Below are 56,255 nucleotides of genomic sequence, written 5' to 3'. Positions count from 1 at the left end.
GGGGAGGGGGAGGCGGTCGTCGCCTTCCTCGACGCCGTGTCACTGCCCCCGGAGGCGGAGGTGCTGGGGCCGGTGCCGTTGCCGCTGACGCCGGCCGGGCGGCCCCGAAGGCCCGGGGGACCGCCGCCCGGCGAGCAGTGGGACCGTGCGCTGATCCGGGTGCCGCCCGGGCGCGGGGCCGCTCTGGCGGCGGCGCTGAAGGCCGCTCAGGCCGCGCGGATGGCCCGGGGCGGGGGCACCGGCGGAGGTGGCGCGGTGTGGGTGCGGATCGATCCGCCCGACATCGGATGAGGTCCGGTCGCACCGGTGTGCGGCCCGGCGCCGGCGGCGCGCGGCGTACGGCTGCCCTCCGGGTTCTCGTACGGCTGCCCTCCCGGTTTCGGCCGAGAGGGCAGGTGGGGCGGCGAGGTCGTGGCGGCTCAGCCGTTGCGCGGGCCGGGGAAGGCCGTCGATCTCACTTCGTCGCGCAGGGCGGGGCTGCCCGCCGTCGGCTGGGTCGGCATCGAACGGGCGGCGGGGACCGTCGGGACCGTGGAGATGCCCGTGCCCACGTTGACCGTGCGGGTGCCGGACCCCTCCTGGCTCCGCTCGGGCTCCGCCGCCGGCTGGGGCGCGGCGCGGCGGGCGCCGTAACGGCGGTGCACCGCCTGCTTGGTGACGCCCAGTGCGGAACCCACGGCGTCCCACGAGAAGCCGAGCGAGCGGTCGAAGTCGACGGCCGCGGTGACCAGGGTCTCGACGCTGTCCCGCAGCTCCTGGGCGAGGCGGACCGTGGGGGCGGGGGCGCGTCCGTAGACGACGAAGCCCGTGGAGGGGCCGGAGCGGCGCGGGCGGTAGACGTTGCCCAACTGGGCGGTGAGGGTGCGCAGTGCGTCCACCTGCCGGCGGACTCGCTCGATGTCCCGCACCAGCAAGTGCAGGCTGGCCCGGGCCTGGGCGTCGTGGGTTGCGTGGTCGGCCATGAACAAGCCTCTCGAACCGGCGTTAAGAGAAGGTCAACTCTTCCTTGACCAACGCGGAGACGCTCCGCTGGTCACGCTGTGGGGGCGTATGGGCATATGCGTACGCCCCCCTGGTGCGGCCGTCGGCGGCCGCCCCTGCGACGCGGCGGCCCGCGCGCCATAAACTTGTGCGTTGCCCGTACGTCACATCCTCCGAGAGGCCCGTGCTCTTTCATGAAGCTCGTCTTCGCCGGTACCCCGGAAGTCGCCGTTCCCGCTCTGGACGCTCTCATCGCCTCCGGGCGGCACGAGGTGGCCGCCGTCGTCACGCGGCCCGACGCTCCCGCGGGGCGTGGGCGCAGGCTGGTCGCCTCGCCCGTGGCGCAGCGGGCCGAGGAGGCCGGGATCGAGGTGCTGAAGCCCGCGCGGCCGCGGGACCCGGACTTCCTGGAGCGGCTCACGGAGATCGCGCCCGACTGCTGCCCCGTCGTCGCCTACGGGGCGCTGCTGCCGAGGGTCGCCCTCGACATCCCCGCCCACGGCTGGGTCAACCTGCACTTCTCCCTGCTGCCCGCCTGGCGTGGCGCCGCGCCCGTGCAGCACTCCATCATGGCGGGCGACGAGATCACCGGCGCCTCGACCTTCCTCATCGAGGAGGGGCTGGACTCCGGTCCCGTCTACGGCACCGTCACCGAGGAGATCCGCCCCACCGACACCAGCGGTGACCTGCTGACCCGGCTCGCCTTCGCCGGCGCCGGACTGCTCGCCGCCACCATGGACGGCATCGAGGACGGTTCCCTGAAGGCCGTACCGCAGCCGCACGAGGGCATCACCCTCGCCCCCAAGATCACCGTCGAGGACGCCCAGGTCGACTGGGCCACCCCGGCCCTGCGCGTCGACCGGGTGGTGCGCGGCTGCACGCCCGCCCCCGGGGCGTGGACCGTCTTCCGCGGGGAGCGGCTCAAGCTCATCCAGGTCGCCCCCGTGCCCGACCGCACCGACCTCGCCCCCGGCCGCCTCGCCGTCGGCAAGAACAGCGTCCACGTCGGCACCGGGTCGTACGCCGTCGAGCTGCTGTGGGTGCAGGCCCAGGGCAAGAAGCCCATGCGCGCCGCCGACTGGGCACGCGGTGCGCGCATCGGCGAGGGCGAGCACCTCGGGGCGTAGGGCCTGAGGAAAGGCCCTGGCGGGTCGGCTCCGGGGTGCGGCGTACGCTGGGGGCACAGCCCCAATCTGCGATCCGGAGCACCTTTTTCGTGAGCGAGCAGTCCCGTCGTCCCCGCAAGCCCGGCAAGCCGTACCGTCGGCCCCAGAAGGACCCCGTCCGCATCCTCGCCTTCGAGGCGCTGCGCGCCGTGGACGAGCGGGACGCGTACGCCAACCTCGTGCTGCCGCCGTTGCTGCGCAAGGCGCGGGAGAAGGAGGGGCCCGAGAAGTTCGACGGGCGGGACGCCGCGCTCGCCACCGAGTTGGTGTACGGCACGCTGCGGCGGCAGGGGACCTACGACGCGATCATCTCCGCCTGTGTCGACCGGCCGCTGCGGGAGGTCGACCCTCCGGTGCTGGACGTGCTCAGCCTCGGTGTGCACCAGTTGCTCGGGACGCGCATCCCCACCCACGCGGCCGTGTCCGCCTCGGTGGAGCTCGCGCGGGTCGTCCTGGGCGACGGGCGGGCCAAGTTCGTCAACGCCGTGCTGCGCAAGGTCGCGCAGGACGACCTCGACGGATGGCTGGAAAAGGTCGCTCCGCCCTATGACGAGGACCCCGAGGAGCACCTCGCCGTCGTGCACTCGCATCCCCGGTGGATCGTCTCCGCGCTGTGGGACTCCCTCGGCGGCGGGCGCGCCGGCATCGAAGACCTGCTGGAGGCCGACAACGAGCGGCCCGAGGTGACCCTGGTCGCCCGGCCCGGGCGGGCCACCACCGACGAACTGCTCGCCGGGGACGCCGGGGACGCCGCCGTGCCGGGACGCTGGTCGCCGTACGCCGTGCGGCTCACCGAGGGCGGCGAGCCCGGTGCCATCGCCGCCGTACGGGACGGGCGGGCCGGCGTGCAGGACGAGGGCAGTCAGCTGGTCGCCCTGGCGCTGGCGAACGCGCCGCTCGACGGACCCGACGAGCGGTGGCTGGACGGATGCGCGGGGCCCGGCGGCAAGGCCGCGCTGCTGGGGGCGCTGGCCGCCGAGCGGGGGGCCTTCCTGCTCGCCTCCGAGAAGCAGCCGCACCGGGCGGGCCTGGTCGCCAAGGCGCTGGCCGGTAATCCCGGGCCGTATCAGGTCGTCACCGCGGACGGCACCCGGCCGCCGTGGCGGCCCGGGTCGTTCGACCGGGTGCTGATGGACGTGCCGTGCACCGGGCTCGGGGCGCTGCGGCGGCGGCCGGAGGCGCGGTGGCGGCGACGGCCGGAGGACCTTGAGGGGTTCGCGCCCCTGCAGCGGGGCCTGCTGCGGACCGCGCTGGAGTCCGTGCGGGTCGGGGGTGTCGTCGGGTACGCCACCTGTTCGCCGCACCTCGCCGAGACGCGGGCGGTCGTCTCCGACGTGCTCAAGCAGTTCCCGTCGACCGAGATGATCGATGCGAGGGGGTTGCTGGGCGGGGTTCCGGCCTTGGGGGAGGGGCCCGACGTGCAGTTGTGGCCGCATCTGCACGGGACCGACGCGATGTATCTGGCGTTGATCCGGCGTACCGGCTGAGCTTCCCCCTCAGGTGGGTTGCTCCACCGTTGGTTTGTCGGTGGCCGCGGTCTCCGCGCCGTCCAGGCGGGCGAGGCGATGCGGCCACCACACCCGCTTGCCCACATCCAGGAACAGCGACGTCACCAGGACCGAGCGCACGATGAAGGTGTCCAGCAGGACGCCGAGGGCGACCGTGAAGCCGATCTCCGCGAAGCCGACCATGGGGAGCGTGCCCAGGGCGGCGAAGGTGCCGGCCAGGACCAGGCCGGCGGAGGTGATGACCGCGCCGGTGGCCGCGAGGCCCGTCACCACGCCCCGCCGGGTGCCCTTGTGGGCGGCCTCCTCGCGGATGCGGGTGGTCAGGAAGATGTTGTAGTCGATGCCCAGCGCCACCAGGAACACGAAGACGAACAGCGGGAAGTCGGTCGACTCGCCCGCGTAGTCGAAGACGTGCCGGAAGGCCAGCGCGCTGATGCCCAGGGCCGCGGTGAACGACAGGATCACCGTGCCGATCAGCAGCAGCGGGGCGACCAGGGCGCGCAGCAGCGCCGACAGGATCAGCATCACCACGACCAGGACCAGCGGGATGATCAGCACGTTGTCGTGCGTGGTCGCCCGGTCCATGTCCAGCAGGGCCGCCGTACCGCCGCCCACCTTGGCGTCGGCGTCGGGCACCGCGTGGACCGCGTCCCGTACCCGGTCCACGGTCTGTTTGGCGGTCTCGCTGTCCGCCGGGGCGGTCATCGTGGCCTCGAACAGCACCTTGCCGTCGTAGACCGGTCTGGTGCCCGGGGGCAGGCCGAGCGAGGTGGGGACGACGCCCTGGGTCGCGGCCACCGCCGCGCCGACCCGGCGGGCCTGCGCCTGGTTGCTGACGATGACCAGCGGGTCGCCGCTGCCCGCCGGGAAGTACTTGGCGGACACCTCCTGGCCGGTGATCGAGTCCGGCTTGCCGGTGAACGCGTCGGCGTTGCTGATGCCCTCGGCGCGCAGCTGGATCAGGCCCAGTGAGCACACCGCGAGCACCACGGCCGTGATCACCCACACCGTGCGGGGGCGGTGCGCGATCCGGCGGCCGATGCGGGCCCACGCGCCGCGCTCGGTGGGATCGGGGGCGCCGAAGTGCGGGATCACCGGCCAGAAGATCCACCTGCCGAAGATCACCAGCAGGGCCGGGAACAGCGTCATCATCGCCAGCAGGGCCACCGCCACGCCGATGGCCGCGACCGGGCCGAGGCCGCGCGTGGAGTTCATCTCGGCGACCATCAGCACCAGCATGCTCAGCACGACGGTCGCGCCCGACGCCAGGACCGCGGGGCCCGCGCGGTGCAGGGCCAGGGCCATGGCCTCGTGACGGTCCTCGTGGCGGCGCAGCTCCTCCCGGTAGCGGGCGACCAGGAGCAGGGCGTAGTCCGTGCCCGCGCCGAAGACCAGGACGGTGAGGATGCCCGCGCTCTGGCCGTTGACGGTCAGGCCCGCGTGCGTGGCGAGGAAGTAGATGAGGGCCTGGGCCGTGAACAGAGCGGCGACCACGCCGATCACCGGCACCAGCAGCAGCGTCGGACTGCGGTAGGTGATCAGCAGCATCACGACGACGACGCCCATCGCCGCCAGCAGCAGCGTCGAGTCGATGCCCTCGAAGGCTTTGGAGAAGTCCGCGCTGGTGCCGCCGGGGCCGGTGATGTGCACGGCCAGGCCGTTGTCGCCCCTGCCCACGACGTCCCGGATGGAGTCGACGGCCGGCGCGATGCGCTCCCAGCCCTTCTCGTCCATGGTGATCGGCACCTGGATCTGCGCGGCGCGCGGGTCCACCCGCCGGTCGTAGACCGGTCCTCGGGTCTCGGCGCCCCGGATGCCGTGGGCGGTCAGCGTCCTCAGCCGGGCCGCGTCCTCGGTGATCCGCGCGCGGTCCGCCGCCGTCAGTCCGCTGTCGCGGGCGTAGATGACGACCGCGGGGATCTGTTCCGGCCGGAAGTCCTCGGAGAGGGTCAGCACCTGGGTCGACTCGGCGGATCCCGGCAGCCAGGACTGGGCGTCGTTGTCCTGGGCGTCGGTGAGTTTCTGGGCGAAGGGCGCGGTCAGGAAGAGGACCACCAGCCACAGCGCGAGCACCAGCCATTTGGCCCGCCGCCCGCACACGAGATGGGCGATGCCGCGCCGCTGGGTCATGGGAAGGTTTTCGGTCATCACGCCCACCCCCGACAGTCGTTGCAGCATGGCACGCCGGGCAGCCTCCCGTAAGGGGCACGGGGAACCGGGACCCGCGCAGCGCATACCCTTGGCACATGGCCGTGCAGATCAACCCCAGCATCCTGTCCGCCGACTTCGCCCGCCTCGCGGACGAGGCGAAGGCGGTCGGGGGAGCCGACTGGCTCCATGTCGACGTGATGGACAACCATTTCGTCCCGAACCTCACGCTCGGCGTGCCGGTCGTAGAGTCCCTGGCCCGTGCGACGGACACCCCGCTGGACTGCCATCTGATGATCGAGGACCCCGATCGGTGGGCTCCTCAGTACGTGGAGGCGGGTGCCTCCTCCGTCACCTTCCATGTCGAGGCGGCCGCCGCGCCCGTGCGGCTCGCCCGCGAGATCCGCGCGAAGGGCGCCCGTGCCTCCATGGCGCTCAAGCCCGCGACGCCCATCGAGCCGTACGAGGACCTGCTGCCCGAGCTCGACATGCTGCTGATCATGACCGTCGAGCCGGGCTTCGGCGGCCAGGCGTTTCTCGACATCATGCTTCCGAAGATCCGCCGTACCCGCGAGTTGATCAGCAAGCACGGCCTTCAGCTGTGGCTCCAGGTGGACGGCGGGGTCTCGGCCTCGACGATCGAGCGGTGCGCCGAGGCGGGCGCCGATGTCTTCGTCGCCGGTTCTGCGGTCTACGGCGCCGACGACCCCGCCGAGGCGGTGCGTGGCCTGCGGGCTCAGGCGCAGGCCGCGGCCGCGGGGGCATCCTGGTCGTGCGACCACTGAGCCACGAGAACGTGAACGGCTCCCATCAGGGCTGATCAAGCGCGCCGGATCTGCAAGGATGAACGGCGAATCCAGAATGTGAACAGCAGTGAGGAGATCGCCGTGTCGGGTATGTCGGCGGGCCGGTCAGCAGTGCGGATGGGACCCGCTGAGCTGGTGCAGGCGGCGGCCATGGCCCGCCGCTTCTACCTTGAGGGCAAGTCCAAGATCCAGATCGCGGAGGAGTTCGGCGTCAGCCGCTTCAAGGTGGCCCGGGTCCTGGAAACCGCCCTCGAACGGGACCTCGTACGGATCGAGATCCGTGTCCCGGCCGAGCTGGACGCCGAGCGCTCCGACGCGCTCCGCGCCCGGTACGGCCTGAGGCACGCCGTCGTGGTCGAGTCCCCGGCCGAGGCCGAGGAGACCCCCGACCCCGAGAACCTCGGGGAGGTCGCCGCCGACCTGCTCGGGGAGCTCGTCAACGAGGGGGATGTGCTCGGTCTGGCCTGGGGCCGGTCCACCATCCACATGGCGGCGGCCCTCGACAAGCTGCCGCCGTGCACGGTCGTGCAGCTGACGGGTGTGTACGACGCCGGTACCTCCGAGCGCGGCTCGGTCGAGGCCGTCCGGCGGGCCGCCCAGGTGTCCGGCGGCGACGCGCACCCCATCTACGCGCCGATGCTGCTGCCGGACGCGGCCACCGCGGCCGCGCTGCGCAACCAGACCGGGATCGCCCGGGCCTTCGAGTACTTCGACAAGGTCACGGTCGCCTGTGTCTCGATCGGCTCCTGGGAGCCGGGCATCTCGACGGTCCACGACATGCTCAGCGACGAGGAGCGCGCGCACTACGCCTCGCTCGGCGTCGCCGCCGAGATGGCCGCGCACCTCTTCGACACCCAGGGCCGTCGGGTCGGGCGGGACCTGGGCGAGCGGTGCATCACCGTCAAGGCCGACCAGCTGCGCCGTATCCCGGAGGTCGTGGCGATCGCCGGCGGGCAGCGCAAGGCGGCCGCCATCGACGCCGTGCTGCGGTCGGGGCTCGTCACCAGTCTGGTGACGGACACCTCCGCCGCGGACTATCTGATGGCCGCGGGACCGACGCCGAAGCCCGCGCTCAACCGGGCCGACCCGGACGGGGCCTGACGGCAGGCCCGGGCGTGCCCTGACGGCGGATCATGAGGGGGCGGCCGTGGTGGCAACGACGCCATGCCGCCGCGGTACGTCCCCGGCGGATCCACCACACCGACGATCACTACGACAGCTTCCGGGCGGTGCCGAGATGACGGAGTACGTCGTCACGCTGGACCTCGACGGGGTGACCGACAAGGCGGGCCTGATGGACCGCTGCGCCCGGGCTCTCGACCTTCCGCGGTGGTTCGGGCGCAACTGGGACGCGCTCGCCGACAGCCTCTCCGACCGGAGCGTGTGGCCCGAGGAGATCGGCGACCGGGACGTGCTGCTGGTCGTACGGGGCTGGCGGCCGTACGCCCGGACGGCGCCGCGGGAGTGGGAGACCGCCCTCGACGTGTTCACCCAGGCGATGGAGGCGACGCCCGCGCTGTCGGTGACGCTCGCCCTTGGAGGTTCCTCCTAAGGGGTCCCTGACCAGCCTGGACGTTATGACGGGGCATGGTCGGGCCCCCGTCATGGGACAATGAAGTACGTGCTCTTTTCCCCCTGGCACACCTGTCGGGGGGTCACCTCTGATCGACTGGGATGTGCGGCACGTGCGTTTCCTCAATGACATCCAGCCCCCGTACGACCTGACGTACGACGACGTCTTCATGGTCCCGAGCCGCAGCGCGGTCGGCTCCCGGCAGGGCGTGGACCTCAGCGCCCCGGACGGCACGGGCACCACGATCCCGCTGGTCGTCGCCAACATGACCGCCATCGCCGGCCGCCGTATGGCCGAGACCATGGCCCGGCGCGGTGGTCTCGTGGTGATCCCGCAGGACATCCCGATCGACGTCGTCACCGAGGTCGTCTCCTGGGTCAAGAGCCGCCATCTCGTCCTGGACACCCCGATCGTCCTCGCCCCGCACCAGACCGTCGCCGACGCGCTGGCCCTGCTGCCCAAGCGCGCGCACAACGCCGGTGTCGTGGTGGACGAGGGGCTCCGGCCCATCGGCGTCGTCACCGACCGGGACCTCTCCGGCGTCGACCGCTTCACCCAGCTCGAAGTGGTCATGTCCAAGGACCTGCTGCTGATCGACGCCGACATCGACCCGCGCGAGGCCTTCAACACCCTCGACGCGGCCAACCGGCGCTACGCCCCGGCGGTCGACAAGGACGGCCGGCTCGCCGGCATCCTCACCCGCAAGGGCGCCCTGCGGGCCACGCTGTACACCCCGGCCGTCGACAAGGACGGCAAGCTGCGCATCGCCGCCGCCGTCGGCATCAACGGCGATGTGGCGGGCAAGGCCAAGCAGCTGCTCGACGCGGGCGTCGACACGCTCGTCATCGACACCGCGCACGGCCACCAGGAGTCGATGATCGGCGCGATCAAGGTGGTGCGGGCGCTCGACCCGCAGGTGTCGATCGTCGCGGGCAACATCGTCTCCGCCGAGGGCGTGAAGGACCTGATCGACGCGGGCGCCGACATCATCAAGGTCGGTGTCGGACCGGGCGCCATGTGCACCACCCGGATGATGACCGGCGTCGGCCGGCCGCAGTTCTCCGCGGTGCTGGAGTGCGCCGCCGAGGCCAGGAAGTACGGCAAGCACGTGTGGGCCGACGGCGGCGTCCGGCACCCGCGTGACGTGGCGATGGCGCTGGCCGCGGGCGCGTCCAACGTGATGATCGGCTCCTGGTTCGCCGGTACCTACGAGTCGCCCGGCGACCTCCAGCAGGACGCGAACGGGCGGCTGTACAAGGAGTCGTTCGGCATGGCGTCCGCGCGGGCCGTGGCCAACCGCACGTCGGAGGAGTCGTCCTACGACCGTGCGCGCAAGGCGCTGTTCGAGGAGGGCATCTCCACCTCGCGCATGTTCCTCGACCCGGCCCGGCCGGGCGTCGAGGACCTGATCGACTCGATCATCGCGGGCGTCCGCTCCTCGTGCACCTACGCCGGCGCGGGCTCCCTGGAGGAGTTCGCCGAGAAGGCGATCGTCGGCATCCAGAGCGCGGCGGGTTACGCGGAGGGCAAGCCGCTGCACGCCAGCTGGAGTTAGTCGGCCGGCGAGGGGTGCGGGTCATCTGTCGGCCGCGGGTCCGTTTGTGGCTCGTCGCGCAGTTCCCCGCGCCCCTTTCGGGGAGCCGCACGCGCCGTGCAATGAACAGGTGCTCCGGTCCTCCCGCACGCAATGATCTTGCGGGTACGCGCAAGGTTGCTGCATTACGACCGCAATGCCCTGGCCCATAGGGTTCTGCGCTGTACGTGGCGTGGCGGGGACCCCGCTCGGTGGGTTCCCGCAGTACCCACCGGTCCCCGTCGCCCGACCGCAGCGACGAAGGAGTCAGCGCGTGCTCGACCAAGGCGCACCCCCGCAGCAGCAGACAGCGACCGTGCCCCCGTCCCCGGGGCTCGGCGCCCGCCTCATGCGGCGCAAGCCCGTGGAACGCCTGGTCGCCGAGGGTGGCCAGGGCGAGGGAGGCTCGCTGAGGCGGTCCCTCGGGCTCTGGCAGCTCACCATGATCAGCATCGGGGCGACGCTCGGCACCGGCATCTTCGTCGTCCTCGGCGAGGCCGTCCCCAAGGCCGGCCCGGCCGTCACGCTCTCCTTCGTGATCGCCGGCCTCACCGCCCTCTTCTCCGCCCTCTCCTACGCGGAGCTCGCCGGCACCATCCCCGTCGCCGGATCGTCGTACTCGTATGCGTACGCAACGATGGGTGAGCTGATCGCCTGGGTGTGCGGCTGGTGTCTGGTCCTGGAGTACGGCGTGTCCGTGGCCGCCGTCGCCGTCGGCTGGGGCGAGTACCTCAACGAGCTCCTCGACGGGACGATCGGCGTCACCATCCCGGACGCGCTGTCGGCCCCGCCCGGCGACGGCGGCATCTTCAACCTGCCGGCCCTGATCGTCGTCCTGCTCGCCATGGCGTTCCTGCTCGGCGGCGCCCGCGAGTCCGCCCGCGCCAACACCGTCATGGTCGTCGTCAAGATCGCCGCGCTGGTGCTGTTCTGCGCGATCGGCGTCCAGGGCTTCCGGTCCGGCAACTACGAGAACTTCATGCCGCTGGGCATGTCCGGCGTGAGCGCCGCGGGTGCCACGCTCTTCTTCTCGTACATCGGCTTCGACGCCGCCTCCACCGCCGGTGAGGAGGCCAAGGACGCCCAGCGCGACCTGCCCCGCGCCATCATGCTGTCCCTGGTCATCGTGACCGCCCTCTACGTCCTCGTCGCCGCCGTCGCCGTCGGCGCCAAGCCCTGGCGGCACTTCTCCGACTCCGAGGCGGCGCTCGCCCAGATCATGCGCGAGGTCACCGGCCAGACCTTCTGGGGCACCCTGCTCGCCTTCTGCGCGGTCATCGCCATCGCCAGCGTCGTGCTGACCGTCCTCTACGGCCAGACCCGCATCCTGTTCGCGATGTCCCGGGACGGCCTGGTCCCCAAGGTGTTCTCCCGCGTCCACCCGAAGACCGGCGCGCCCCGCGCCAACACCGTGATCGTCTCCCTGTTCTGCGGTGTCCTCGCCGCCGCCATCCCCCTCGGCCAGCTCGCCGACGCCACCAGCATCGGCACGCTCTTCGCCTTCGCGCTGGTCAACGTGGCCGTCGTGGTGCTGCGCCGGACCCGCCCGGAGATGCCCCGCACCTTCCGTGTCCCGCTCTCGCCGCTCCTGCCGGCGCTCGGCCTCGCCTTCTGCGTGTGGATGATGGGCAGCCTCTCCGCCATCACCTGGGCGGTCTTCGGTGTCTGGATGGCCGTCGGGCTCGTGTTCTACTTCGTATACGGCCACCGCCGTTCCCGACTCGCCCCCTCCGCACCATCCGAGAAGTGATCGACCGACAGTGCTGAACGATCTCGACGAACGCATCGTGCACGCCCTCGCCGAGGACGCCCGCCGCTCCTTCGCGGACATCGGCCAGCTCGTCGGCCTGTCCGCGCCCGCCGTCAAACGGCGCGTGGACCGGCTGCGGGCCACCGGTGCCATCACCGGTTTCACCGTCCGGGTCGACCCGGCGGCCCTCGGCTGGGAGACCGAGGGGTTCGTCGAGATCTACTGCCGGCGCAACACCTCGCCGGAGACCATCCAGCGAGGCCTGGAGCGCTACCAGGAGGTCGTCTCCGCGTCCACCGTCACCGGGGACGCGGACGCGGTCGCCCAGGTCTTCGCCGCCGACATGCGGCACTTCGAGCGGGTCCTGGAGCGGATCGCGGGGGAGCCGTTCGTGGAGCGCACCAAGTCCGTGCTCGTGCTCTCCCCGCTCCTGCGCCGCTTCTCCTCCGGCTCACCGACATGACGCTCGGCAATCCGCTGGTGGCCCGCCCCCGCGCGGGCCTACCATCGCCGCATGAAGCGACGACGACATTGATCCACGCGTAGCGCCTCCCGAGGACCGCCTCGGACGCCGTACCTCCGGCATCCGATCCGATCCAGCGGGAAGGCCCCATGACACTCTCAACCGTGCGCGTGCCCGCCACCGGCGTCCGCCGGCTCGCGACCACGCTGTACGCCTACGCGTTCCTCGACGAGTTCGTCCTGCTCTACCCGGTGTACGCGCTGCTGTTCGCCGACACCGGGCTGTCCGTCGGAGAGATCTCCTCCCTCTTCGTCCTGTGGTCGCTGACCGGCGTCCTCCTCGAAGTGCCCTCCGGCGCCTGGGCCGACGCCTTCTCGCGCCGGCTGCTGCTGTGGCTCGGCCCGCTGCTGGGCGCGGCCGGCTGGGCCCTGTGGGTGCTCTTTCCCTCGTACTGGGCCTTCGCGGCCGGCTTCGTGCTGTGGGGCGCGCGCGGAGCGCTCGGCTCCGGGGCGCTGGAGGCGCTGGTCTACGAGGAACTGGAGCGGCTCGGCGCGGCCGACCGGTACGCCCGCGTCATGGGCCGCGCCCACGCGGCCGGGCAGATCGCCGTGATGACGGCCATGGCGCTCGCCGGACCCGTGTTCGCGACCGGCGGCTACGGGGCCGTCGGCGCGGCGAGCGTGCTGACCTCCCTGCTGACCTCGGCCGTCGCCCTCCGTTTCCCCGAGCACCGCGCCACCGCCACCGACGACACCGACGCCCCCGAGCCCGGGCACTGGGCGGCGACCGTGCGGACCGGACTCGCCGAGGTGCGCCGCGACCGGTCCGTGCGCGGCGCACTGCTCCTCGTACCGGCCGTGGCGGCGGTGTGGGGCGGCCTCGACGAGTACACCTCGCTGCTGATCCGCCAGACGGGCGTCCGCGACGCGTTCGTCCCCTACCTGCTGGTGCTGATCTGGGCCGCGGTCACGGCCGGCAGCCTGCTCGCCGGTGCCGCCGAGCGCCTCGGCCGGACCGGCTACGGCGTCCTCCTGGTCGGCGGCGCCCTCGCCCTGGCGGCCGGCGCGGCCGGCGGCACCCCCTACGGCATCGCCCTCGTCGCCCTCGCCTTCGGCGCCTTCCAGCTGGCGACCGTGCTCGCCGACGTCCGCCTCCAGGAGCGCATCGAGGGCACCGGCAGGGCCACCCTCACCTCGATCGCGAGCCTGGGCACCGAGCTGCTCACCATCGCCGTCTACGGCGTCTACGGCGCCCTCGGCAGCACCGCCGCCCACGGCACGGTCTTCGCGGTGTTCGCGCTGCCGTACCTGGTCACCGCCCTGCTGGTGATCTTCGTACGGCGGCCGCGCAATGAATCGCCGCCGAAGGGCGCGGCCACGCAATGAACCGCTCACCGGCGCGCAACGGCTCCTCCTTGTCCGGCCCGGTCGCGCGACCGTACCGTCTACATGACCCCCGACCCCCTCCGCCCGGTGAGGAATCCGCATGCGCACAGCCCTGCTCCAGAGCTCCGGCCGCCCCGGTTCGGTCGCCGAGAACCTCAAGGTCCTCGACGACGCCGCGGGCCGGGCCGCCGCCGCGGGCGCCGGGCTGCTGATCACGCCGGAGATGTTCCTGACCGGCTATGCGATCGGCGACGACATCGCCCGCCTGGCCGAGCCCGCCGACGGTGAGTCGGCGGACGCGGTCGCGGAGATCACCGGACGCCATGGGCTCGCGATCGCGTACGGATATCCCGAGCGGTCCGCCGGCGCGGTCCACAACGCGGCCCAGCTGATCTCCGCCGACGGCACCCGTCTGGCGAACTACCGCAAGACCCACCTCTTCGGCTGCTACGAGCGCGACCACTTCACGCCGGGCGAACAGCAGATCGTGCAGGCCGAGCTGAACGGCCTCACCGTCGGCCTGCTGATCTGCTACGACGTCGAGTTCCCGGAGAACGTCCGCGCCCACGCCCTGGCCGGCACCGACCTGCTCGTCGTGCCGACCGCGCAGATGCACCCCTTCCAGTTCGTCGCCGAGTCGATGATCCCGGTGCGGGCCTTCGAGAGCCAGATGTACGTCGCGTACGTCAACCGGGTCGGCACGGAAGGGGAGTTCGAGTTCGTCGGGCTGTCCACCCTGGCCGGTCCGGACGGCGTCGCCCGCACCCGCGCCGGACGCGCCGAGCAGCTGGTCTTCGCCGACGCCGACCCCGCCTTCCTCGCCGCCTCCCGCGAGGCCAACCCGTATCTGAAGGACCGCCGCCCCGGTCTGTACGGGTCTCTCGTCTGAAGCCCCCCGCCCCAGCCCTCCCCGTAGTTTTCCGCGCAAGGAGTCCGTACCCCATGACGTCCACGGTGCCCAACGCCGTCGAGCACACCGACGGGCAGCAGCCGCCGATCACCATGTTCGGCCCGGACTTCCCGTACGCCTACGACGACTTCCTCGCCCACCCGGCGGGCCTCGGGCAGATACCCGCGACCGCGCACGGCACCGAGGTCGCGATCATCGGCGGCGGCCTGTCCGGCATCGTGGCCGCCTACGAGCTGATGAAGATGGGCCTCAAGCCGGTCGTGTACGAGGCCGACCAGATCGGCGGGCGCCTGCGGACGGTGGGCTTCGACGGGCCCAGCACCGAGGGCCTGACGGCCGAGATGGGCGCGATGCGCTTCCCGCCCTCCTCGACCGCGCTCCAGCACTACATCGACCTGGTGGGCCTGGAGACCCGGCCCTTCCCCAACCCCCTCGCCGAGGCGACGCCCTCGACGGTCGTCGACCTCAAGGGCGAGTCGCACTACGCCGAGACGATCGACGACCTGCCGCAGGTCTACCGCGATGTCGCCGCCGCCTGGAACAAGTGCCTCGAAGAGGGCGCCGACTTCTCCGACATGAACCAGGCCATGCGCGAGCGGGACGTGCCGCGCATCCGGGAGATCTGGGCGAAGCTCGTCGAGAAGCTCGACAACCAGACCTTCTACGGCTTCCTCTGCGACTCCGAGGCCTTCAAGTCCTTCCGGCACCGCGAGATCTTCGGCCAGGTCGGCTTCGGCACCGGCGGCTGGGACACCGACTTCCCCAACTCCATCCTGGAGATCCTGCGCGTCGTCTACACCGAGGCCGACGACCACCACCGCGGCATCGTCGGCGGCTCCCAGCAGCTGCCGCTGCGGCTGTGGGAGCGCGAGCCGGAGAAGATCGTCCACTGGGCGTACGGCACCTCGCTGGCCTCGCTGCACGAGAACGGCGTGCCCCGGCCCGCCGTGACCCGGCTGCACCGCGCCGCCGGCAACCGGATCACCGTGACGGACGCCAACGGCGACATCCGCACCTACCCGGCGGCCGTCTTCACCGCCCAGTCCTGGATGCTGCTGTCGAAGATCGCCTGCGACGACTCGCTCTTCCCGATCGACCACTGGACGGCGATCGAGCGGACCCACTACATGGAGTCCTCGAAGCTCTTCGTGCCCGTCGACCGGCCCTTCTGGCTGGACAAGGACGAGGAGACGGGGCGTGACGTCATGTCGATGACGCTCACCGACCGCATGACGCGCGGGACGTACCTCCTGGACGACGGCCCCGACAAGCCCGCCGTGATCTGCCTCTCCTACACGTGGTGCGACGACAGCCTGAAGTGGCTGCCGCTGTCCGCGAACGAGCGGATGGAGGTCATGCTGAAGTCGCTCGGCGAGATCTACCCGAAGGTCGACATCCGCAAGCACATCATCGGCAACCCGGTGACGGTCTCCTGGGAGAACGAGCCCTACTTCATGGGCGCCTTCAAGGCCAACCTGCCGGGCCACTACCGCTACCAGCGGCGCCTGTTCACCCACTTCATGCAGGACCGGCTGCCCGACGACAAGCGGGGCATCTTCCTCGCCGGCGACGACATCTCCTGGACGGCCGGCTGGGCCGAGGGCGCCGTGCAGACCGCGCTGAACGCCGTCTGGGGCGTCATGCACCACCTCGGCGGCACCACCGACCCGACCAACCCCGGCCCGGGTGACGTCTACGACGAGATCGCGCCGGTGGAGCTGCCGGAGGACTGAACGCCCGGGCTACAGGCTCCAGTCCGGCAGCGGGGTGAGCAGCATGCGGCCCGCGAAGCCGACGGCCGCGTCGAGGCGTTCGGTGAACTCCTCGGCGAGGTCCGGCAGTCGGCGCAGGGCCCACAGGGCGCGGGCCGCCGCCCAGGCGGCCTCACGGGCGCGCTCCAGGCTCCAGGAGCCCAGGAAGTGGGTGAGCGGGTCCGCGAGCTGGAGCAGGTCGGGGCCCGGCATCAGGTCCTCGCGGATGCGCTCCTCCAGCGCGGCGAGGAGGTCGCCCACCCGGTCGAACTCGTCCTCCAGCTCGGGTGGTTCGCACCCCAGCGCCGCACAGGCGTCCACGATGGCCAGCGCGAGGTCGTGACCGATGTGCGCGTTGATGCCGGCGAGCGCGAACTGCAGCGGTCGTACGCCCGGATGGCGGCGGAACTGGAACAGCGGACGCCAGCAGGCGGGGGGCCGGCGATCGGCCGCCGCCGCGTCCACCGCCGCCAGATACCGCCACGCGAACCGCACGTCGAGGATGCTCGCGGCGCACGCGTCCGGGAAGCGGCCCGCGTCGATCGTGCGGCCCACCTCCTCGGTCACGGCGAGATACACGCGGTTGAACACCCCGACACCGTCCCGTGGGGGCAGCTCCGCGTCCAGCGCGCGCATCCGGGCGAGGACCGCGTCGACGGCGGGGGAGGGGGCGACGGCGAACTGTTCCATGGGGGGCATGGGGGAAGGGTGGCAGCCGCGGGCCGCGCAGGGCGCCGCCGGGCCCGGGGCTTCCCCAGAACGGGGGAACGGTTGCGGCGGGGAGCCAGCCGCGCGGCTACGGACGGGCGCGCTCGGCATCCTCGCCAGGGGCGATGCCGGTGATGGGCAGGTGCGGCGGGAGGGTGAGCGACCGCTTAGGATACGGATGGTTGCCCCATGCACCCAGGCCCCGCATCCCCCTCCAGGAGAACCGCCCCGTGACCGCCGAAGCCCCGATCGCCCCCGCCCTGTCGTACGGCCGGCTGATCCCCGTCACCGTCCACTTCGACGACCTCGACGCGCTCGGCCTGCTGCACAACGCCCGTTACCCGCTGCTCGTCGAGCGGGCCTGGACCGAGCTGTGGCAGGAGCACGGCGTGCGGTTCGAGGGCGACTGGACCGCGGCCGGCGACGCCTGCAACGCGGTCAAGGAACTCCGCGTCACCTATGAGGCCCCGGTGACCCGCCCCGGCACCTACGCCGTCCACCTGTGGCTGGAGCGGCTCGGCACGACCGGGCTGACCTACGGCTTCCGCCTCTGCTCGCCCGACGGCACCGCGACGTACGCGAACGGCACCCGGGTCCTCGTCCGCCTCGACCCGGACACCCTGCGCCCCGCCCCCTGGAGCGACACCTTCAGGACTGCCGGTCGGGCACTGCTGCGGACCGCGGACTGACCCGCGCGCGGGTGCGCTCCCCGCCGCGCAGCACACCCGCGAACACCACCAGCCCGCACGCCAGCGCGGTCACCACGCCGAACGACACCACCAGACTGGTCGCCTGGGCCACCCCGCCGATCAGGCTCGGCGCGACCAGCCCCGAGGTGTAGGTGATCGTCGCGACGCCCGCGATGGCCTGACTGGGGTTCGGGCCGCTGTGCCCGGCCGCGGCGAAGCACAGCGGGACGACCACGGCGATGCCGAGACCCATCAGCGCGAACCCCGTCATCGCCACCACCGGACCCCGCGCGAGCACGATCAGCAGCCCGCCGAACGCGGCGAGGAAGCCGCCCCAGCGGACCGTGCGCACCGGGCCGAAGCGGTCGACCACGGCGTCGCCGGCGATCCGGGCGACCGCCATGGTGAGCATGAAGCCCGTGGTGCAGGCGGCGGCGAGACCGGCCGACGAACCGCGCTCGTCCTTCAGATAGACCGCGGACCAGTCCAGGCTCGCGCCTTCCGCGAACACCGCGCAGAAGCCGACGGCACCGATGAGCAGCGCCGAGCGGGGCGGCAGCGCGAAGCGCGGCGGCGGCTCCTCGTCCTCGGTGGGCCGCAGATCGAGGACCCACTGGCAGGCCAGCAGGCCGAGCACGGTGAGCAGCGCCGCCGCCAGGGCGTGGTGCACGCGCGCGTCCGTGCCGAGGTGCGCGGCGAGCGTGCCGCCCGCCGAGCCGAGCAGCGCGCCCGCGCTCCACATGCCGTGCAGCCCGGACATGATCGATTTGTCGAGTCGGTGCTCCACCTCCACGCCCAGCGCGTTCATGGCGACGTCGGCCATGCCCGCGGTGGCGCCGTAGGTGAACATCGCCAGGCACAGCGTCGGCAGGTTCGGTGCGAGGGAGGGCAGCGCCAGGGCCAGCGTCCACAGCGCGAGCAGGCCGCGCAGCGCCGTCCGGCTGCCGAAGGTGTGGGTGATCCGGCCGGCCACCGGCATGGCGCAGGAGGCGCCGAACGCCGTGAAGGCCAGGGCGAACCCGAGCTGTCCCGCGCCGAGCCCGGCGTGGTCCTGGATCCACGGCACTCGGGTCGCCAACGAGCCCGTGACGGCCCCGTGCACGGTGAACACGGCCGCCACGGCGTACCTGGAACGCACCACCTCGCGCTGCTCGTCGGCCATCTCCGCCATTCTCCGCCCTCCCGTGTGTGAGTCGCCCCGGCGTCGGTGCCGGCCGGTGTCGTAAACTATCAGGAACCCTGCCTGATAGATAGCGGTTTCACCGCGCCCCGGCCTTCACGGCCCCGCAGATCTGGGAGGATTCCCGGCATGCCCGCATCACCGAGCACCGCCCGGGCCATCAACGACCGGCTCGCCCTGCGGCTGTTGCAGCAGGAGGGCCCGTTGACGGCGGGTCAGCTGAAGCAGCTCACCGGACTGTCCCGGCCGACCGTCGCCGACCTCGTCGACCGGCTCACCGCCTCCGGCCTGATCGAGGTCACCGGCGAGAGCGGGGAGCAGCGCCGTGGACCGAACGCGAAGCTCTACGGCATCGTCGCCGGCCGCGCTCACCTCGCGGCCCTGGACGTGCGCACCGAGGGCGTGTCCGTGCTGGTGTCCGACCTGGTCGGGCGGGTGCTCGCGGAGGCCTCGGTGCCCATCGGCGGCGACACCGGCACCGGGCCCGCCGTGGAGCAGGCCGTGCACCTCGTCGAACGCGCGGTCAAGGAGGCCGGCGCCGACCGACCGCACACCGTCGGCATCGGCGCGCCGGGGCTGATCGACCCGGCGAGCGGCGAGCTGCGCGACTCCACCGGGCTGCCCGCGTGGCACCGCCGGTTGGTGGCAGCCCTTCAGGAACGGTTCCCCGACGCCCGGGTGACCGTGGAGAACGAGACCAACCTCGCCGCCGTGGCCGAGCAGCGCGAGGGCGCCGCCCGTGATCGGGACACCTTCGTGCTGCTGTGGCTGGGCGCGGGCACCGGCGCGGCCGTGGTCCTGGACGGCATCCTGCGCCGGGGCGCCTCGGGGGGCACGGGCGAGATCGGCTTCCTGCCGGTGCCAGGCACACGCGGGCTGCCGTCCGCGACGGACTGCGCGGGGGGTTTCCACTCGCTGGCCGGTTCGGCGGCGGTGGTGGAGCTGGCGAGGGAGTACGGGCTGGCGGGGGAGTCCGGGCCGGCGGGGCGGCCGGCGGGCGACGAGCCGGGTGCCGCCGCGGTGGTCCGGGCCGCACGGGCGGCCCCGGCCGGGGCCCTCTTCCTGGACGCCCTCGCCGATCGGATCGCGGTGGGCGTCGCGTCGGTCGTGGCCGTGCTCGACCCCGGCTGTGTCGTGCTCGGCGGTGAGGTCGGCCTGGCGGGCGGTCCGGACCTGGCGGCGCGGGTCGAGGAGCGGATCCGCCGGATGGCGCCGCTGCCGACGGAGGTCAGATCGAGCGAACTGGGCGGGGCGGCGGTCCTGCGCGGCGCGCTGCTGACCGCCCGCGCGTCCGCCCAGGACGAACTGTTCGCACCGGGGGACCGGTGAACGGAACAGGACCGGGGGCCGCCGCAGGAGGGTTCTAGACCTTCGCGGCCGGCTCCCAGTCCTCGGCGAGGAGGCCGAGCACCACCTCGTCCAGGAACTCGCCCATCACCCAGGCCGAGGAGCGCAGAATGCCCTCGCGGACGAAGCCGTTGCGTTCCGCGGAGCGCAGCATCCCGTGGTTGTCCGCCAGCGTCTCGATCTGCAGCCGGTGCAGACCGCGCACGACGAAGCCGTAGTGGCACAGCACCGCGACCACGTCAGTGCCGTAGCCCTTGCCGCGGGAGGACGGCAGCAGGCCCAGCCCGATGTGCGCGGCCCGGTTGTGGGTGTCGATGCCCCACAGCGTCGCGGTGCCGATCAGCGTGCCGCCGGCCAGCTCGATCACGGAGAACTGGACGGACCCCTCCTTGGTGTCGTCCACCACGAGACGCGGATCCTTGGAGCCGGGCGTGATCGGCCGCCACGGCCCGCCTTCGGCGCGCGAGGCGTTGACCACGTCGTCGTAGAGCTCGGTCCGCAGGATCGGGATGTCGTCCTCGTGCCGGGCCCGGAGCCCGACCTTGCCGCCACTCAGCATGCGATCTTCTTATCCGTCCGGGCCGCCCGGCGGCAAGCCAATAGATCTTCGCCCTAACGCCGGCTCAGATAGTCCTCGAACGTCCCCGTCCCCACCGCCCGTTCCGGAGCGAGGTGGCCGCCGGAGCGGAAGGCGCGGTACGCCGCTCCCCACAGCGGCACGCCCACCACCGCCCGGCGCTTCCCGTTCGCCCGCAGATACGCGCGGGCCAGCGACTCGAACGTACGGACCTCGGGGCCGCCCATGTCCGCCACCCGTCCCATGGGCGCCCCGCCGGCCAGTTCCGCGAGCCGCGCCGCGACCTCGGCGACCTCGATCGGCTGGTCCCGCACCCCCTTCGGCAGCAGCAGCACCGGAAGCCTGGCGAACCCGTGCAGCACGGTGGCCACGAGATCGTGGAACTGCGTGGTCCGCAGCACGGTCCAGCCCAGCCCCGACTCCTCGATCGCCCGCTCCACGGCCAGCTTGGACCGGTAGTAGCCGAAGGGCACCCGGTCGACGCCGACGATCGAGATGTAGACCAGGTGGCGGACCCCCGCCTTCCGCGCGGCCGTGATCAGATGCCCGGCCGCCTGCTCGTCCCCGCCGCGCGGCGAGCTCGCGCAGTGCACGACCGTGTCCACCCCCGCCACGGCGGCGTCCAGGCCGGGCCCGCCCTCGCGCAGGTCGACGGCGTACGGCTCGGCGTGCCGGCTGAGCACCCGCACCTCGTGCCCGTCCGCCCGCAGCCGCTCGGTGACGAGCCGGCCGAGGGTTCCGGTACCGCCGGTCACCAGGATCGTGCTCATGCTGGTCAGCTCCTTCGGATGACGGACGCTCCCCCGTGGAGCGCCCTTCACTCACTGAGACCAGCCGGCCCCCGGGAATGTGACAAGCCGCTACGGCCGGGTCAGCCGGTGCCTCACGAACTCCAGCTTGTCCGGGTTCATCACGGCCCGCACCTGCGTGATCAGACCGTCCCGCAGCTCGAACGCGGCCACCCCGACGAGCGTGTCCCCCGCCCACGCGGCGAGCCCCGCCTCACCGTTGACCTCGACCACGGCGTACTCCAGACCCGCCCCGAACCGCTGCGCGCCGCCCACCAGGAAGCGCATGACCTTCTCCCGCCCCACGATCGGCCGCCGGGCCGCGGAGACCTTGCCGCCGCCGTCGCTCGTCCAGGTCACCCCGGCCGCGAGCAGCTTCTCCAGACCGGCGAGATCGCCGTCGCGGGCCGCCGTGAGGAACGAGCCCACCAGCTCCCGCTGCTCCTCGGGACCGGCCTCGAAACGGGAGCCCGGCTCGCCCACCCGACGCACCGCCCGCCGGTACAGCTGACGGCAGTTGGCCTCGGTGAGGTCCAGCACCTCGGCGATCTCCCGGTGCCCGTAGGCGAACGCCTCCCGCAGCACGTACACCGCCCGCTCGGTCGGCGTGAGCCGCTCCAGCAGGACCAGCAGTGCCATGGACACGGCGTCCCGCTGCTCGGCGGACTCCAGGGGGCCGAGGGTGCCGTCGGAGGTGACGACCGGCTCGGGCAGCCAGGCCCCGACGTACTCCTCGCGGCGCGCCCTGGCGGAGGTCAGCCGGGTGAGGCAGAGGTTGGTGACGGCCTTGGCCAGCCAGGCCGCCGGGTGCTCGATCCGGCCGCGGTCGGCGCCGCTGAAGCGCAGATACACGTCCTGGACGGTGTCCTCGGCCTCCTCGGCCGAGCCCAGCATCCGATAGGCCAGCCCGAACAGCCGGGGCCGGTGCGTCTCGAACTCGTCGGCGGTCGCGGTCGTCATGCCCCCACCCTGCCAGAGGGGACGGCGGGGCAGCGGAGGAGGTCACGGGGCCACGGGGAGCTGGTGGGCTTGGGAGGCCCGGCGGCGGGCAAGGGCCGTCGTCACCGCCGCCGGGCCGGTCGTGCCGGGGTCAGCAGGGCCCGAGGTCCTGCCACACCCCCCATTCACCGGTGGTGCCGGGCTCCTCGCCCTTCGTCCACCACTTCGCCTTCCACGAGTGCCCCTTGTGGGACACCACAGTCCCGCCGACGTACTCGGTCGCGGCGTTCCACGCGGCGGCCGGGCAGGTGCCGGTGGACGGGGAGGCGCTGGCCGAGGGCGACGGGGACGCCGATGCCGACGGTGACGCCGACGCCGAGGGGCTCGGGCTCGATCCCGGGTCCGTCACCGTCGTGCCGCGCGTCAGGTCGCCGGCCAGCGCGTATGTCCTCCCGCCGAACGTCACCGTCCAGTTCGACGGCGTCGACACCGGCAGGTAGTACACGAAGTCCAGCTCCACCGACGCCCCCGGCGCCAGCGTCTGCCAGGTCGGCAGCTTCAGGGACACGCGGTGGTAGTCGCCCTTCAGCCCGCCCACATTGCTTCCGGTGTGGTCGCTACGGATCACCGAAGTGCCCCACCCCGACTGGTCCTTGGCGTTGCCGGGCGCCGAGGTGCCGTAGTCGAACCGGAACTCGGTGCCGCCGGGCAGGGTCACCGAGGTGTTGTTGGTGATCCTCAGCTTGGGGCTGATCGGGTAGTTGGAGTCGCCGAGCGGGAACTGCCCGAAGTCCACGTCGATCTTCAGCGCCTCGATGGGCAGGTCGATCGTGGAGCGCTTCGCGCCGTACGGGGAGGCCGACTTGAACTTCTCGTACATCGCCGAGGTCAGCGTCGAGCCCGGCTCGTACTGTCCCTTGGCCGCGTTCCAGCCGTAGTCGCCGGCCAGCTCCCACACCATCGTGCCGCCGATGCCCTGGGACACGACGTAGTCGGCCTTGGCGTTGACCGACTGCTCGTCCTCCGTGGACAGGAACACCTTCTTCTCGGCGTTCCACAGCCAGGGCGCGACCAGCGTGGCGTCGTACTTGCGGGCGTAGGTGCCGGTCAGCGTGGTGCCGGCGGGGAAGCCGTACCGGGTGACGTAGTCCCCGACGATGCCCTTCTCCAGGTTCTTGGCGTGCCACATCGGGTTCGAACCGGCCGGTGCCTCCTGGCCGTTGGTGCCGAGGTCGTGCCAGAGGTTGTCGATGCCCACGGCGCCGTCGCCGCACTTGGTCAGCCCCGAGCCGGCCGGGCAGGTGGTGGTGGCCGCCTTCCCCCACAGGCCGTCCGTGCCGCCCGTGACGTTCTTGAATCCCCGTGTGTAATAGGGGAGTCCGATGTTGATGCGGCCCGCGGGCATCGAGCCGCGGAAGTAGTGGTAGGCCCAGTCGGTGTTGAGATAGCCGATTCCGCCGTACTGGGACGTGGAATACACGCCCGCGGCGGTGAGTTCGGCGTCTTTTCCGTCGTCGAACAGCGACGCGTTCGGTCCGACGTACTCGTTCCAGGCGCCGTGCAGGTCGTAGGACATGATGTTGACGTAGTCCAGGTACTTCTGCACCTGGAACGTCTCCATGCCGCGCAGGAGATATCCCGAGGAGGGCGCCGCGACCGAGAGCAGATAGTGCTTTCCGTCCGCCGCGCCCGCGCGGTCGAGCTTCTCGCGCAGGGTCTTCATCAGGGCCGCGTAGCTCTTGACCAGGCCGGCCCGGCGGGCGTTGGAGAGGGACCAGTCGAGCGGGTTGCCCGCGTCCTTCATGGTCGTCGGGTACTCGTAGTCGATGTCGACGCCGTTGAAGCCGTACGTCCGGATGAAGGAGACCGCCGAGTCCGCGAAGGTGTCGATGCCGGGCTGGTTGACCGAACCGTCGGCGTTCGTGGCCATCGCGTAGAAGCCGCCCGAGTTCACGCGGGCGCCGGCGTCGTCGACATAGCCGCCGGTCTCGGCCCAGCCGCCCACGGAGATCAGCGTCTTGACGTTCGGGTGCTGTTTCTTGAACTTGTTGAGCAGATTGAAATGGCCCTGGTAGGGGAATTCCGGGTCCATTTCGGCGCCGCTCACCCCCGGCCAGGTCATTCCGGTCGCCGCGTTGGTCGCGCTGTTCGTGCCGACGGAGATCTTGTTGTTCCCGTCGACGTGCGCGAAGGCGTAATTGATGTGGGTGACCTTGTCCCAGGGGATGTCCGAGGCGAGGTACGCGGGCGTGCCGTCCTTGCCGGTGCGCCAGCCGGTGAAGTAGCCGATCACCCGGCGCTGGTGGTCGGCGCCCATCTTCTCCCGGCCCGCCGCGTCGTAGACCGAGCAGTACGGGACGGCGACGCCGGGCGTCGAGTAGAGCCCGTCGGGGCGACAGGACTCCTGGTCGGCTGCGTGGGAGACGGTCGCGGGAAGCCCGGCGAGCAGCAGGCCCGCGAGGGCGGCGACGCCCGCGAACAGGGCGGGTCTCGCGCGGGGACGGTGACGTGAGGGGGACAGCAAAGTCGGTTCCTCTCCACGGAAGTTGGGCAGACCCTAGAGAGGACTAGACCAATGCGTCAATAGGTATGGACCAATCCATGCGTGGGGGTTCTCGCGGTCGGCCTGTGAGCCACCCCACACGATTCACCCGCATGGACGCACAGGGGGCGTGGCACACTGGCCCTGTACCAGAAGCAGCGCACTCCGGGGTCGGTGAAAGTCCGAACCGGCGGTTACAGTCCGCGACCCGGTCGCTTCCAGCGGCCGGTTGACCAGGTGAAATTCCTGGACCGACGGTTAAAGTCCGGATGGGAGGCAGTGCGCGGCGGGCGAGCATATCCGTATGCGCGCCGCCGTATCTGGATTCGTCCGCGTGCGGACGAGTCCCTCATGCGGCGTCGGCAGCGCTCACGGTGTCGCTCACCCGTTCCTCTGTCGTCATCGACAGGCCCCGGAGTCCGTGCCCCAAGAGGCAGGAGGACCCGGGAAGTGTTCACCGGAATCGTCGAAGAGCTGGGCGAGATCACCGCCGTCGAGGACCTCGGCGACGCCTCCCGCTTCCGGCTGCGTGGCCCCGTCGTGACCGAGGGCGCGAAGCACGGCGACTCCATCGCCGTGAACGGCGTCTGCCTCACGGTCGTCGAGCACGAGGGCGACGAGTTCACCGCCGACGTCATGGCGGAGACCCTGAAGCGCTCCAGCCTGGGCGCCCTCGGCGTCGGCTCCCGCGTCAACCTCGAACGGCCCACCGCCGTCGGAGCGCGCCTCGGCGGGCACATCGTCCAGGGCCATGTCGACGGCACCGGCCAGGTGCTGGCGCGTACGCCGTCCGAGAACTGGGAGATCGTGAAGATCTCGCTCCCCGCGGACCTCGCGCGCTATGTCGTCGAGAAGGGCTCCATCACCGTCGACGGCATCAGCCTCACGGTCGTGGAAGCGGGCCCCGACTACTTCACCGTCAGCCTCATCCCCACCACCCTCGACCTGACCACGCTCGGCCTCAAGCAGCCCGGCGACCCGGTCAACCTCGAAGTGGACATCGTCGCCAAGTACGTCGAGCGCCTGCTCGGGAACGGCCAGGGAGCGGGCCGGTGAACTGGCTCAACTCCGAGGCGTTCGTCCTCTTCGACCAGCACATCATCTGGTCGGACATGGTCGGCAACATCCTCGGCCTCATCACGCTCGCCCTCGGCTGGCGCCGCTCCCTGTGGACCTGGCCGGTGCAGTTCCTCTCCGGACTCGTCCTCTTCTCGGCCTTCTACGGCCACCTCGCCGGCAGCGCCGGCAAGCAGGTCGTCGTCATGGTCGTCGCGCTGTACGGCTGGTGGCAGTGGCAGCGCACCAAGGGCCGCTCCGAGGACGGCGTGATCGCGCCCCGCTTCGCCACCTGGCCCGAGCGCGCGGCCATGATCGCGGGCGCCGCGGCCGGCACCGTCGCGGTCGCCCTCCTCTTCAAGGCGTACCCGTCGCTGTCCTGGGACCCCTGGCCCGACGCCTACATCTTCGTCGGCACCATCGTCGCCATGTACGCCCAGGCCCGCCGCATGGTCGAGTTCTGGATGGCCTGGCTCCTCGTCGACGTCGTCGGCGTCCCCCTGAACTTCCACAACGGCTACGCCTTCTCCGGCTTCGTCTACGTCATCTACGGCGCGCTCGTCCTGTGGGGCATGCGCGACTGGTGGCTGCGCTCCCGCAAGAGCTCGCGGCCCGCTCTGGAAGGAGCACCGGCATGACCACGGCATCTGTCCTGGACCGCACCGACGACCTCGACGAGGGCTTCGCGCTCGACCCGGTCGAGCAGGCCGTCGCCGACATCGCGGCGGGCCGCCCGATCGTCGTCGTGGACGACGAGGACCGCGAGAACGAGGGCGACCTCGTCATCGCCGCCGAGAAGATCACCCCCGAGATCGTCGCGTTCATGATGAGCGAATGCCGCGGTCTGATCTGCGCCCCCATGGAGGGCGAGGAGCTGGACCGGCTGCGGCTGCCGCAGATGGTCGCGGACAACACCGAGTCGATGAAGACCGCGTTCACGGTCTCCGTCGACGCCTCCGGCGCCCACGGCGTGACCACCGGCATCTCGGCCGCCGACCGCGCCACCACCCTCCAGCTGCTGGCGAGCGGCGACGCCGAGCCCTCCGACTTCGTCCGCCCGGGCCACATCTTCCCGCTGCGCGCCAGGCCCGGCGGCGTCCTGGTCCGCAACGGCCACACCGAGGCCGCCGTCGACCTCGCCCGCCTCGCGGGGCTGCGCCCGGCCGGCGCCATCGTCGAGATCGCCGGCGAGGACGGCCACATGCTGCGGCTGCCCGAGCTGATCCCCTTCGCCCGCAAGCACGGCCTGACGATCATCTCCATCGAGGACCTGATCACCTACCGCCGCACCATCGAACGCCCGACCCCCGTTCCCCAGGAGGCGGTCGGCGGTGAGCAGGCCGCCGCTCCGGGTGGCCAGGAGCCGGCCGGCGGCGAGCACACCGCCGTACCGGGTGCTCGGGACGCGGTCACCGATGAGCCCGTCGTGCGGCGCGAGGCCGAGGTGCGGTTGCCGACCGGACACGGTGCCTTCACCGCGTACGGCTACCGCGCCACCGCCGACGGCGTCGAGCACGTCGCCCTCGTGCACGGCGAGATCGGCGACGGCGAGGACGTCCTCGTCCGCGTCCACTCCGAATGCCTGACCGGTGACGTCTTCGGCTCCGCGCGCTGCGACTGCGGCCCCCAGCTCGACGCCGCCCTGGAGCGCATCCAGGCCGAGGGCCGGGGCGTCGTCGTCTACCTGCGCGGACACGAGGGCCGCGGCATCGGCCTGCTGTCCAAGCTGCGCGCCTACGAACTCCAGGAGCGGGGCCGCGACACCCTCGACGCCAACCTCGAACTCGGCCTGCCCGCCGACGCCCGCGACTACGGGGCCGGCGCGCGGATCCTGGCCGACCTCGGCGTCCGCAGCGTCCGCCTGATGACCAACAACCCCGACAAGAGCGACGCGCTCCTGCACCACGGCCTCAAGGTCGCCGTGCGCGAGCCGATGCCCGTACAGGCGGGCGAGCACAACCTCCGCTACCTGCGCACCAAGCGGGACCGGATGGGACACGACCTGCCCTGGCTGGACACGGCCCCCGCGGCCGTCCTGTCCACCTGCGACAACCAGTAAGCACTTCGAGGAGACAAGAGAACGTGAGCGGCAAGGGTGCACCGGAACTGTCCGTACGCAATGTCAGCGACATGCGCGTCGCCGTCATCGCGGCACAGTGGCACGAGAAGGTGATGGACGGTCTGGTGGACGGCGCCCTGCGCGCCCTGCACGAGCTGGGGATCGACGAGCCGACCCTGCTGCGGGTCCCCGGCAGCTGGGAGCTCCCCGTCGCCGCCAAGGTCCTCGCGGGCCGCGGCTACGACGCGGTGGTCGCCCTCGGTGTCGTCATCCGCGGCGGAACCCCCCACTTCGACTACGTGTGCCAGGGCGTCACCCAGGGCCTCACCCAGGTCTCCGTCGAGACCGGCGTCCCGGTGGGCTTCGGCCTGCTGACCTGCGACACCGAGGAGCAGGCCCTGGACCGGGCGGGCCTGGACGGCTCCAACGAGGACAAGGGCCACGAGGCGGTGACGGCGGCGGTGGCGACCGCGGCCACCCTCCGCTCAGTATCTGAACCCTGGCACTAGGCCGGCCGGCGCAACGGCTAGGGTGGGCCTCACCATGTCCAAGAAGACGTTCGAGGAGCTCTTCACCGAGCTCCAGCACAAGGCCGCCAACGGCGATCCCGCCACCTCCCGCACCGCCGAACTGGTCGGCAAGGGCGTCCATGCCATCGGCAAGAAGGTCGTCGAGGAGGCCGCCGAGGTCTGGATGGCCGCAGAGTACGAGGGCAAGGAGGCGGCCGCCGAGGAGATCTCGCAGCTGCTGTACCACGTCCAGGTGATGATGGTCGCCCGCGGGATCTCCCTGGACGACGTGTACGCCCACCTGTAAGCCACCGCCGCACCCACCCCATCAGAGCAAAGGAAGCCGACCTCATGCTGCGCATCGCCGTCCCCAACAAGGGTTCCCTCTCAGGCCCTGCGGCGGAGATGCTGCATGAGGCCGGCTACCAGCAGCGCCGCGAGTCCAAGGAACTGCGCATCGTCGACCCGGAGAACGAGGTCGAGTTCTTCTACCTCCGCCCCCGCGACATCGCGATCTACGTCTCCTCCGGTCGCCTCGACATCGGCATCACCGGACGCGACCTGCTGATCGACTCCGGCGCGAGCGCCGAGGAGATCCTCCCGCTGGGCTTCGCCCGCTCCACCTTCCGCTTCGCCGCCAAGCCGGGCACCGCGAACGGCATCGAGGACCTGAAGGGCAAGACGGTCGCCACCTCCTACGAGGGCATCGTCGCCGGGCACCTCGCCGACAGCGGCGTCGACGCCTCCGTCGTCCACCTCGACGGCGCCGTCGAGACCGCCATCGAGCTGGGCGTCGCCGAGGTCATCGCCGACGTCGTCGAGACCGGCACCTCCCTGCGCAACGCGGGCCTGGAGGTCTTCGGCGAGCCGATCATGAAGTCCGAGGCGATCGTCGTCCGCCGCACCGGCGCGGACGCCGAGGACCCCAAGGTCCAGCAGTTCCTGCGCCGCCTCCAGGGCGTCCTGGTCGCCCGCACCTACGTGATGATGGACTACGACTGCCGCGTCGAGCAGTTGGAGAAGGCCGTCGCCCTCACCCCGGGCCTGGAGTCGCCCACCGTCTCCCCGCTGCACAACGAGGGCTGGGTCGCCGTGCGCGCCATGGTCCCCGCCAAGGAGGCCCAGCGGATCATGGACGACCTGTACGCCATCGGAGCGCGGGCCATCCTGACCACGGCCATCCACGCCTGCCGCCTGTAGGGGGGACGCTGCGATGCCCGAGCTTCCCGCCCTGCCCGTGACCTTCCGGCCGGGCCGCACCCGCGCCGTCCTGCTCACCGCCGCCGTCGCGATCTTCGTCGTCATCACGGTGATCGCGCTGCTGCTGGAGCTGGGACCGGGGGAGCGGCTCAGCTTCGTCGTCACCGCCGCTCTCCTGGCCGGCGTGCTCGCCCTGCTGGCCCGGGTGAGGGTCGTCGCCGACGAGAGCGGCGTCACCGTGGTGAACATCGCGAGCCGCCGGCGCATGGACTGGGCCGAGATCCTCCGGGTCAATCTGCGCCCCGGCGACCCCTGGGTCTTCCTCGACCTCAGTGACGGCACCAGCCTGCCCGCGCTCGGCATCCAGCCGGGCATCGCCAAGGCCCGCGCCATCGAGGACGCCCGCACCCTGCGCAGCCTCGTCGAGGCCCGCTCCATCCGTGATCCGGAGCAGCACCAGGGCTGAATTCGGGGACGTCTCGGGGGCCTCTCAGGGACGTCTCGGGGCGTCCACCCTGCCGCACGGGCGGGTGTCTTGATTAATCTGGTGGCGGAGGTGTTCCCCTGCGCCTCCGCCCCTGCTGTGCCGTGCCCGGTCGCAGGGGTTCCTGCTACCCGAGGAGTGACCCCCTCCAGCAATGGACGGATCGTCCTGTAGTACCTGCGCCGCCCCCTCCCGTCCCCGTACGGAGGCGGCGGCATCATGACCATCCCCCTGCTGCTGCTCGCGGCCGCTTTCCTGCTCATCCTCGCCAACGGCTTCTTCGTGGCGGCCGAGTTCGGTCTCGTCACGGTGGAACGCCCCGACGCCGAGAAGGCCGCCGCCGACGGCGACAAGCGCGCCCGTACGGTCGTGGAGTCGCTGAAGGAGCTGTCCTTCCAGCTCTCCGGCACCCAGCTCGGCATCACCATCACCTCGCTCGTCGTCGGCATGCTCGCCGAGCCCGCGCTCGCTCAGCTGCTGCACACCCCGTTCACCGCGATCGGCATCCCCGAGGGCGCCGTCTCCGGTGTCGCGGTCGTCGTCGGCATGCTGCTCGCCTCCGCGGTCCAGATGGTCGTCGGTGAACTCGTGCCCAAGAACTGGGCGGTGTCCAAGCCGCTTCAGGTCGCGCGTTTCGTCGCCGGCCCGCAGCACGCCTTCTCCCGGCTCTTCCGGCCGGTGATCGCCGCCCTGAACACCGTCGCCAACCGGCTGGTGCGCGCCCTCGGCGTCGAGCCCGCCGAGGAGCTGGCCTCCGCCCGCACGCCGGGCGAACTGGTCTCGCTGGCCCGCCACTCCGCGCAGGCCGGCGCCCTGGAGCAGGACACGGCCGACCTGTTCGTCCGCACCCTGTCCCTCGCCGAGCTGACCGCGCAGCACGTGATGACCCCGAGGGTGAGGGTGAGCGCGCTGCAGTCGTCGGCGACCGCCGAGGACGTGGTCAACCTGACCCGGGCCACCGGCCTGTCCCGATTCCCCGTCTACCGAGAGAAGATCGACGAGGTCGTCGGCATGGTCCACCTCAAGGACGCCCTGGCCGTCCCCGTCCACGACCGGCTGCGCACCCCGGTCGGCCGCATCGCCCGCCCGGCCCTGCTGGTGCCCGAGACGCTCCCGGTCCAGCCGCTGCTGGCCCGGCTGCGCAGCGAGCAGCCCATCGCCGTCGTCGTCGACGAGTACGGCGGTACGGCGGGCGTGGTCACCCTGGAGGACATCGTCGAGGAGATCGTCGGCGAGGTCCGTGACGAGCACGACGGCCATGACGTGCCCGAACTCGCCGCCGCCCCGCCCGAGGACGGCCGGCCCGCGTGGGACGTCGACGGCAGCTGCCGCGTCGACACCCTCCAGCGCATAGGACTGGAGGTCCCCGAGGGGCCGTACGAGACGGTGGCCGGACTCGTCGCTGATCTGCTCGGCCGCATCCCCGCCGTCGGCGACCGGGCCGAACTGCCCGGCTGGCGGCTGTCCGTGCGCCAGGTCGGCCACTACCGCGCCGAGCGGGTCCGCCTGGTGCGCACCGGCCAGGTCGTGGAGGTCGCCCGATGAGCGTCCTCCAACTCCTCTTCGCCGCCCTGTTGGTGCTCGCCAACGGCTTCTTCGTGGGCGCCGAGTTCGCGCTCGTCTCCGTGCGCCGCAGCCAGATCGAACCGCTGGGCACGGCACGCGCCCGCCAGGTGCTGCACGGTCTGGAGCGGCTGCCCCAGATGATGGCCGCCGCCCAGTTCGGCATCACCGTCTGCTCGCTGACCCTGGGCGCGGTCGCCGAGCCGACCGTGGCGCATCTGCTGGAGCCGGTGTTCGAGTCGATCCATCTGCCGCACGGCATGATCCACCCCCTCGGCTATGTGATCGCGCTCGCGGCGGTGGTCTTCTTCCACCTGGTGATCGGCGAGATGGTCCCCAAGAACCTCGCCATGGCCGCCCCGGAGAAGGCCGCGCTGTGGCTCAGCCCCGGCCTGGTCTGGTTCGCCCGTCTGTGCCGGCCGATCACCGTGGCGCTCGGCGCCTGCGCCCGGGGCATCCTGCGGCTCTTCCGGGTCGAGCCCAAGGACGAGATCGAGGCGGTCGTCACCAGCGAGCAGCTCAACCGGCTGCTGGAGGACTCCGGTCAGGCGGGCCTGCTCGACCCCGAGGAGCAGGAGCGCCTGGAGGACGCCCTGGAGCTGGGCTCGCGCCCGGTCACGGACGTGCTCCTCAGGCGCGAGGCGCTGGTGACGGTGCCGCCGTCGGTGACCCCGGGCCAGATCGTCGAGCTCACCGCCCGCACCGGGTACTCACGCTTCCCGATCGCGACGGAGAAGGGCGCCTTCATGGGGTATCTGCACGTGAAGGACGTCCTCGACCTGGAGGACTCCGAGCGTGCGGTGCCGCAGCAGGTGTGGCGTCCCATGACGACCCTGCGGTCGGAGCTGCCGCTGGACGACGCGTTGACGGTGATGCGGCGGGCGGCGACGCACCTGGCCCAGGTGGCCGACGCGAGCGGGCGGGTGCTGGGGCTGGTCGCGCTGGAGGACGTGCTGGAGCTGCTGGTCGGCGAGGTCACCGACCCCGCACACCGGGACGCCCCGGCGGTACGGCTGACGGAGCCGCGCGCCAGTGGGGAGCCGGAGGAGGCGATGGCTTCCTAGGCTGCCTGGTCGGCCGCGGGTGCGTGGGGGACTGGTCGCGCAGTTCTCCACGCCCCCAGGGGGTCTGCGTGCGACCTCCTAGAAAGTCGACGGATCCTGCGGTCCCCTGCCCGACAGCACTTCTCCGTACGCCTGCATCAGGTCCGGGAGGCGCAGCGTGGCCAGGTCCTCCCGTGTCAGCATTCCGGGGTACGTCGACAGCCGCAGGTCCCGGTACGCGCAGCTCTTCTCGTACAGGGTCCGCAGGAACCGTCCGTTGCCCAGTTCATCGATCCAGCCCTGGTCGACCACGTGCCCGGCGATCGAGCGCAGCTCGTCCAGTGCCTCCTCGTCCCACAGGTCACCGTTCTCCGCGGCGAGCACCTTGCCGATCTCGGTGAGTTCCAGGGGCCGGTAGGAGGGGAAGTCGACGCGCGTCGTGAAGCGGGAGGAGAGGCCGGGGTTGGCGGTCAGCAGCCGGTCCATGCCCTCGGGGTAGCCGGCCAGGATCACCACCAGGTGGTCCCGGTTGTCCTCGGCCCGCTTCAGCAGCACCTGCAGGGCCTCGTCGCCGTACGCGTCGCCCTTGCCGTATCCCGAGTTGGACAGCGAGTACGCCTCGTCGACGAAGAGGACGCCTCCGAGGGCGGAGTCGATGAGCTCGTTGGCCTTCACGGCCGTCTGTCCGAGGTATTCGCCGACGAGGTCGGCCCGCTGGGCCTCCACGAGGTGGTCGCCGCCGAGCAGTCCGAGGGCGTAGAAGACGCGGCCGAGGATGCGGGCCACGGTGGTCTTGCCGGTGCCGGAGGGTCCGGAGAAGACGAAGTGTCGTTTGGGCGGCTGGACCGGAAGTCCCTGCCCGGCCCGCAACCGGGCCATGTTCAGCTGTGCGGAGAGGGCCTTGACCTGCCGTTTCACCGGTTCCAGGCCCACCATGCGCTCCAGTTCGGCGAGCGCCTCCTCGAGTAAGACGGGGTCGGTGGGCCCGGAGGGGAGCGACGGCGACGGTACCGCGGTCTTGTGCCGTGCGGCCGGGTCGATCACCGACGGCAGCGGTCCGACGGGCGGCAGATCGGACGGTTCGCCGAGCTTGAGGTCCCGACCCTCGGTGCCGAACAGCGGGTCCAGCGCGTCGGGCCCGTCCACGCTGTCCTGTCCGATGCCGGTGAGCGTGATCGCCGCGAGGTCGGCCGGATCGTCCTCGTACCCGTCGCCCTCGGCGATCGCGGCGAGCCGGGCCGAGGTGTCCATGAAGGCGGGGTCGACGCGGTGCACGGCCCGGTACAGGGGGAGCGCGGCGGCGGACCGGCCGGTCCCCTCGTGGGCCCGCGCCAGCCAGTACCGCAGCTCCTTGCGCTGCGGCTGTTCGCTGCGGCAGCGCATCAGGGCCGTGGACAGCAGCGGTTCGGCCTGGCCGTACATCTCCAGCCGGACCCGGGCCATCCCGCCGAACAGGCCGGCCTCGATGCCGAGCAGCTGATCGTCGAGCAGCGGGTCGGTGTGCCGGACCAGCTGCTCCCAGTCCTTGACCAGATAGGCGCGGCAGGCGTGCAGGAAGCGGACCTGGTGATCGGTGTCCACCGGCGGGAGTCCGGCGAGCGCCCGGTCCAGCTCCGGGACGTGGCGGCCGTCGAGCCAGTGGGAGGCGTGCGCGAGCAGCAGATCGCGGGGGCTCTCCAGCACCGGCTGCACCCACCAGCCCAGCCAGTACCAGGAGTTGAGGGTCCGGCGGTGCCGGGAGCGCTGTTCGCCGAAGCGGTCGCGGTGCCGGAACATGCGCAGCAGCGCGGTGGTGGTGTCCACCCGCAGCGCGTGCAGCCCGAGCCAGCCGTCGGCCATCCCCGGGTCGATCCGCACCGCGGTGCGGAACTCCTCCTCCGCCTGTGGATAGGCGCCCATGGTGTAGGCGTCCACGCCTCGCAGCCAGGCGAGGTCGGCCGGGGCCTCGGGGCCCCGCGTGCCGAAGTCCATCACGTCCCCCACAAACCGTGCCCCCGTCGGATGGCCGAGGGGCCGTCGCCCGCCGGCTGCCAGAAACGAACCGCTGTGCCGCGGACCGGAGTTGCGACGAGCGCGAAGCAGCCGTCCGTAGGTCGCACCGAGGGCATCGTACCCGCGGGGGCGGTGCCCGCCGTAGGGTGCCGCACCGGCCGTTTGGCGAGGTGGGAGCAGAGGGGGCGCATCGCGCGTGGTGACCGAGGGTGAGCGAATCGCGCCATCTCGCGTCCGGATCAAGGTCCGTGGGCGGTCTGCGGGCAGAACGAAGCCCCCGATCACGGGGGAACAACCGGGGGCTTCGCGTCCTGGGGCGGCTTCGATTGCCGCACATTGAGAACGTAAGTCCTGTACGGGCCACCGGTCAAGCGGAGTTGAGGCACTCGGGAAACTTCTTCCGCAAGGGTCTTCACACGTTCACCACATCGCGGGTGGTCCCTCACCGTGCGTGATATCGGGGTCAGTACCACGGGCCGCGGCAGGCCCCGGAAGCACCTGATATCCCCGCTTCAACTGCCGCACCAAGGAGTCGGCGTACGGCCGAGAGGGATCATCCGCGAAGTGCCGGCGCTCCGCCTCGACCCAGCCGTCCCAGAACTCCCGCTGCTCCTCTCCGTCCCGCGCCCTGCCCCGCGCCCAGGACTCCTCCGGCGGCAGCTCCATCCACAGCAGATGCGCCAGGTGCGGGCGCAGCTCCCGGCGGCCCGCGCCGACGCCCTCGACGAGGACGACGGGCGCCGGCGGCAGCGGGCGGGGCGGACCGAAGCGGCGGGCGCGCCAGTCGTAGGGGGTGTAGTGCGCGGTCGCCCCGTGGCCGAGGGGTTCGATCACCTGCGTCCGCAGCCGCCCGGTCCAGCTGAACAGCTCGTCGTGGCTGGCCAGGTCGTCGAGGTGCAGCACCGGCGCGCCGCCCAGAGCGGCGGCCAACTGTCCGGCGAACGTGGACTTTCCGGACCCGGCGTGCCCGTCGACGCCGATCAGACGGACCGGTCCGCAGGACGGGGGCAGCCGGCGGAGCCGGGCGGCGAGCTGGTCGATGGCCGTTCCTGGGGGACGTACGGGCGGGTGCGGCGCGCCAGTCTACGGCCTGGCCGTCATCATCCCCGGTGGTGCCACTGGAGCAGACCAATATTGGTGGGCGCGGCACGGGCGGAGGTGCTGGCTGCGCGGGCCGCCCGCGGTCCATAGTGGGCGCGAGCCGTGCACCGGAACCGCCCGCCTCCGACGACACGACCTGGGGGTCATCCGCCCATGAGCAGAGCCGAACAGACGCAGCCGTCCCGCCGTACGGTCCTGACCGCCGCCATGGTCGCGGCGGTGGTCGGGACCGCCGACTCCACGGTCGCGTCGGCAGCCGACGCGACCGGCGTCGGGCCGGACGGCGGCAGAGGCGTCGGGCCGACCAGGGGGAGAGGCTCGGACTCCGCCCCGGCCCGCCCCGTCGACTACCGCTCCTGGACGACGTACACCGAATGGCGTGGCGGCACCGCCGAGGGCACCCGGCCCGTCGCGGGCGTCAGGCCAGGTCTGGAGATCGGCACCCCCCGCGGCACCGTCGACTACACCGACCCGCACACCGGCACCACCGCCGCCTGGGAGTACGCGACCTGGACCTCCCCCGTCCACCGGCTCGCCGTCCCCTCGACGGAGGCGATCGCCTCCTGGAACGCGCACACCCCCGACGGCACCTGGCTCCAGGTCGAGCTGAGCGGGGCGTACTCGGACGGCGGCGCCACCCCCTGGTACGTGATGGGCCGCTGGGCGGCCGGCGATCGGGACATCAAGCGCACCTCCGTCGACGGCCAGAAGGACGGCCGGAGCGCCATCTGGACGGACACCTTCTCGATCGACGACCCCTCGACCGGCCTGCGCCTGGTGTCGTACCGGCTGCGCCTGACCCTGTACCGCCGGCCCGGCACGGCGCTCACCCCCACCGTCTGGCGGCTGGGCGCGATGGGCAGCGACGTCCCCGACCGCTTCACGGTCCCGGCCTCCCCGCCCGGCCTCGCGCGCGAGCTGGCCGTGCCCCGCTACTCGCAGGAGATCCACCGGGGCCAGTACCCGGAGTACGACAACGGCGGCGAGGCCTGGTGCAGCCCCACGTCCTCCCAGATGATCATCGAGTACTGGGGCGGCCGGCTCAGCCAGGAGCAGCTGGCCTGGGTCGACCCGGCGTACGCCGATCCGCAGGTGTGTCACGCGGCCCGGTACACCTACGACCACCAGTACGCGGGCTGCGGGAACTGGCCCTTCAACGCGGCCTACGCGGCGACCTTCGAGGGGCTGCAGGGCGTGGTCACCCGGCTCGCCTCCCTCACCGACCTGGAGACGCTGATCGCGGCCGGGATCCCGGCCATGACCTCCCAGTCCTTTCTGAAGGAGGAGCTGACGGGCGCGGGCTACGGCACCGCCGGGCATCTGATGACCGTGATCGGCTTCACCGCCGACGGCGACGTCATCGCCAACGACCCGAACTCGGCCAGCGACGCGGCGGTGCGGAGGGTGTACCGGAGGCGGGAGTTCGAGAACGTCTGGCTGCGAACCAAGCGGTACAACGCGAGCGGCAAGGTCGTCTCGGGCACCGGCGGGGTCTGCTATCTGTACTTCCCGGCGCGGCCGACCCCCGCCCAGCGCGCGGCCCTCGCGGCGGTGGGGGTGTGCTGACCGGCCTGTGAGCAAGCTCTCGGCCGCGCATGACGCGGAGGGTGGCAAGGTGGACGAATGACCGCACACTCCGCCACCGCCGCCCGCGTCCGCACCGGGGGCCCCAGGGACGACGACGGCCCCGCGCTCCTGGAACACGTGATGGGCTGGACCCTGGTCGTGGTGGTCGCGATGCTCGTGACGCAGCTGGGGCTGCTGTAGCGATCGAGTCAGTCGTGACGGGCGTGATCCGACCCATACATGACCTGACATACTGCGGATGTCCCGCCGACCGTTGAGACCAGGGTCGAAATTGAATATCAGGCACCAGCGCGACGCCGTGCGTCCCCAGGCGCGCGGTACCGAGCGCTCAGTGGCGCGGCGCGCCGAACTCATCGCCATCGGGCGGAGGTTGTTCGCCGACACGTCCTACGACGCGCTCTCGATGGACGACATCGCCAAACAGGCGCATGTCGCCAAAGGACTGATCTACTACTACTTCCAGTCCAAGCGCGGCTACTACCTGGCGATCATCCAGGACTCGGTCGCCGACCTGGTCTCCTTCGCCGCGAGCGGCCTCGAACTGACGCAGGTCGACCGGGTGCACCGCACCATCGACAGCTATCTGCGCTACGCCGAGCACAACCAGGCCGCCTACCGCACGATCGTCAGCGGCGGGGTCGGCTTCGACACCGAGGTGCACGCCATCCGGGACGGTGTGCGCGAGGCGATCGTCGCCACCATCGCCGACGGCGCGTACGGCCGGACGGACATCGCCCCGCTGGCCCGGATGGCCCTGGTGGCCTGGGTGTGCAGCGTGGAGGGCGCCACCCTCGACTGGATCGACCGCGCCGAACTCTCCCGCGACACCATGTGCGAGCTGCTGGTGAAGACCCTGGGCGGCTCGATGCGCGCCATCGAGGAACTCGACCCCGCTTACCCGGCGCCGAAGCCGGCCCGCCGGGAGGACTGAGCAACCGCACGCGGGGCGGAGGCTCGTGGACCCCGGTCGTACGTCCCCGCCGCCGGGCCGGTCGCCGTGCCGCCGGGTCCGGTCCGCCGGGAGCGTGCGCGGGCCGGGTGGGGAGCGGTGTGCGGGCCGGGCGCAGGCCGTGCGGGGAGCGCTGTGCGGGGGCATACTCACAGCGCGCGGCCGCTGGTCGGCCCGGGAGGAGGTGCCGCCATGTCCGACCGTGCGTCTTTGCCGGTGGACCGCCCCCTGCCCTCGGACGAGGCCCGGGAGCTGATCGCGTTGGTCCGTGACATCGCCCGGCGTGAGATCGTCCCGGCCGCCGCCGAGGAGGAGGACGCGGGCCGCTTCCCGCGCGCCCTGTTCACCCTGTTGTCGGAGGCGGGTCTGCTGGGACTGCCGTACGACTCCGCGTACGGCGGCGGCGACCAGCCGTACGAGGTCTATCTCCAGGTCCTGGAGGAACTCGCCGCCGCCCGGCTCACCGTCGGCCTCGGCGTCAGCGTGCACACCCTCGCGTCCTACGCGCTCGCCGCCCACGGCAGCGAGGAGCAGCGGGCCCGGCACCTGCCGGCCATGCTCGGCGGCGGACTGCTCGGCGCCTACTGCCTGTCCGAGCCCTCCGCCGGCTCGGACGCGGCCGCCCTGCGCACCCGGGCGGTGCGCGAGGGCGACGACTGGGTGCTCGACGGCACCAAGGCGTGGACCACCCACGGCGGCATCGCCGACTTCTACACGGTCATGGCTCGCACCGGCGACGAGGGACCGCACGGGATCACGGCCTTCCTGGTGCCCGGGGACACCCCCGGTCTGACCGCCGCGCCGCCCGAGCGGAAGATGGGCCTGAAGGGCTCGCCCACCGCGCAGATCCACCTCGACGGCGTACGGGTCCCCGACACCCGGCGGCTCGGCGCGCAGGGCCAGGGCTTCTCCATCGCCCTGTCCGCCCTCGACTCCGGCCGGCTCGGCATCGCCGCCTGCGCCGTCGGCCTGGCCCGGGCGGCCCTCGGCGAGGCCGTCGCGTACGCCACCGAGCGGCGCCAGTTCGGGCGGCCCGTCGCCGACTTCCAGGGCCTGCGCTTCCTGCTCGCCGACATGGCCACCCAGATCGAGGCGGGCCGCGCGCTGTATCTGGCGGCCGCGCGCCTGAAGGACGCCGGGCGGCCGTTCGCTCCGCAGGCCGCCATGGCGAAGCTGCACTGCACCGACACCGCGATGCGGGTCACCGCCGACGCCGTCCAGGTGCTCGGCGGCTACGGCATCACCACGGACTTCCCCGTCGAGCGCTATCTGCGCGAGGCCAAGGTGCTGCAGATCGTCGAGGGCACGAACCAGATCCAGCGGATGGTCATCGCCCGTCATCTGCTGGGGCCGGAGAGCCGCTGAACTGCCCCGGCCGCACCACCGGGGCCGCCAGCCGGACCCACTCCGGGTCGTGCCGGCCCGGCAGGGTGCGGCCCCGGTCGGCCCAGGTGCGCAGGAGGGCGCTGTAGATCGGCGGGTCCGGCGGCGGCGACGGCCTGTGCGGAACCGATTCTGCGGGGAGGGGGACGGAGACGGGAACAGGAATGAGCAGCTGGCGGTGACGCCCGGTCGCGGAATAGGTGGGGGTCATACCCAGGCAACGCGCAGGGCTCCGGACAGGTCACCGGCGCACGCGGTCGAGCGTGAGTTCGCGTTGTGCCCCGGCGCGCGGTCCGGCCCGCGCGTCTGGCCGTGTAGCCACAACTGACGTACCGTCAATTCACTTGGTCCCAGGGAGGGATGGCATGGCCGACGACCGTCCGGTGCCGCTCGACGAGTACCCCGTGCACCAGGTGCCCCTGTCCATGCGGCACGTCGCCACCGGGGACCGCAACGCCTACGACCGCTGCATCTTCCACGTCCTCGACCACCACGGCCGCGCCCTGCTGATCACCGGGCTCGGGGTGTACCCCAACCTCGGCGTGATCGACGCCTACGCCACCCTGCGCCTCGGCGACACCCTGCACGCCGTCCGCGCCTCCGACGCCCTCGGCGACGACCGCATGCGCCTGGAGACCGGCCCGCTGCGCATCACCGTCGAACGGCCGCTGCGCGACTTCGTGCTCAGCTGCGCGGCGGACCCGGCCGACCCGGACGGCCTGTCGTACGAGATCCACTGGTCGGCGGACTTCCCGGCGCTCTGGGAGCCCCACCACCAGCAGCGGCGCGGCGGGCGGCTCACCCTGGACGGCACACGGTTCGTGCAGGCCGGGCGGTGCGTCGGCTGGATCCGGGTCGGCGGCCGGGAGATCCGGCTGCGGGCCGGCGAGTGGACCGGCACCCGCGACCGCAGCTGGGGCGTGCGCCCGATCCCCGGCGAGGACGGCGGGCGGCTCGCCGAGGACCATCCGACCGAGGGCTTCCACTGGATCTGGTGCCCGGTCCGCTTCGAGGACCGCTTCCTGATGGTGATCGTCCAGGAGGACGCCGACGGCCACCGCTCGCTCAACGACGCCACGCTGGTCCGCCCGGGCCGTCGGGACCGCCAACTCGGCTGGCCCCAGGCCGAGATCACCTACGCACCCGGCACCCGGCGCCCGGAACGCGCCGTCGTCCACCTCGGCGACCTCCGCAAACCGCTGGAGCTGGAGGCCGAGATCCTCACCTCCTCCCCGCTGGCGATCGGCGCGGGCTATCCGCCGGCCGACGACTGGCAGCACGGCACGTGGCGGGGGCGCGGCTGGACCGACCGCAAGACCTACGACCTGGGCGCGCCGCACCCTCTCGCCGCCTACGGCGTCACCGATCACGCGGCCCGCTTCCGCCTCGACGGCCAGATCGGCTACGGCGTCTTCGAGCACGGCTCGTTCGGCAGGCACGACCCGAGCGGCTTCACCGGTTTCGACTCGGTGGCCTCCTAGGGGAGTCGACGCAAGGGAGTTGATCGATGCCCACCGCGCCCCGTCCCCGTACGAGCACCCGTGACCCGGAGGAGCTGACCCGCCGCCTCACGGCCTGGCTGGACGCCAGGCTGCCCGGCGCCAAGGCCACCGGCGTCACCGTCCCGGCCTCCAACGGCATGTCCAGCGAGACCCTTCTCTTCGCCATCGAGCACCCCGAACCGCCGTTGCGCGCCTGCGCGTTGAGACTCGCGGCGGACCCGTCCGCGTACACCGTGTTCCCGGAGTACGACATGGTCCGCCAGTACCGCACGATGCGCCTGGTGGCCGAGCACACGGACGTACCCGTCCCGCGCGTGCTGTGGCTGGAGGAGGACCCGGGCCCGCTGGGCGCGCCGTTCTTCGTCATGGAACGGGTCGACGGCCGCGTACCGCCGGACGTCATGCCGTACACCTACGAGGGCAACTGGCTGCACGCGGCGACCGACACGGAACGCGACCGGCTGGAGACCGCCACGGTGGGCCTGTTGGCGCGGCTGCACGACCAAGTCCCAGTGGAACAGGCTGAGTTCCTGGCGCTTCCCGGACCCGGTGACGCCCTGCGCCGCCATGTCACGGCCCAACGCGCCTACTACGACTGGGTCGTCGACGGACTCGCCCGCTCACCGCTCATCGAGGACGCCTTCGCGCGGCTGGCCGAGCTGTGGCCCGCCGATCCGGGCACCCCTGTACTCAGCTGGGGCGACGCCCGTATCGGAAACGTCGTCTACGACGGCTTCGAGCCCGCCGCCGTCCTCGACTGGGAGATGGCGGCGCTCGCCCCGCGCGAGGTGGACCTCGGCTGGACCATCTACCTGCACCGCTTCTTCCACGACCTCACGGTCGCCTCGGGACAGCGCGGACTGCCGGACCTCCTGCGCCGCGACCGGGTCGAGGAGCGCTACGCGCGGCTGACCGGACACACCCCGCGGGACATGGACTTCCACACCCTGTACGCCGCCCTGCGGCACGCGATCGTCATGCTGCGGATCGCCTACCGCCAGGCGTACTTCGGTGAGGTCGCCGTCCCCGCGGATCCGGACACGCTGATCCTGCACCACCGCGCCCTGCGGGCCATGGTGGAGGGCGACTACTGGAGGTGAACGGGTCCGCGCGGCCCTCAGGCGGCGTGGCGGCGCATCGCCGGTACGCGCATCGGGCGCGAGCCCGGGCCGCCGACGTGCGAGAAGGGCTGGGTGCGCCAGTCGAGCCCCTGAGGGAGCGTCAACAGCAGGGCGGTGTCCTGCTCCTGGGGCGCGAAGGACTCGTCCGCGGGACGGGCCTCGGTGGCCGCGCGGCCGGTGCCGGCGCAGACCGTGAGGCCGAACGGGTTCCACGGCGAGGCGCACAGCGCGTGCTCCGGCAGGACCTCCTCGTCCGCCAGCAGGGCGATGGGCTGCGCGCAGTCCGGGCAGATCACCCGGAACATCTCGAAGGTGTCGTAGGCGTCGAACTCACCGTCGAAGCCATCGGCGTCGTCGGGTTCGACGCCCTCCGGCTCGGGTTCGACGACCGACTGGAGCCGCTTGGGCGCGACGCGACCAGGGCGCTTGACACTCTGCATGGGATTCTCCCCCTCGGGCTGGGCCGTGAAGGCACTGCGGCCTCGACCACAGCAAGCACTTCCCGTCCCGTCTCGGCGGTAATCACGAGAACATCACGAAGCCCAGTGGAGGGGTGTGGTGTTCGTCACATGCCAAGGGCGGATGGCCCAGCGGCGTGCCGACGCGCCAAGAGGCCACCGACCTCCTCGGGCACATCACAAACCGGGTATGACCTGGGGTGCATAGGTATACGAGGGATCGGGCGCCCTGTAAGTTCTTGCGCCATGGAGGAGCTGGACCGCCACATCGTGCAGCTGCTCGTCAAGGACGGGCGGATGAGTTACACCGACCTGGGCAAGGCCACGGGCCTGTCCACGTCGGCCGTGCACCAGCGGGTGCGCCGGCTGGAGCAGCGCGGCGTCATCCGGGGCTACGCGGCCGTCGTCGACCCCGAGGCCGTGGGGCTGCCCATGACCGCCTTCATCTCGGTGAAACCGTTCGACCCCAGCGCCCCCGACGACATCGCCGAGCGCCTCGCCGGCGTGCCCGAGATCGAGGCGTGCCACAGCGTCGCCGGTGACGAGAACTACATCCTCAAGGTGCGGGTGGCCACCCCGCACGAACTGGAGGAGCTGCTCGCACGCCTGCGCGGCCTGGCGGGCGTGTCGACGCGGACGACGGTCGTGCTGTCGACGCCGTACGAGGCCCGGCCGCCGCGGATCTAGCGGCAGCCTCAGGCCCCCCGCCGCGGATCCGGCGGCGGCTCGGCGTGCTCTTCGGGTGGGCCCCAGGTGCGGCTCGGGTCGTCCGGGGCGGGAAACTGTCCGTCATGAGTGAACGCACCGCCGAGCCCCGAACCGTCCTCCTCCGCCGCGGCGAGGTCCACAGCCCCGCCGATCCCTTCGCGACAGCAATGGTCGTCGAGGCCGGCCAGGTCGCCTGGGTCGGCTCCGAGGGCGCCGCCGACGCCTTCGCGGAGGGGGTCGACGAGGTGATCGACCTCGACGGCGCTCTCGTGACCCCGGCGTTCACCGACGCCCATGTGCACACCACCTCCACCGGTCTCGCGCTCACCGGTCTCGACCTGTCGGACGCGCCTTCGCTCGAGGCGGCGCTGGCCCGGGTGCGGGAGTTCGCCGCCGCCCGACCGCAGGACAAGGTGCTGCTCGGGCACGGCTGGGACGCCTCCCGCTGGCCCGGCGGACGCCCGCCCACGCGCGCGGAGCTGGACGCGGCGACCGGCGGCCGCCCCCTCTATCTCTCCCGCATCGACGTCCACTCGGCGGTCGTCACCACGGCCCTGCTCGACCTGGCCCCCGGGCTCGGGGCGGTCGACGGCCCGCTGACCGCCGACGCCCACCACAGGGTGCGCGCCGCGGCGTTCGCGGCCGTGACGCCGGCCCAGCGCGCCGAGGCCCAGCGGGTCGCCCTCGCGCACGCGGCCTCCCTGGGCATCGGCTCGGTCCACGAGTGCGCGGGCCCCGAGATCTCCTCCGAGGACGACTTCACCGCCCTGCTGCGGCTCGCCGCCGAGGAGCCCGGCCCGCGCGTCGTCGGCTACTGGGCGGAACAGAACGTCGACAAGGCGCGCGAGCTCGGCGCGGCCGGCGCGGCCGGCGACCTCTTCGTCGACGGCGCCCTGGGCTCCCACACCGCCTGTCTGCACACCCCGTACGCCGACGCGGACCACACCGGCACCGCCTACCTGGACGCCGCCGCCATCGCCGCCCACGTCGTCGCCTGCACCGAGGCCGGGCTCCAGGCGGGCTTCCACGCCATCGGCGACGCCGCCGTCACCGCCGTCGTCGAGGGCGTGCGCGCCGCCGCCGAGAAGGTGGGCCTCGCCCGCGTCCGGGCCGCCCGGCACCGGGTCGAGCACGCCGAGATGCTCACGCCCGAGACCGTCGCCGCCTTCGCCGAGCTCGGTCTCACCGCCTCCGTCCAGCCGGTCTTCGACGCGCTGTGGGGCGGCGAGGACGGCATGTACGCCCAGCGGCTGGGCGCGGAGCGGGCCCGGACGCTCAACCCCTTCGCGGCCCTGCTGCGCGCCGGTGTCCCGCTCGCCTTCGGCTCCGACAGCCCGGTCACCCCGCTCGACCCGTGGGGCACGGTCCGCGCCGCCGCCTTCCACCGCACCCCCGAGCACCGCGTCTCGGTCCGGGCCGCCTTCACCGCCCACACGCGCGGCGGCTGGCGGGCGATCGGCCGCGACGACGCCGGGGCCCTGGTGCCCGGCGCCCCCGCCGACTACGCCGTCTGGCGCACCGGGGAACTCGTCGTCCAGGCCCCCGACGACCGGGTCGCCCGCTGGTCCACCGACCCCCGCTCCGGCACCCCCGGTCTGCCCGACCTCACCCCCGACCGTGACCTGCCGGTCTGTCTGCGGACCGTGGTCGCCGGGCGGACCGTGTTCGTACGGCCGGGCGAGTGATCCGAGGCGTGCGGGCGGGCAAGATCACCCGTCCGCACGCCGTCGCACGACCTGCGCCGCCTCGTCGCTGACCAGCGCATTGACCGAAGACCCGCAGGTCGAACGGCTGTTGACAGCCGATGGCGTCGGGCCGGTAGGTTCGGCGGAGTCCACCACCGGACGCCCCGTCGCGGGACTTCCGAGACTCGACGCGACGCCGCTGGGTCAGGGACGGTGTGCCGCACCGGAACACCGCCACTGGGAGCCAGGCTCAGCGCCCGCGCAGCGGCGAGGGAACGTTCCGTCCGGACGGGGAGGTGTGACCCGGGTGGGGCCCGGGCGCTCAGTAGACAACGGCTTTCGGTCGACCCGCAGCCAGCGGGCCCCAGGTCGGCCCGAAGGGCGCCGGGCCCCCATCCGCAGCGGACACCGTCCCGCAGAGCGGCCCGCGCGTGCGCCTGCCTGCCGCACGCGCGGGCACACGGATCACACGGCCACACGCTCCGGCAGAGGCGGCACATGGGCCGGCATACAGGTCGGGGCAGGGGCCTGGACACGGGTCGGCATACGAGCCGAAATCAGGCTTCCTACCCCGCTCATGTGGAAACGACACCACCATACGAACGGCCTGTCACGTCATCGCAGGCGGGAGGCCACTATGGTGGTTCCTGCGTACGGACATGAAGGGGCAGCAGTGAACGACGGCGACGGGACCCTCGCGGCACAGGACCGGGGGAGGCAGTTCGGCCCGCTCGGCACGCCCTTGGTGATCATTCCGACCTACAACGAGGCGGAGAACATCAAGACGATCGTCGGCCGGGTGCGCAAGGCCGTACCCGAGGCCCACGTGCTGGTGGCCGACGACAACAGCCCCGACGGCACCGGCAAGCTGGCCGACGAGCTCGCCGCCGAGGACGACCACGTCCAGGTGCTGCACCGCAAGGGCAAGGAGGGCCTCGGCGCCGCCTATCTCGCGGGCTTCCACTGGGGCCTGGACAACGGCTACGGCGTGCTGATCGAGATGGACGCCGACGGCTCCCACCAGCCCGAGGAGCTGCCCCGTCTGCTGACCGCCCTCAAGGGCGCCGACCTGGTCCTCGGCTCCCGCTGGGTGCCCGGCGGCCGGGTGGTGAACTGGCCCAAGTCCCGTGAGTTCCTCTCGCGCGGCGGCAGCACGTACTCCCGGCTGATGCTGGACGTGCCGATCCGCGACGTGACCGGTGGCTTCCGCGCCTTCCGCCGCGAGACGCTGGAGGGTCTGGGCCTCGACGAGGTCGCCTCGCAGGGGTACTGCTTCCAGGTCGACCTGGCCCGCCGCGCGGTCAGGGCCGGCTACCACGTCGTCGAGGTGCCCATCACCTTCGTCGAGCGGGAACTCGGCGACTCCAAGATGAGCCGCGACATCGTCGTGGAGGCGCTGTGGCGGGTCACGGCGTGGGGCGTGGGGGAGCGGTTCAACAAGATCACCGGCAAGCGGGGCGAAGGAGCCTGACCGCTGCCCTCCCTCTGGCCTTATCCCGCTCTGAGCCGGGCCCAGGCACACTGGAGGCATGACGACAGGCGCTTCGACCCCCACGTATCCCGCCCGGCCCCGGCGTTCCCGCCTGCGGACCTTTCTGCCGCTGGGGCTCGCCGCGTGGCTGGTGCTGGAGATCTGGCTGCTGACCGTGGTCGCGGGTGCGACGAGCGGCCTGGCCGTCTTCCTGCTGCTCGTCGCCGGTTTCGTGCTGGGCTCGGTGGTGATCAAGCGGGCGGGCCGCCGCGCCTTCCGGAATCTCAACGAGGCACTCCAGCGCGGCACCGCCCCCACCCGCGGCGGCGGCAACGGACTCATGATGCTGGGCGGCCTGCTGCTGATGATCCCGGGCCTGATCTCCGACGCGGTGGGCCTGCTTCTGCTGCTCCCGCCGGTCCAGAAGACGATCGGCGCCTACGCCGAGCGCAAGCTGCGCGCGGCGGCCCCCGGCGGCTTCGGCGACGCCTACACGCAGGCCCGCATCCACCGCCCGGACGGCAAGGTGGTCCAGGGCGAGGTGGTCAGGGACGACAACGGTCCCATCAGCCCGTCCGGCGTTTGAGGCCACGCGCCACCACGCCGCTCGCCACTACGCCACTCACCGCACGCGAACGACCGCGGGCGCCGTACGTCAACCTCACGTACGGCGCCCGCGGTCGTTGTCGTGCGCTGTAAATCGGCCCCGCTTCGCAGGACTAAGCGGACTTGCGGCTGTCCCGGGGATGCACCGCGAGGTTCATCGCCCCGGACCGCAGAACGGCCAGCCGCTCCTCGAGGACCTCTTCGAGCTCCTCACGGGTGCGCCGCTCCATCAGCATGTCCCAATGCGTACGCGCGGGCTTGGCCTTCTTCTCCTCAGGGCCGTCGCCGTCCACCAGGAGTGCCTGGGCCCCGCAGACCTTGCACTCCCACTCCGGCGGGATCTCCGCCTCGACCGAGAAGGGCATCTCGAAGCGGTGCCCCTTCTCGCATGCGTACTCCACGGCCTGGCGCGGGGCCAGGTCGATGCCGCGGTCCGTCTCGTAGCTGGTCACCACGAGGCGCGTGCCGCGAAGAGCTCGCTCACTCATGAATCGTGCCTCCCGGGCTTGTCGCCCACAGGACAGGTGTCGCTGTCGTCGTCATCCGGTCAACGTCCGGTCGGCGGTAAAGATTCCCGTTCCGAGTCCCGTTCCGGGCAATGCGTCGCCGTCGTAGCCGCAGCCTTGTCAACCAGTGCAGTACCCACCGGCGCCCGGTTTGTCACATCTGCAAGGAGATGTCACCCAGCGTTTCGGCATCTTTGACGCGCAGTAACGGTACGCCTGGCAGGCCAAACGCGTACACTACCGCCCTTTCGCCGTGAGCGCTAAATCTTCTCCGGGACGGGATTGCCCGCGTCGCCGATCGCCCGCCGCACCGGAACCCGGGCGAGCAGCGCGAACCCCAGCACGAAGAAGGCCACCAGGGAGATGATCGCGTCCCGGTAGCTCCCCGTCAGCTGATAGGTGATGCCGAACAGCAGCGGGCCGAGCCAGCTCATGCCGCGGTCGCTCATCTCGTAGGCCGAGAAGTACTCGGCCTCCTTGCCGGGCGGCACGAGATGGGAGAAGAGGGAGCGGGACAGGGCCTGGCTGCCGCCCAGGACCAGTCCGATCGCTGCCGCCAGCAGGAAGAAGCCCACCGGCGCCCCCGCGGGCAGGAAGTAGCCGGCGCCCAGCGTGAGCGTCCAGGCGACCAGCGAGCCGAGGATCGTCCGCTGTGCGCCGTACCGGCGGGCCAGCCGCCCCATCCCCAGCGCTCCGGCGACCGCCAGCACCTGCACCAGCAGCACCGCGCCGATCAGCGTGGACTGGCCGAGGCCGAGTTCCTCCGAGCCGTAGACCGAGGCCTGGGAGATCACGGTCTGGATGCCGTCGTTGTAGATGAGGTACGCCAGCAGGAACGCCAGGGTCAGCGGGTGGCGGCGCATGTCGCGGACGGTGGCCGCGAGCCGGCGCGGCCCCGGCGCGATCGCCTCCCGCGTCCGCTCCGGCTCCCGGTCGCGCAGCCGCAGCAACGGGATCAGCGTGAAGCCGCCCCACCACAGGCCGGCCGAGGCCAGACAGATGCGCACGGCCATCGACTCGGAGACGCCGAAGGAGTCGTGCGCGAGATAGAGGACCAGATTCACGACCAGGACCAGCGACCCGGCCGCGTATCCGAAGGCCCAGCCCCGCGAGGAGACCGCGTCGCGCTCCTCGGGGCCCGCGATCTGCGGCAGACAGGAGTTGTAGAGCATCATCGCCACCGACTGGGCCGCGTTCGCCACCACCAGCAGCACCCCGCCGAGCAGATAGCGCTCGCCGTCGAGGAAGAACATGCCCGTCGTGGCCGCCGCCCCGACATAGGCGGAGGCGCCCAGCAGGGGCTTCTTGCGGCCGCTGCGGTCCGCCGCCGCGCCCACCAGGGGCATCACCAGGACGGCCACGATCACCGACAGGGAGACCGAGTACGCGAAGAAGGAGCCGGCCCGGACGGGAAGGCCCAGGGGATGGACGTACCCGTCCGCGTCCGCGGCCTCCTTGGCGACCGACGTCAGATACGGCCCCAGGAAGACGGTGAGCACGCTCGTCGAGTAGACGGAGCACGCCCAGTCGTAGAAGTACCAGCCGCGCTGCTCGCGCCGCCGCCCGGCGGCCTCGTCGGACGCCGCCGTCCGCACGGTGTCGGTGCTCACCCGTGCCCTCGCTTCCCCGCTGAAGTGCTGTGCGCGGGCAGGGGAGGGCGGACCGGTCACTCAGACCCAGACGCCACGGTCCTCCATGACCTTGCGCAACGTGTCGATGTGATCGGTCATGATGCCATCGACACCCAGGTCCAGGAGCCGGTGCATGCGTTGCGGTTCGTTCACGGTCCACACGTGGACCTGCAGCCCGCGCGCGTGGGCGGCCTGGATGAAGCGCCGGTCGACGACCTGGATGCCCGACTGCGTCTCCGGCACCTGGGCGGCGACGGCCGAGCGGCGCAGCGCCGCGGGCACGCCCCAGGAGCGCAGCCGGAGATTGAGCACCCCCCGGGTGCCGTACGACGTCGCCAGGCGCGGGCCGGCCAGCCGCTGGGCGCGCAGCACCCGGGCCTCGGAGAAGGAGCCGACGCAGATCCGGTCCCAGGAGTTCGTGCGCGCGATGAGGTTGAGCAGCGGGTGCAGGGCGGGCTCCGCCTTGATGTCGACGTTCCAGCGGACCTCGGGGAAGGTCTCCAGCAGCTCCTCGAAGAGCGGCACCGGCTCCTTGCCCGCCACGCGCGCGTCCCGTACGTCCGCCCAGAGCAGGTCGGCGATGCGGCCCGCCCCGTCGGTCACCCGGTCCAGCGTCGCGTCGTGGAAGGCGACCAGCTTGCCGTCCCGGGTGGCGTGCACGTCGGTCTCGATATAGCGGTAGCCCATCTCGACCGCGCGCCGGAACTGCGCCACGGTGTTCTCCAGACCGTCCGCGTCCCCGCCGCGATGCGCGAAGGGGATGGGGCCCGGATGGTCGAGGTACGGGTGGCGAATCAGGGTGCTCACGGACGCAGTATCACCCGTTCGGGTGACCCGGCGGCAACCACCGTGCTGCGGGCGGATGCCTCGGAAACGGCGAAAAGCCGCAGGAAGTACTGGGCGAGCGGACCGATCGAGACGGCGTAGAGCAGTGTTCCGACGCCGATGGTCCCGCCCAGGTCGAAGCCGGTGGCCACGACCGCCACCTCGACGGCCGTCCGCATCAGCCGGATCGACCGGCCCGTACGGCGGTGCAGCCCCGTCATCAGACCGTCGCGCGGGCCCGGCCCGAAGTCGGCGGCGATGTAGAGGCCCGTGGCGATCCCGTTCAGGACGATCCCGGCCAGCATCAGCGGCACCCGGACGGCCAGGGAGCGCGCCTCGGGGACCAGGGCCAGCGTGCCGTCCATGGCGAGGCCGACCACGAAGACGTTGGAGACCGTGCCGAGCCCCGGCCGCTGGCGCAGCGGGATCCACAGCAGGAGCACCGCCGCGCCGACGACGATGGACACCACGCCGATCGTCAGCCCGGTGAGCTCGGCCAGGCCCTGGTGGAGCACGTTCCAGGGCTCCAGTCCGAGACCGGCCTCCACGAGGAGCGCCGAACTGGCGCCGTACAGCGCGAGGCCGGCGTACAGCTGGACCAGCCGTCGTCCGGAACGGCGTGAGATGGACACGGGTACCCCCGAAGTGGTGGAAGTGGACTGACCCGTGTCACTCTGTGGCTTGGCGGGAGACGCCATCCATGGCCAATTCAGGGAAGGTGGACTGGTAACCATGGCGCAGTGGACCTCAGCGGTGGGCCCGACGCAGCTCGCCCGGCTGCTCACGTCCCAGCAGGACCGCCCGGCGGGGCCCGGCTCGCGCCGCCCGCCCGCCTATCGCGCGCTCGCCGACGGCATCCGGCTGCTGGTCCTGGAGGGCCGCGTCCCGGTGGCCGCCCGGCTGCCCGCCGAACGCGAACTGGCCCTCGCCCTGTCCGTCAGCCGCACGACCGTCGCCGCCGCCTACGAGGCCCTGCGCACCGAGGGATTCCTGGAGTCCCGGCGCGGCGCCGGCAGCTGGACGGCCGTACCGGCTGGCAACCCCCTCCCGGCCCGCGGCCTGGAACCCCTGCCGCCGGAGGCCCTCGGTTCGATGATCGACCTGGGTTGCGCGGCCCTGCCGGCGCCCGAGCCGTGGCTCACGCGCGCGGTGCAGGGCGCACTGGAGGAGCTGCCGCCCTACGCCCACACCCACGGCGACTACCCGGCCGGGCTGCCCGCGCTGCGCTCGATGATCGCCGAGCGGTACACCGCGCGCGGGATCCCGACCATGCCCGAGCAGATCATGGTCACGACCGGCGCGATGGGCGCCATCGACGCGATCTGCCATCTCTTCGGCGGCCGGGGCGAACGCATCGCCGTGGAATCGCCGTCCTACGCCAACATCCTCCAGCTGATGCGGGAGGCGGGGGCCCGGCTCGTGCCGGTCGCCATGGCCGAGGGGCTCGCGGGCTGGGACATGGACCGCTGGCGGCAGGTGCTGCGGGAGGCCGCCCCGCGCATCGCCTATGTTGTCGCCGACTTCCACAACCCCACCGGCGCCCTCGCCGACGAGGACCAGCGGCGCGCACTGGTGGAGGCGGCCCGTTCGGCGGGGACGGTGCTGGTCGCCGACGAGACGATGACCGAGCTGTGGCTCGACGAGGACGTGGCGATGCCGCGCCCGGTGTGCGGCTTCGATCCCGCCGGGTCGACCGTGATCACCGTCGGCTCGGCGAGCAAGGCGTTCTGGGCCGGGATGCGCATCGGATGGGTGCGGGCGGCGCCGGATGTGATCCGCAGCCTGGTCGCCGCGCGCGCGTACGCCGACCTGGGCACCCCCGTCCTGGAGCAGCTCGCCGTGAACTGGCTGTTCAGCACCGGTGGCTGGGAACAGGCGGTCGAACTGCGGCGCGGGCAGGCGCGCGAGAACCGGGACGCGCTGGTCGCGGCGGTACGGCGGGAGCTGCCGGACTGGGAGTTCTCGGTGCCCCGGGGCGGGCTGACGCTGTGGGTGCGGGCCGGCGGACTGTCGGGGTCGCGGATCGCCGAGGCCGGTGAGCGGGTCGGGGTACGGGTGCCGTCCGGCCCGCGCTTCGGGGTCGACGGGGCCTTCGAGGGGTTCGTGCGGCTGCCGTTCACCGTGGGGGGCGCGGTGGCGGAGGAGGCGGCGGTACGGCTGGCGGCGGCGGCGCGAGTCGTGGAGAGCGGAGGAACGGCGGGCGGCGAGGGCCCCCGCACGTTCGTCGCGTAGCCGCGTAGCCGCGCAGCCGCTTGGCCGTGTAGCTACGAGGTCTCCGCGGCGACGGCCTCCACCTGCACCGCCTCCTCGTCCGCGGGCTTGCTCAGCGGCGGCAGCAGATCCAGCACCGCCTGCCGCTGCACGTCGCTCGTGGCGTCGTCGTACGGATCCGGTGTCGCCGGCACCTGGAGCCGGTGCACCGCTCCCGCGCCCAGCCGGGCGTACCCGCGCCCCGGCGGCACGAGGTCGACCGGCGTGGTGTGCGGCGGAGCGCCCAGTACCGCTTCCAGCTGCTGCGCGCTCGCCGGCCCCAGCACGACACGCGCGCGCGTGTGCTGCCGCACGGCGTCGCCCAGGAAATCGAGGCTGTCGAACTGTTCGGCCACGGCCACCGTCACCTGCGCCGCGCGCCCGTGCCGGAGCGGGACCTGGAGCAGGGCCTGCGGGTCCTTGCGGCTGTCCGCCTCCGCGAGATGGGTGAACGCGGTCGGACGGTCGAGGAGGATCCACAGCGGCCGCCGGGCGTCGTCAGGCGGGGACTGGCCCGCCTGCCGGGCGAGGTTCGTGGCGATGAGCCGACGCTCGGTCTCCTGCGCCGCCCACTCCAGGCTGGCCAGTGCGCCGGCCAGTCCGACCTCGACGCCCAGGACGCCGTCCCGGCCGGTCAGGCACGCGTACTCGCCGGTGCCGCCCCCGTCGATGACGAGCACGTCGCCGTACTGGAGGGCCTGGAGCGCGATCGAGCGCAGAAGGGTGGAGGTGCCGCTGCCGGGCTGGCCCACCGCCAGCAGATGCGGCTCGGTGGAGCGGATGCCGGTGCGCCAGACGACCGGCGGTACGTCGCGCTGCTCCTCGCCATGGGTGAGGGGGAGCGTGCGCCGCACATGGATGGGGTCGGTGAAGCCGAGCACCGTCTCGCCGGGCGCGGTGACGAAGCGCTGGGCGGCGATGTCGGCGGGCAGGGGGGCGAGGACGCCGACGGTGAGCTCGTTGCCCTCCTCGTCCCAGGAGAACAGGTACTCCCGGCCCCGTCCCGACTTGGCGGTGAGCAGGTGTTCCACGCGCGCGCGTGCCTCCGGCTCACCGTCGGGGAAGTACGCCGGGTAGCGGATCACCAGCTGGGTGATCCGGCCCGAGCCGTCGAACTCGTACGTCGGGAACGCCTTGTCCCACTCGCCGCCGTGGGTGTAGAGCGGAGCGGGGTCCTCGGCGGTCGAGAAGTAGGGGACGAGGGCCTCGTAGAGCCCCTGGAGCCGCTGGGTCTGCGACTCGTCGGGGCCCTCGGGAGCCGGTGGGGTGCGGTCCCGGCCCTGCCAGGCCGCCGCCGCCATCAGGGTGATGGCGGCGAGCAGCGGGCCGTACGGCACGAGGGCCACGACCAGGATCACCGAGGCCACCAGGAACAGCAGCGGTCCGCGCTTGTCCTTGGGGGTCTCGGCCCACTTGCGCCGCCCGGCCGAGGCCAGCCGGCGCAGTCCGCGGGTGATCGTGATCAGTGGATGGAGGACATCGGTGGCGCTGTCGGCCGCCGTCCGGGCCAGCTCCCGGCTCCGGGCGATCTGCGCGCTGCCTGTGCTCAGGATGCGGGGGAGGGGGCGCCGGGCCACTGCGGTCTCCTGACGATGCGTACGGACGGGTCGGAGGGGTCGGACGGCGGGACGGGCGGCGTCAGAACTTGATGCCGCCCAGCAGGCTGGCCAGACTCTCGCCGCCCGCCTTGATGCTCGGCGCGATGGCCGTGCTCGCCAGGTAGAAGCCGAACAGGGCCGAGACCATGGCGTGCGACGCCTTGAGTCCGTCCTTGCGGAAGAAGAGGAAGACGATGATGCCGAGCAGGACCACGCCTGAGATGGACAGGATCATTTGAGATCTCCTGGTTCGCGGGGACAGTCACCATGAGTACTTCCAGGCTCACAGGATGTATCCATACGATAAAAGGTGCAAGCGGGTGAAATTCGGCAGATTTCCCCCAGGTGGCGGAACCTCTGATGGGCCGCCTGAGCTGGGAAGTTGCGTCGAACGGGGCTGGTGGTGATCTTTGCCTCGGCCGGCTCCGGTCATGTGCGCGCGGAGCCAGTACCCTGGCGATTCACCTGAACGGTTGCATGGAGTGACGTGTGGAGAGGCGGTCCGGCCGATGAGTGAAGCCCCCGACCCCGAGGTCGTGGAGCTGGCGACCAAGATCTTCGATCTGGCCCGGCGGGGGCGGACCGAGGAGCTCGTGGCGTACGTCGACGCGGGTGTTCCGGCCAACCTCACCAACGACCGCGGCGACTCGCTCGTGATGCTCGCCGCGTACCACGGGCACGCCGACGCCGTCCGTGCGCTGCTGGCGCGCGGCGCCGAGGCCGACCGGATCAACGACCGAGGCCAGACCCCGCTCGCGGGGGCGGTCTTCAAGGGGGAGACCGAGGTGATCAGGGCCCTGCTGGAGGCGGGCGCCGACCCCGCCGCGGGCACCCCCTCGGCGGTCGACACCGCTCGTATGTTCGGCAAGGCGAAGCTTCTGGAGCTGTTCGGCGAGCAGTGAGCGGTACGTTCCTGAGCAGGTAAAACGCAGTTTCTGACCAGGTAGTACGACGACCACGGGGGAGGCGGTACAGGGCCGCCGGAAATTTCGGTCGCGGCAGGCAGAACAGCCGAGTCATCATGACGTCGTGATTCACGGACGCGATGGCTGGGCAGGTGTTGCCGCACCGCGCGGGCCGTGATGCGGTCCGCATGGGCCACCGACGAGAGGCAGAGGAAGATGGCTTACAGCAAGCAGGAAACGGCGGGCGCCCCGACGTGTTGTCACGCGGCCAGGTAGTGCACGTCCCCGGTTGCGTCGACGCTTGATGTGAGGCTGTTTCCCATGTTCGATCCGGTCATAGCGCCCAGCGGCACGCTGCTCGGCCTGCTTCAGAGGGGCCGCGGCGACGGCACACTGCACGCGCTCACCGCCCCGCGGGCCGAGGCGCTCGCGGCTCTCAACCACTGTGTGCTGCGCGATCCCCGCCACGACTGGCAGGTGGAGAACCGCTCCCTGTACTACGCCCGTCTCTACCTCGACCTCGGTGGCGAGCTGGACGAGATCGAGGCGCACCTCTTCGACGTCGAGGACGCCTTCGACGCCGAGGAGTCCCGCACGGGCCTCGCCCTGGCGGTCCTCGGCCACCTCGCCTCCTACGGCAGGCGGGACGCCCTGGAACTGCTGCGCAGGTACGCCGTCTCGGGCTCCAACTGGGCCTGGGCCCTCGACGAACTCGCCCTGCGTGACGACGACGCCGGACTGCGCGCCCTCGCCGCGCCGGTGCTCGCCCGCTTCGCGACCGATCCCGAGGGCGAGGCCGAGCTGGCCGCCGCCGTGCGGGACGCCTTCGAGCCACGCCCCTGGCGGCTGTGGGCCGAGGATCCCCGCGAGTACATCTCCACGCGCGTGCGTGCCGCGCACGAATCGGGCTGCTTCGACCGATGGCAACGCCAGATGCGTCCCACCGGCCCCCGGCCGGGGTGGAGCGTGAGCGCCGTCTTCGAGTGGGCCCAGCAGGGCCTGGACCGAGGCGCCGCCCTCCATGTCCCCGCCGCCCGCTGTCTCGTGGCCGTCGCCGGCCCGGAGGACCGGCCGGAGATCGTCCGGGCCGCCCAGGACGGCACCGAGGGGGCGCGCTGTACCGCGCTGCGCTACCTCGCGGACACCAATGATCCCGACGCCCTCGACCTGATCGAGCGGGCCGTGGCCACCGGTTCGGCCGTCGTCGTGGACGCCGCGGTCGACGCCTTCGAACGGATGCGCGCCCTGACCGCGGTCGACCGCGCCCGCGGCTGGGCCC

General features: G+C 72.1%; 53 protein-coding genes and 1 riboswitch (2 of these 54 cut by a window edge). Of the genes, 36 read left to right on the top strand and 17 right to left on the bottom strand.

Annotation, left to right across the window (positions count from 1 at the left end; genetic code table 11):
• Positions 1–291: the 3' end of a primosomal protein N' gene (locus tag ACZ5NW_RS25695; protein WP_468746274.1), read on the top strand. 1,869 nt of this gene lie to the left of the window's left edge; 291 of the gene's 2,160 nt are visible here — the last part of the coding sequence; the start codon falls outside the window, past its left edge; its stop codon occupies positions 289–291.
• Between the two features lie 128 nt (positions 292–419).
• On the opposite strand, the gene ACZ5NW_RS25690 is transcribed toward ACZ5NW_RS25695, so the two are convergent.
• Positions 420–962, bottom strand: a complete 543-nt coding sequence (locus ACZ5NW_RS25690; RefSeq protein WP_468746273.1) for a hypothetical protein — start codon at positions 960–962, stop codon at positions 420–422.
• 213 nt (positions 963–1,175) lie between these two features.
• On the opposite strand from ACZ5NW_RS25690, the gene fmt reads away from it, so the two are divergent.
• Both fmt and ACZ5NW_RS25680 read left to right on the top strand, forming a co-directional pair.
• A complete protein-coding gene (fmt, locus tag ACZ5NW_RS25685) occupies positions 1,176–2,108 on the top strand; it encodes a methionyl-tRNA formyltransferase (protein WP_468746272.1) in 933 nt (310 codons plus the stop codon).
• An 89-nt stretch (positions 2,109–2,197) separates the two neighbouring features.
• Complete coding sequence (locus tag ACZ5NW_RS25680; RefSeq protein WP_468746271.1) at positions 2,198–3,634, top strand: RsmB/NOP family class I SAM-dependent RNA methyltransferase; 1,437 nt, start codon at positions 2,198–2,200, stop codon at positions 3,632–3,634.
• 9 nt (positions 3,635–3,643) lie between these two features.
• On the opposite strand, the gene ACZ5NW_RS25675 is transcribed toward ACZ5NW_RS25680, so the two are convergent.
• Complete coding sequence (locus tag ACZ5NW_RS25675; protein WP_468746599.1) at positions 3,644–5,785, bottom strand: MMPL family transporter; 2,142 nt, start codon at positions 5,783–5,785, stop codon at positions 3,644–3,646.
• Positions 5,786–5,901: 116 nt separating this feature from the next.
• Between ACZ5NW_RS25675 and rpe the strand changes: the two genes are divergently transcribed.
• The 9 genes from rpe to ACZ5NW_RS25630 all read left to right on the top strand — a co-directional run bounded on the left by rpe (position 5,902) and on the right by ACZ5NW_RS25630 (position 15,996).
• Positions 5,902–6,588, top strand: a complete 687-nt coding sequence (rpe, locus tag ACZ5NW_RS25670) for a ribulose-phosphate 3-epimerase (protein ID WP_468746270.1) — start codon at positions 5,902–5,904, stop codon at positions 6,586–6,588.
• A gap of 78 nt (positions 6,589–6,666) precedes the next feature.
• Positions 6,667–7,710 carry a sugar-binding transcriptional regulator gene (locus ACZ5NW_RS25665; RefSeq protein WP_468746269.1) on the top strand — a complete coding sequence of 348 codons (1,044 nt, stop codon included), beginning with the start codon at positions 6,667–6,669 and terminating at the stop codon, positions 7,708–7,710.
• Positions 7,711–7,846: 136 nt separating this feature from the next.
• Positions 7,847–8,161 carry a barstar family protein gene (locus ACZ5NW_RS25660; protein ID WP_468746268.1) on the top strand — a complete coding sequence of 105 codons (315 nt, stop codon included), beginning with the start codon at positions 7,847–7,849 and terminating at the stop codon, positions 8,159–8,161.
• Positions 8,162–8,294: 133 nt separating this feature from the next.
• Positions 8,295–9,737 carry a GuaB1 family IMP dehydrogenase-related protein gene (locus tag ACZ5NW_RS25655; RefSeq protein WP_468746267.1) on the top strand — a complete coding sequence of 481 codons (1,443 nt, stop codon included), beginning with the start codon at positions 8,295–8,297 and terminating at the stop codon, positions 9,735–9,737.
• Positions 9,738–10,029: 292 nt separating this feature from the next.
• Entirely contained in the window at positions 10,030–11,505 is a 1,476-nt protein-coding gene (locus tag ACZ5NW_RS25650) for an amino acid permease (protein WP_468746266.1), read from the top strand.
• Between the two features lie 10 nt (positions 11,506–11,515).
• The gene (locus tag ACZ5NW_RS25645; protein WP_468746265.1) at positions 11,516–11,968 is read left to right on the top strand and encodes an Lrp/AsnC family transcriptional regulator; all 453 of its coding nucleotides are present in this window, start codon (positions 11,516–11,518) and stop codon (positions 11,966–11,968) included.
• 149 nt (positions 11,969–12,117) lie between these two features.
• Positions 12,118–13,353 (top strand): MFS transporter, encoded by a 1,236-nt coding sequence (locus tag ACZ5NW_RS25640; protein ID WP_468746264.1) that lies wholly within the window; start codon positions 12,118–12,120, stop codon positions 13,351–13,353.
• A 100-nt stretch (positions 13,354–13,453) separates the two neighbouring features.
• Positions 13,454–14,242, top strand: coding sequence for a carbon-nitrogen hydrolase family protein (locus tag ACZ5NW_RS25635; RefSeq protein WP_468746263.1), 789 nt, complete (start codon positions 13,454–13,456; stop codon positions 14,240–14,242).
• Between the two features lie 53 nt (positions 14,243–14,295).
• Positions 14,296–15,996 carry a flavin monoamine oxidase family protein gene (locus ACZ5NW_RS25630; protein ID WP_468746262.1) on the top strand — a complete coding sequence of 567 codons (1,701 nt, stop codon included), beginning with the start codon at positions 14,296–14,298 and terminating at the stop codon, positions 15,994–15,996.
• Positions 15,997–16,005: 9 nt separating this feature from the next.
• On the opposite strand, the gene ACZ5NW_RS25625 is transcribed toward ACZ5NW_RS25630, so the two are convergent.
• Positions 16,006–16,713, bottom strand: a complete 708-nt coding sequence (locus tag ACZ5NW_RS25625) for a DUF5995 family protein (protein ID WP_468746261.1) — start codon at positions 16,711–16,713, stop codon at positions 16,006–16,008.
• Positions 16,714–16,952: 239 nt separating this feature from the next.
• Between ACZ5NW_RS25625 and ACZ5NW_RS25620 the strand changes: the two genes are divergently transcribed.
• A complete protein-coding gene (locus tag ACZ5NW_RS25620; protein WP_468746260.1) occupies positions 16,953–17,411 on the top strand; it encodes an acyl-CoA thioesterase in 459 nt (152 codons plus the stop codon).
• Here the strand turns inward: ACZ5NW_RS25620 and ACZ5NW_RS25615 are convergent.
• Complete coding sequence (locus ACZ5NW_RS25615; RefSeq protein ID WP_468746259.1) at positions 17,371–18,573, bottom strand: MFS transporter; 1,203 nt, start codon at positions 18,571–18,573, stop codon at positions 17,371–17,373. The genes ACZ5NW_RS25620 and ACZ5NW_RS25615 overlap by 41 nt on opposite strands.
• A gap of 147 nt (positions 18,574–18,720) precedes the next feature.
• Here ACZ5NW_RS25615 and ACZ5NW_RS25610 point away from each other — a divergent pair, with 147 nt between their 5' ends.
• Positions 18,721–19,920 (top strand): ROK family transcriptional regulator, encoded by a 1,200-nt coding sequence (locus tag ACZ5NW_RS25610; protein WP_468746258.1) that lies wholly within the window; start codon positions 18,721–18,723, stop codon positions 19,918–19,920.
• A gap of 34 nt (positions 19,921–19,954) precedes the next feature.
• Here ACZ5NW_RS25610 and ACZ5NW_RS25605 read toward each other — a convergent pair whose 3' ends face one another.
• The 4 genes from ACZ5NW_RS25605 to ACZ5NW_RS25590 all read right to left on the bottom strand — a co-directional run bounded on the left by ACZ5NW_RS25605 (position 19,955) and on the right by ACZ5NW_RS25590 (position 24,766).
• Positions 19,955–20,497 (bottom strand): GNAT family N-acetyltransferase, encoded by a 543-nt coding sequence (locus ACZ5NW_RS25605; protein ID WP_468746257.1) that lies wholly within the window; start codon positions 20,495–20,497, stop codon positions 19,955–19,957.
• A gap of 53 nt (positions 20,498–20,550) precedes the next feature.
• Complete coding sequence (locus ACZ5NW_RS25600; protein WP_468746256.1) at positions 20,551–21,285, bottom strand: SDR family oxidoreductase; 735 nt, start codon at positions 21,283–21,285, stop codon at positions 20,551–20,553.
• A 90-nt stretch (positions 21,286–21,375) separates the two neighbouring features.
• Positions 21,376–22,263 carry an RNA polymerase sigma-70 factor gene (locus ACZ5NW_RS25595; RefSeq protein ID WP_468746255.1) on the bottom strand — a complete coding sequence of 296 codons (888 nt, stop codon included), beginning with the start codon at positions 22,261–22,263 and terminating at the stop codon, positions 21,376–21,378.
• 130 nt (positions 22,264–22,393) lie between these two features.
• A complete protein-coding gene (locus ACZ5NW_RS25590; protein WP_468746254.1) occupies positions 22,394–24,766 on the bottom strand; it encodes a chitinase C-terminal domain-containing protein in 2,373 nt (790 codons plus the stop codon).
• 174 nt (positions 24,767–24,940) lie between these two features.
• Positions 24,941–25,071: riboswitch (FMN riboswitch) on the top strand.
• A gap of 163 nt (positions 25,072–25,234) precedes the next feature.
• On the opposite strand from ACZ5NW_RS25590, the gene ACZ5NW_RS25585 reads away from it, so the two are divergent.
• The 9 genes from ACZ5NW_RS25585 (at position 25,235) to ACZ5NW_RS25545 (ending at position 32,719) form a co-directional block, all read left to right on the top strand.
• Entirely contained in the window at positions 25,235–25,840 is a 606-nt protein-coding gene (locus tag ACZ5NW_RS25585; RefSeq protein WP_468746253.1) for a riboflavin synthase, read from the top strand.
• Positions 25,837–26,478 carry a nicotinamide riboside transporter PnuC gene (pnuC, locus tag ACZ5NW_RS25580; protein WP_468746252.1) on the top strand — a complete coding sequence of 214 codons (642 nt, stop codon included), beginning with the start codon at positions 25,837–25,839 and terminating at the stop codon, positions 26,476–26,478. Before ACZ5NW_RS25585 ends, pnuC begins: the two co-directional genes overlap by 4 nt.
• Positions 26,475–27,899, top strand: a complete 1,425-nt coding sequence (gene ribA, locus ACZ5NW_RS25575) for a GTP cyclohydrolase II (protein ID WP_468746251.1) — start codon at positions 26,475–26,477, stop codon at positions 27,897–27,899. The genes pnuC and ribA overlap by 4 nt, the downstream gene beginning before the upstream one ends.
• 23 nt (positions 27,900–27,922) lie before the next feature.
• Positions 27,923–28,408 (top strand): 6,7-dimethyl-8-ribityllumazine synthase, encoded by a 486-nt coding sequence (gene ribH, locus ACZ5NW_RS25570; protein ID WP_468746250.1) that lies wholly within the window; start codon positions 27,923–27,925, stop codon positions 28,406–28,408.
• A gap of 34 nt (positions 28,409–28,442) precedes the next feature.
• Positions 28,443–28,715: a phosphoribosyl-ATP diphosphatase gene (locus ACZ5NW_RS25565; protein WP_031486114.1), complete on the top strand. Its 273-nt coding sequence runs from the start codon at positions 28,443–28,445 to the stop codon at positions 28,713–28,715.
• Positions 28,716–28,759: 44 nt separating this feature from the next.
• Positions 28,760–29,608: an ATP phosphoribosyltransferase gene (hisG, locus tag ACZ5NW_RS25560; protein WP_468746249.1), complete on the top strand. Its 849-nt coding sequence runs from the start codon at positions 28,760–28,762 to the stop codon at positions 29,606–29,608.
• Positions 29,609–29,621: 13 nt separating this feature from the next.
• Positions 29,622–30,074 carry a PH domain-containing protein gene (locus tag ACZ5NW_RS25555; protein ID WP_468746248.1) on the top strand — a complete coding sequence of 151 codons (453 nt, stop codon included), beginning with the start codon at positions 29,622–29,624 and terminating at the stop codon, positions 30,072–30,074.
• A 237-nt stretch (positions 30,075–30,311) separates the two neighbouring features.
• Positions 30,312–31,637: a hemolysin family protein gene (locus ACZ5NW_RS25550; RefSeq protein ID WP_468746247.1), complete on the top strand. Its 1,326-nt coding sequence runs from the start codon at positions 30,312–30,314 to the stop codon at positions 31,635–31,637.
• Positions 31,634–32,719, top strand: coding sequence for a hemolysin family protein (locus ACZ5NW_RS25545; protein ID WP_468746246.1), 1,086 nt, complete (start codon positions 31,634–31,636; stop codon positions 32,717–32,719). The genes ACZ5NW_RS25550 and ACZ5NW_RS25545 overlap by 4 nt, the downstream gene beginning before the upstream one ends.
• Positions 32,720–32,797: 78 nt before the next feature.
• Here the strand turns inward: ACZ5NW_RS25545 and ACZ5NW_RS25540 are convergent, their stop codons facing one another.
• Positions 32,798–34,669, bottom strand: a complete 1,872-nt coding sequence (locus tag ACZ5NW_RS25540; RefSeq protein ID WP_468746245.1) for an AAA family ATPase — start codon at positions 34,667–34,669, stop codon at positions 32,798–32,800.
• 441 nt (positions 34,670–35,110) lie between these two features.
• Positions 35,111–35,731, bottom strand: a complete 621-nt coding sequence (locus ACZ5NW_RS25535) for a uridine kinase family protein (protein WP_468746598.1) — start codon at positions 35,729–35,731, stop codon at positions 35,111–35,113.
• Between the two features lie 213 nt (positions 35,732–35,944).
• Here ACZ5NW_RS25535 and ACZ5NW_RS25530 point away from each other — a divergent pair, with 213 nt between their 5' ends.
• The 6 genes from ACZ5NW_RS25530 to ACZ5NW_RS25505 all read left to right on the top strand — a co-directional run bounded on the left by ACZ5NW_RS25530 (position 35,945) and on the right by ACZ5NW_RS25505 (position 42,312).
• Complete coding sequence (locus tag ACZ5NW_RS25530; RefSeq protein WP_468746244.1) at positions 35,945–37,357, top strand: peptidase C39 family protein; 1,413 nt, start codon at positions 35,945–35,947, stop codon at positions 37,355–37,357.
• Between the two features lie 57 nt (positions 37,358–37,414).
• Entirely contained in the window at positions 37,415–37,558 is a 144-nt protein-coding gene (locus tag ACZ5NW_RS25525; RefSeq protein ID WP_468746243.1) for an SCO1431 family membrane protein, read from the top strand.
• A 91-nt stretch (positions 37,559–37,649) separates the two neighbouring features.
• A complete protein-coding gene (locus ACZ5NW_RS25520; protein WP_468746242.1) occupies positions 37,650–38,309 on the top strand; it encodes a TetR/AcrR family transcriptional regulator in 660 nt (219 codons plus the stop codon).
• A gap of 210 nt (positions 38,310–38,519) precedes the next feature.
• Complete coding sequence (locus ACZ5NW_RS25515) at positions 38,520–39,692, top strand: acyl-CoA dehydrogenase family protein (protein ID WP_468746241.1); 1,173 nt, start codon at positions 38,520–38,522, stop codon at positions 39,690–39,692.
• 383 nt (positions 39,693–40,075) lie between these two features.
• Positions 40,076–41,191 (top strand): Rv3169 family protein, encoded by a 1,116-nt coding sequence (locus ACZ5NW_RS25510; protein WP_468746240.1) that lies wholly within the window; start codon positions 40,076–40,078, stop codon positions 41,189–41,191.
• Between the two features lie 26 nt (positions 41,192–41,217).
• The gene (locus tag ACZ5NW_RS25505) at positions 41,218–42,312 is read left to right on the top strand and encodes a phosphotransferase family protein (RefSeq protein WP_468746239.1); all 1,095 of its coding nucleotides are present in this window, start codon (positions 41,218–41,220) and stop codon (positions 42,310–42,312) included.
• Positions 42,313–42,329: 17 nt separating this feature from the next.
• Here ACZ5NW_RS25505 and ACZ5NW_RS25500 read toward each other — a convergent pair whose 3' ends face one another.
• Complete coding sequence (locus ACZ5NW_RS25500; protein WP_468746238.1) at positions 42,330–42,773, bottom strand: hypothetical protein; 444 nt, start codon at positions 42,771–42,773, stop codon at positions 42,330–42,332.
• Between the two features lie 264 nt (positions 42,774–43,037).
• Between ACZ5NW_RS25500 and ACZ5NW_RS25495 the strand changes: the two genes are divergently transcribed.
• The 4 genes from ACZ5NW_RS25495 (at position 43,038) to fxsA (ending at position 47,241) form a co-directional block, all read left to right on the top strand.
• Positions 43,038–43,478 carry an Lrp/AsnC family transcriptional regulator gene (locus tag ACZ5NW_RS25495; protein ID WP_468746237.1) on the top strand — a complete coding sequence of 147 codons (441 nt, stop codon included), beginning with the start codon at positions 43,038–43,040 and terminating at the stop codon, positions 43,476–43,478.
• A gap of 104 nt (positions 43,479–43,582) precedes the next feature.
• On the top strand, positions 43,583–45,184 hold the full coding sequence (locus ACZ5NW_RS25490; protein ID WP_468746236.1) for an amidohydrolase: 1,602 nt from the start codon (positions 43,583–43,585) through the stop codon (positions 45,182–45,184).
• A gap of 673 nt (positions 45,185–45,857) precedes the next feature.
• Positions 45,858–46,655 carry a polyprenol monophosphomannose synthase gene (locus ACZ5NW_RS25485; RefSeq protein ID WP_468746235.1) on the top strand — a complete coding sequence of 266 codons (798 nt, stop codon included), beginning with the start codon at positions 45,858–45,860 and terminating at the stop codon, positions 46,653–46,655.
• 58 nt (positions 46,656–46,713) lie between these two features.
• Positions 46,714–47,241, top strand: a complete 528-nt coding sequence (gene fxsA / locus ACZ5NW_RS25480; protein WP_468746234.1) for an FxsA family membrane protein — start codon at positions 46,714–46,716, stop codon at positions 47,239–47,241.
• Between the two features lie 133 nt (positions 47,242–47,374).
• On the opposite strand, the gene ACZ5NW_RS25475 is transcribed toward fxsA, so the two are convergent.
• From ACZ5NW_RS25475 to yczE, 4 genes are all read right to left on the bottom strand, one after another.
• A complete protein-coding gene (locus tag ACZ5NW_RS25475) occupies positions 47,375–47,749 on the bottom strand; it encodes an RNA polymerase-binding protein RbpA (protein ID WP_010357981.1) in 375 nt (124 codons plus the stop codon).
• Positions 47,750–48,027: 278 nt separating this feature from the next.
• Complete coding sequence (locus ACZ5NW_RS25470) at positions 48,028–49,377, bottom strand: MFS transporter (protein WP_468746233.1); 1,350 nt, start codon at positions 49,375–49,377, stop codon at positions 48,028–48,030.
• 60 nt (positions 49,378–49,437) lie between these two features.
• A complete protein-coding gene (locus ACZ5NW_RS25465) occupies positions 49,438–50,205 on the bottom strand; it encodes a glycerophosphodiester phosphodiesterase (RefSeq protein WP_468746232.1) in 768 nt (255 codons plus the stop codon).
• Positions 50,202–50,921 carry a membrane protein YczE gene (gene yczE, locus ACZ5NW_RS25460; RefSeq protein ID WP_468746231.1) on the bottom strand — a complete coding sequence of 240 codons (720 nt, stop codon included), beginning with the start codon at positions 50,919–50,921 and terminating at the stop codon, positions 50,202–50,204. The genes ACZ5NW_RS25465 and yczE overlap by 4 nt, the downstream gene beginning before the upstream one ends.
• Before the next feature lie 34 nt (positions 50,922–50,955).
• Here yczE and ACZ5NW_RS25455 point away from each other — a divergent pair, with 34 nt between their 5' ends.
• Complete coding sequence (locus ACZ5NW_RS25455) at positions 50,956–52,455, top strand: SCO1417 family PLP biosynthesis transcription factor (protein ID WP_468746230.1); 1,500 nt, start codon at positions 50,956–50,958, stop codon at positions 52,453–52,455.
• A gap of 32 nt (positions 52,456–52,487) precedes the next feature.
• On the opposite strand, the gene ACZ5NW_RS25450 is transcribed toward ACZ5NW_RS25455, so the two are convergent.
• Complete coding sequence (locus tag ACZ5NW_RS25450) at positions 52,488–54,050, bottom strand: hypothetical protein (protein WP_468746229.1); 1,563 nt, start codon at positions 54,048–54,050, stop codon at positions 52,488–52,490.
• A gap of 61 nt (positions 54,051–54,111) precedes the next feature.
• Positions 54,112–54,306, bottom strand: coding sequence for a hypothetical protein (locus ACZ5NW_RS25445; RefSeq protein WP_037742059.1), 195 nt, complete (start codon positions 54,304–54,306; stop codon positions 54,112–54,114).
• Between the two features lie 274 nt (positions 54,307–54,580).
• On the opposite strand from ACZ5NW_RS25445, the gene ACZ5NW_RS25440 reads away from it, so the two are divergent.
• Both ACZ5NW_RS25440 and ACZ5NW_RS25435 read left to right on the top strand, forming a co-directional pair.
• Positions 54,581–54,973: an ankyrin repeat domain-containing protein gene (locus ACZ5NW_RS25440; protein WP_468746228.1), complete on the top strand. Its 393-nt coding sequence runs from the start codon at positions 54,581–54,583 to the stop codon at positions 54,971–54,973.
• Between the two features lie 324 nt (positions 54,974–55,297).
• On the top strand, positions 55,298–56,255 hold the 5' portion of the coding sequence (locus ACZ5NW_RS25435; protein WP_468746227.1) for a HEAT repeat domain-containing protein. 461 nt of this gene lie beyond the right edge of the window; the window shows 958 of its 1,419 coding nt (coding positions 1–958); it begins with the start codon at positions 55,298–55,300; the stop codon falls past the right edge of the window.

It is taken from the genome of Streptomyces sp. NPDC032126 (assembly GCF_055580085.1).
The sequence above is the reverse complement of the archived record's forward strand: the minus strand, read 5'-3'. Positions and strand labels throughout refer to the sequence as shown.

What these genes read in the sequence shown, in the direction of transcription:
- ACZ5NW_RS25600 (WP_468746256.1), bottom strand. Translation starts at nt 21,285, where the DNA reads ATGAGCACGATCCTGGTGACCGGCGGTACCGGAACCCTCGGCCGGCTC.
- ACZ5NW_RS25455 (WP_468746230.1), top strand. Translation starts at nt 50,956, where the DNA reads ATGGCGCAGTGGACCTCAGCGGTGGGCCCGACGCAGCTCGCCCGGCTG.
- ACZ5NW_RS25595 (WP_468746255.1), bottom strand. Translation starts at nt 22,263, where the DNA reads ATGACGACCGCGACCGCCGACGAGTTCGAGACGCACCGGCCCCGGCTG.
- ACZ5NW_RS25625 (WP_468746261.1), bottom strand. Translation starts at nt 16,713, where the DNA reads ATGCCCCCCATGGAACAGTTCGCCGTCGCCCCCTCCCCCGCCGTCGAC.
- ACZ5NW_RS25490 (WP_468746236.1), top strand. Translation starts at nt 43,583, where the DNA reads ATGAGTGAACGCACCGCCGAGCCCCGAACCGTCCTCCTCCGCCGCGGC.
- ACZ5NW_RS25495 (WP_468746237.1), top strand. Translation starts at nt 43,038, where the DNA reads ATGGAGGAGCTGGACCGCCACATCGTGCAGCTGCTCGTCAAGGACGGG.
- ACZ5NW_RS25525 (WP_468746243.1), top strand. Translation starts at nt 37,415, where the DNA reads ATGACCGCACACTCCGCCACCGCCGCCCGCGTCCGCACCGGGGGCCCC.
- ACZ5NW_RS25555 (WP_468746248.1), top strand. Translation starts at nt 29,622, where the DNA reads ATGCCCGAGCTTCCCGCCCTGCCCGTGACCTTCCGGCCGGGCCGCACC.
- ribA (WP_468746251.1), top strand. Translation starts at nt 26,475, where the DNA reads ATGACCACGGCATCTGTCCTGGACCGCACCGACGACCTCGACGAGGGC.
- ACZ5NW_RS25635 (WP_468746263.1), top strand. Translation starts at nt 13,454, where the DNA reads ATGCGCACAGCCCTGCTCCAGAGCTCCGGCCGCCCCGGTTCGGTCGCC.
- ACZ5NW_RS25675 (WP_468746599.1), bottom strand. Translation starts at nt 5,785, where the DNA reads ATGACCCAGCGGCGCGGCATCGCCCATCTCGTGTGCGGGCGGCGGGCC.
- ACZ5NW_RS25550 (WP_468746247.1), top strand. Translation starts at nt 30,312, where the DNA reads ATGACCATCCCCCTGCTGCTGCTCGCGGCCGCTTTCCTGCTCATCCTC.
- ACZ5NW_RS25500 (WP_468746238.1), bottom strand. Translation starts at nt 42,773, where the DNA reads ATGCAGAGTGTCAAGCGCCCTGGTCGCGTCGCGCCCAAGCGGCTCCAG.
- ACZ5NW_RS25515 (WP_468746241.1), top strand. Translation starts at nt 38,520, where the DNA reads ATGTCCGACCGTGCGTCTTTGCCGGTGGACCGCCCCCTGCCCTCGGAC.
- ACZ5NW_RS25660 (WP_468746268.1), top strand. Translation starts at nt 7,847, where the DNA reads ATGACGGAGTACGTCGTCACGCTGGACCTCGACGGGGTGACCGACAAG.
- rpe (WP_468746270.1), top strand. Translation starts at nt 5,902, where the DNA reads ATGGCCGTGCAGATCAACCCCAGCATCCTGTCCGCCGACTTCGCCCGC.
- ACZ5NW_RS25505 (WP_468746239.1), top strand. Translation starts at nt 41,218, where the DNA reads ATGCCCACCGCGCCCCGTCCCCGTACGAGCACCCGTGACCCGGAGGAG.
- yczE (WP_468746231.1), bottom strand. Translation starts at nt 50,921, where the DNA reads ATGGCGTCTCCCGCCAAGCCACAGAGTGACACGGGTCAGTCCACTTCC.
- fmt (WP_468746272.1), top strand. Translation starts at nt 1,176, where the DNA reads ATGAAGCTCGTCTTCGCCGGTACCCCGGAAGTCGCCGTTCCCGCTCTG.
- ACZ5NW_RS25690 (WP_468746273.1), bottom strand. Translation starts at nt 962, where the DNA reads ATGGCCGACCACGCAACCCACGACGCCCAGGCCCGGGCCAGCCTGCAC.
- ACZ5NW_RS25530 (WP_468746244.1), top strand. Translation starts at nt 35,945, where the DNA reads ATGAGCAGAGCCGAACAGACGCAGCCGTCCCGCCGTACGGTCCTGACC.
- ACZ5NW_RS25615 (WP_468746259.1), bottom strand. Translation starts at nt 18,573, where the DNA reads ATGGCCGACGAGCAGCGCGAGGTGGTGCGTTCCAGGTACGCCGTGGCG.
- ACZ5NW_RS25445 (WP_037742059.1), bottom strand. Translation starts at nt 54,306, where the DNA reads ATGATCCTGTCCATCTCAGGCGTGGTCCTGCTCGGCATCATCGTCTTC.
- ACZ5NW_RS25545 (WP_468746246.1), top strand. Translation starts at nt 31,634, where the DNA reads ATGAGCGTCCTCCAACTCCTCTTCGCCGCCCTGTTGGTGCTCGCCAAC.
- ACZ5NW_RS25630 (WP_468746262.1), top strand. Translation starts at nt 14,296, where the DNA reads ATGACGTCCACGGTGCCCAACGCCGTCGAGCACACCGACGGGCAGCAG.
- ACZ5NW_RS25475 (WP_010357981.1), bottom strand. Translation starts at nt 47,749, where the DNA reads ATGAGTGAGCGAGCTCTTCGCGGCACGCGCCTCGTGGTGACCAGCTAC.
- hisG (WP_468746249.1), top strand. Translation starts at nt 28,760, where the DNA reads ATGCTGCGCATCGCCGTCCCCAACAAGGGTTCCCTCTCAGGCCCTGCG.
- ACZ5NW_RS25565 (WP_031486114.1), top strand. Translation starts at nt 28,443, where the DNA reads ATGTCCAAGAAGACGTTCGAGGAGCTCTTCACCGAGCTCCAGCACAAG.
- ACZ5NW_RS25540 (WP_468746245.1), bottom strand. Translation starts at nt 34,669, where the DNA reads ATGGACTTCGGCACGCGGGGCCCCGAGGCCCCGGCCGACCTCGCCTGG.
- ACZ5NW_RS25605 (WP_468746257.1), bottom strand. Translation starts at nt 20,497, where the DNA reads ATGCTGAGTGGCGGCAAGGTCGGGCTCCGGGCCCGGCACGAGGACGAC.
- fxsA (WP_468746234.1), top strand. Translation starts at nt 46,714, where the DNA reads ATGACGACAGGCGCTTCGACCCCCACGTATCCCGCCCGGCCCCGGCGT.
- ACZ5NW_RS25510 (WP_468746240.1), top strand. Translation starts at nt 40,076, where the DNA reads ATGGCCGACGACCGTCCGGTGCCGCTCGACGAGTACCCCGTGCACCAG.
- ACZ5NW_RS25640 (WP_468746264.1), top strand. Translation starts at nt 12,118, where the DNA reads ATGACACTCTCAACCGTGCGCGTGCCCGCCACCGGCGTCCGCCGGCTC.
- ACZ5NW_RS25440 (WP_468746228.1), top strand. Translation starts at nt 54,581, where the DNA reads ATGAGTGAAGCCCCCGACCCCGAGGTCGTGGAGCTGGCGACCAAGATC.
- ACZ5NW_RS25610 (WP_468746258.1), top strand. Translation starts at nt 18,721, where the DNA reads ATGCCCGCATCACCGAGCACCGCCCGGGCCATCAACGACCGGCTCGCC.